This window comes from Microcoleus sp. D3_18_C2 (assembly GCF_036702395.1).
In the GTDB taxonomy this organism is placed as follows: Bacteria; Cyanobacteriota; Cyanobacteriia; order Cyanobacteriales; family Microcoleaceae; genus Microcoleus.
In genome coordinates, this window is sequence record NZ_JAUBTG010000001.1 from 183,375 (window position 1) to 241,045 (window position 57,671).

The following is a 57,671-nucleotide window of genomic DNA, read 5'->3' on the forward strand; positions in this document are numbered from 1 at the left end:
AATCCCAATAATCCCAATAATCCCAATAATCCCAATAATCCTAATAATCCCAATAATCCCAATAATCCCAATAATCCTAATAATCCCAATTCGCCGCCAATATTACCAAGGGATAGATTTGCATTAGATAGAGGGCGATCGCTTTTCCCCGATCCCAACCAACCCTTTAGCCGCCAACAGCGGCAGAATCAAAACAGAATATCGCGAGATATAGGAAAACCCGGAGAAAGGATGCCGCGCGAAAGGATGCAATTTCCCAGAGAAGTGAGAAATTTCATCAATTCAAATATCCTAGATTCAGTTATTCAGTCAGCATTTCGCGGCGACATCGGCAGGAATTTGGAGACAGGCCAAATATCGGAAGCTTTGTCTCTGCTGGACAAATCTTTCAGCCAAGAATTCGGGGAATATTTAGGCATCAACATCAGCAACGAGTTGGTATCCCCAGAGGAAATTCAAAAAAAGTTAGAATCAGCGGGTAAAGAAACCGGCACAAAACCCAGCTTAATTTATCTATTCTCGCAGCCCGAAGAATTAAATTTAATGCTGATCACTTCTTGCGGTGAAGTGGTTCACAAAAGTGTGCCGTCAGCGAACCGACAAGAACTTCTGAAAGTTGTAAATGAGTTCAGGGGTGAGATTACCAAACCGGGGGTGCGGGCTACTACCAGTTATCTACCATCTTCCCAACAGCTTTATAAGTGGATGATTGGGCCTTTAGAGGACAGTTTGAAAAAGTGCGAAACGGATACTATTTCCTTTGTTGTCGATCGAGGTTTGAGAGGTATGCCCTTTGCTGCTTTGCACGACGGACAGCAATTTTTGGTGGAAAAGTACAATCTCAGCCTGATGCCCAGCATTAATTTAACAGATACCCGCTACGTCGATCTCAGAAATTCTCAAGTTTTAGCAATGGGTGCCTCGGAATTTTCCGAGTTGAATCCTTTGCCTGCGGTTCCTGCAGAAATAGCCGCTATTTCTAGAGAGTGGCCGGGAGTTAGTTTTCTGAATGAGGATTTCACTTTGGAGAATTTGAAGCGACAGCATCAAAGCCGATCTTTTGGGGTTATTCACTTAGCTACTCACGGCGAATTTCGACCTGGAACACCAAATAATTCTTTTATTCAGTTGTGGAATAGTCGGCTGCGACTGGATCAATTGCGGGATTTGAGATTGAATGATCCGCAGGTGAATATGTTAGTTTTAAGTGCTTGTCGGACTGCGGTGGGAGATGCACAGGCCGAGTTGGGTTTTGGGGGTTTGGCGCTGCAAGCGGGGGTGCAAACGGCTTTGGGAAGTTTGTGGTACGTGAGTGATGAAGGTACTTTGGGATTGATGAGTGAGTTTTACCAGCAGTTGAAGACGGCGCGAATTAAGGGGGCGGCGCTGCGACAAGCGCAAATTGCGATGTTGCGGGGGGATGTGCGTTTGGAGGGTGGCCGATTGCGCGGTTTGAGTCGGGGTGAGGGGGTGGAGTTGCCGACTTCGCTGCAAGGGTTTGCGGATTTAAAGTTGTCGCATCCTTATTATTGGTCGGCTTTTGTGATGATTGGGAGTCCTTGGTGATGGGTGATTAGTGATTAGTGAGTTGTTATTAGTGGGATATTAATGGTTTTTCGGGAAAAGTCGATCGCCCGCAAGCAAGCAAGTTCCGAGTGCGATCGGCCTGTTCACTATTTTTTATGCCGAGTCCGCCACCACCCGATCGCTTGATATCGTTTCCGATTGCACCGGAATTATTATATAGAGAACACGGCGCCCGGCCAATTTGTGTCAACTTAAATCGTCAGTCCGCCAGTCCTCCCGCCCGCCCGCCAGTCCGCCAGGGAATGAATTCCCTGGCTAATAGCTAAAGTCCTCTGAAGAGGACTAATGAGTTGAAAAATTCTTCTTCTCAGTCCTCTTAAGAGGACTTTAGCTTTGAGGCAGGGGTTTCAACCCCTGCCGGACTGCCGGACTACTCAACCAAAGCCTGCCGCTGAGCCTCCAACAATTCCTGAATTCCAGTTTCTGCCACATCCAAAATTTGATTTAACTGACTCCGGCTGAAACTTCCCTCTTCCGCAGTTCCCTGAATTTCGATGATATTCAAATCTCCATTCATTACCACATTACAATCAATTTCAGCCGCCACATCTTCCAGATAATTCAAATCTAAAAATGGCTCCCCTTCCAAAAGTCCCACAGACACGGCCGCCACTTGGCGAATCAAGGGCGATCGCACTAAATCACCTTTTTGTACCAACTTGTTCAAAGCGTCAGCCACAGCCACAAACCCGCCAGTAATTGAAGTCGTGCGAGTCCCAGCGTCCGCTTGCAAAACATCCGCATCGACAAGTATTGTGCGTTCTCCCAATAGTTGCATATCCAAGCACGATCGCAAACTGCGCCCAATCAACCGCTGAATTTCTTGAGTCCGTCCCGATAATTTCATAAATTCCCGCTCTTGTCGCTGCGGCGTAGATCCCGGCAACATTCGGTATTCCGCTGTCAGCCAACCTTGTCCGGTATTCTCCAGAAATCTAGGCACTCCCGGCTTGATTGTAACGCTGCAAAGTACCTGAGTATCGCCACTTTTCGCGAGCACGGAACCGCTAGCAAATTTGGTAAACTGTCGATCGAAACTAATCGGACGAATTTGATTTGGTAGTCTGCCATCTGGACGTTGGAAAGACATAATATTTAGGTGATTGGTAATAGGTAATTAGGCATTAAAACTTTAAAAGTTGGTATTAATATTCCGGTTTTTTTGATGCGGTAAATATGCAGTCATTCAATCTAAAATCTACTAAAATCTAAAATCCTATAATGATTTGCTCTTAGCCTCGATTAATTTGAGAATATCCTGCTGGACTTGTTGTGGAGATTGAGCGCCATCAATAGTTAACAGTTTGTTGCGGTATTCGTAATACTCTAAAAGAGGAATAGTGCGTTCGTGGAACAAATCCAGCCGACGCTGTAATATTTCAGGATGGTCATCCGATCGATCGCGCTCGATCGACCTACTCAGCAAAACCTCGATCGGCACTTTCAGCCAAACTGCCCAATCTAGCTCCTGCGCCAACTCCTCTAATAAAAAATCCAACTCCTCAGCTTGAAAAGCAGTTCGCGGATAGCCCTCCAATATCCAGCCATTAAAGACATCCCACAGCAGCAGTCGGCGGCGAAAGAATTCAATCATAGTTGCGTCGGGAACTAATTCCCCTTTTTCGACATAAGACACCGCCAGCTTGCCTAAATCTGTGTCTTCTGCGATCGCCTCCCGTAGAATGTCCCCCACAGCCAGCAAAGGAAGGCTCAAATTGCTGCACAGTAGTTCAGCCTGAGTTCCCTTTCCCGCTCCTGGCCCTCCCAGAATCACCACTCTCACAGTCCCTGCTCCTAGTGCCGCGACATTCAAATTTTACGCGATGTGTGTACTTTTTCTTCACAGTCCTGGACTTCCCAAGACTCTCATCGCCTTGCTTTTTCACCCTCTAACTATCTAAGGATCGTGGATTAAATAACTTCCTACAAAAAATGCTCTCATCACCGTGGTTTTTCACCCTATAACTGTATAAATGTCAAGCTCCACGCCGTATTTTAGTAAAAAACCCCGTTTCTGCCTAAGTGCTAATTGAGTTCAAAAATCGAACAAACGACTGCGAATGCCACTGCCGCGAGCTTTTGACAACTTATATATATAGTGTTCGATCGGATGTGCACCCGGCCCAGTACACTATATATTGTCAAGCAGGCTTCAGCCGCACCAAGGTCGGAGCTGCACTCAAGACTTAGTTGCTGATTAAATATTGCCCTATGGTTGCTCAGTTACAAACCCCTAAACTCAATTTAACCCACAGCTTGCCCTACACAGTTCAAGGGCTGGTGCAAGTCTTTACAGGCCCGCACCGCTGCTTTTTTACCAGTGTCATGGCTCAGGCCCTCAGAATTGCAGGACAGGGAGCTCCCGTGCTAGCGGTGCAGTTCCTCAAAGGGGGAATTAATCAAGGGCACCAGCATCCGGTGCGGCTGGGGCAAAATTTAGATTGGATGCGCTGCGATTTGTCACGCTGTATTGAGAATGCCGATCTAGATGAGCTGGAGACGCGATCGATCGAACAATTGTGGCAGTATGTTCAAAATGCGGTGCGTGAAGGTCGTTATGCCTTAGTTATTCTCGATGAATTGAGTTTAGCGGTTAATTTGGGCTTGATTCCCGAAGCCGAAGTGGTGGCATTGATTGACAACAAGCCCCATCATTTGGATATGATTTTTACCGGGCCATCGATGCCCCAAAGAATTTTGGATGTTGCCGACCAAATTACGGAAATTCGCCGCAGTTAAGGACAATGATTCAATTTGCGATCGCCTGTTTAGCGATCGCATTTTTTATGTAAAAAAACAGTATCAAAAAAAAAGAGGCGATCGCTTAGCTCAAAGAGCGATCGCACGCTGATCAATTTACCAGCGACGTTACGCTTGAACTACCGGATCGAAGACAACACTCAATCGATCTGCCGGCACCATCCGCTTGAGAATTTTCAAGTGACCGTCTGCATCAGACCAACTGCGAAACTCACCCACAACCACCTTTTCCACATTTGGAAGCGAGCGAACTATAGTCCACGGCTTGAGACGTTTTTCTTGCAACATACTAGATAAATCTCCTTGGTAAATTGGAGCCAAAGCCAGTCCCCCTCGTTGGCCACGACCGAAGACTGGCTTTTGACTTTGCAAACTTGCCCTTCTCTAAGAACATAGCACAAAAAAAATAGTTTGGGATTATATCTTATTTTTCGCTTTTTTTAGAGCTACTTTTTACAGAACAGATGATTAAACTCCACACTTATTAACTCTTTAATTCCCAACTCAAAACTATTTAATGACTAACACTTCGACTTCGCTTGGGGTGCAGCCTCACTAATAAATTCTGCCTTCTACCTTCTACCTTCCTTTTACTGAGATATTGCACCATTCTCAATAAGTTTTTTATGAACAGGCTTTCCGGCCTGTTCCACAAGAAAATTCACTCTTTGTGGAACAGGCCGGAAAGCCTGTTAAGCGAGAATAGTGCAAGATGTGAGTTTTACAAATCCCGCCGCGACAGCAGAAACCAGATCCCACCCAAACCCAAAACACCGCACAAAACCCCGCCTTCCCACCCAAAAACAGTCCCCCCCGGCAAATGTCCAGGCTTTGCTTTAGAAGAAAAATTCAGCTCCGAATAGTATACCCACTGGCTGTTAACCCGCCAGCCCACTCGATCGCCAAACTTCTCCCAAACTGTAGCATCATAAACACCAGGCTTTCCCCCCAACTTGAGCCACAAACCCTTTTGCACAGAAAAACCGAATCTGCGGTGACTGTGCCGCACCCAAAGTCGATCGATAGTCTGCAAATCCTTAGCTGGAAACTTCCTAATATCTTCCTCACTCAAATAACCCCGTGAATTTTGCTGCATCACCTCCAGCATTTTCACAGAAGTTTCCTCATCAGCACCACGCCAATTTTTAGCAGCCAGCAGCCTTGCCAAGTGAGAATAATCAATACCTTTTTCTGAGTCTAAATTCACAGAAATTAACAGAGTATCAGTCACAGGTTGAGTCGGAACCGAAGGACTAACAACAGTTGCCTGCTGCGACTTTTCCAGCACGGGGACAACAACAACAGGAGGTTTTAAAGCATCCAAAACTTCCACAGCAGATTTGTAGCGATCTTTAACATATTCCTGAATTAACTTATCCAAAACCTGACCTAAATCCTCGCTAATTTGTGTTCCTTTTGGCAAAGCCTCCCTCCACAGCCACCGGCCTTCAAGCGGATCGTAAAGGTCATCGTGAATGTCCCCGTAGATATCCAGATAAGGCATAACAGAAGTCAGCAAGCGAATGCAAGTCACCCCCAAACTGTAAAGGTCGCTAGCCGGAACAGCCCTACCGTGACGCTGTTCTAGAGCCGCGTAGCCGGGAGTTCCCAACTTCGTTCCTGTTTTGGTGGGAGCAGCAGCTACTACCTGTTTGGAAACCCCAAAATCTATCAGCACTAACTTACGATCGCGCGATCGGCGGATCACATTCTCCGGCTTAATATCGCGGTGAATTACATTTCTGTCATGAACAAACTTCAATAAAGGCAACAAATCTAACAGCAGTTCGCAAGTTTTAATTTCGCTATAAGCACCGTACTTATCTAACTCATCCTTTAAATTATTGCCATCAATAAACTCTTGCACCAAATACAAGCGCCCATCTTCCTCAAAATAAGAAATTAACTGAGGAATTTGCGGGTGCTTCAGTTCGTATAACCGCCTTGCCTCTTGTTCAAACAGTCGAACATATTTTTTAAAATGACCGGGCTTCCGCTGAAATTCTTGAGGGGGTGACAACTGTTTAATCACGCACAATTCCTCAAATTTTCCATGATTAACAGCTCGGAAAGTCCTGCCAAATCCCCCATCGCGTAGCGGTTCAGTTGCTGCATAAAGGTCTTTTAGCAGCAGCTTTGAACCACAATTAAGACAATACTTTGTGCCTGGTGGGTTCTGACGCTTGTCTCTTGGGCAATCGAGATTAAGGCAGTATGTCATATATTAAAAAAATGCGAACAAAATTAGTAGGAAGGGTTTTATATTATTCAAGAGTCCGATCGCGAGCTGGTTTTTGTAGAGGCGAAACCTCGAACCTTGCGGAGGCGGCAGCCACCCTCGCCATCAGAGGGGGCGCTCTCACCAGACTGCCACCCCTGAGCAAGTATAACTCTCTTGAGGGTTTGACCTCAAACTCGAAGTCCACATCTAACCTTAGACTCCGCTGCGTGCAATACATTTGATTTAGCGGTCAAATAGCCCGTAGATCAAACAGAAATAGTCATTTATTGCCAGCCCCGTGAGCACTGCAACGCCAAAAAAACTAAGGATTCCGCCTGAGATATAATTTTATTGCCAGAGAGAAGCACACTAACGGGAGCCACAGCTTCCGTCAAGTTCGATCGACCTAAATATTTTACCCGTAAAATATTTAACTTAACCAGGCATAATTAACAATCCAAAAATCCCCAACAAACGCACGTTAAAATAAAGACTAGCTTCCGCGATCGCCATCCGAACTCGATCGGACACTTAGCCAGTTTTCCCTGTTTCCTTTTTTCAGCTATTACCAGTTACATCTATTTCGATCGGTCTACTTAATTAGGAACCGCTAGTGACACCAAAACTACTGCCCTCTCCAACTCCAAACTCCCGCAAAAAATCACCAAAAGTACCTTGGTTCGAGCGGTTCATGGCACTGGTCGCCCTAGGAAATTTAAGCCTAGTATTATTTGACATAACTTACGTCCCCGGACGAGATTTCTACTTCCGGCAACTCCCAGTTCTAACTCAAGTATACGACCCATTTAAAGGAATTAAACCCCACCGAGACACCCAGCAATATCTGGAAACCTTAGAAGAATTAAAAATTCAAGTAGTGCAAACAGGATTGCCCTCTCCCCAAGTAGCAGCCAAATTGCAGGAAATAAACAATCTGAGCGCGAAAATGATCGACGAAGATCCCTTTCGAGTAGCATCAAAAAGTGGCACCCTAGAAAAAATCAAAGACCGGATGCGCGATCGCGTCCCGAATCCAGAAGACTCCGCTAAACAATCATTCCAAAGATTTTGGAGCCCTGACTATTTAAACAAACAAGACTGGCAAAAAGAAATCCAGTGGTTTGACTCCAAAATCAAGCCATTAATCGCCACCAACTATTACCGCGAGATTGGAGAAAACGGCGAATTTACCGATAACTTCTGGCTAATTGACCTGCCATTTATTGCCATATTCGCGATCGAATTTCTAGCCCGTACCTACTCGATCGGCCGCCGCCACCGCAGCGTCACTTGGCGATCGGCCATGCTCTGGCGATGGTACGACATCTTCCTGCTGCTCCCATTCTGGCGCCTGTTGCGAATATTACCCGTCACAATTCGCATCCACCAAGCCAAAATGCCGGATCTCCAACCCATACGCACCCAAATCAGCCGAGGTTTCGTCGCCAATTTCGCCCAAGAATTGACCGAAGTTGTAGTAATTCAACTCATCAACCAGATGCAACAATCAATTACCACAGGCGAACTCGCTCGTCAACTCTTTAAATCCCCAAAACAGCGCTATCTAGACATCAACAATATCAATGAAATAGAAGCGATCGCCACCCATCTCGTCCAAATAACCGTCTACAAAGTCCTCCCCCAACTCCAGCCCGACCTAGAAGCCCTCCTCCGGTACAATATTGAAAGCTTCCTCAAACAATCCCCCCTCTATCAAGGATGGAAGCAAGTACCCGGTCTGGGAAACCTGCCCGAACAGCTAGCACAGCAATTAGTTGCAGAACTCTCAAAATTAGCCACCCTCGGCCCCCAAGATGCCTACGAAGCCTTCAAAATCGCCAGCGAAGACCCCATAAGCATCAAACTTTCAAGCCAGCTAGTCCAACATTTCGGGCAAGCTTTAGGCACCGAACTGCAACAGCAGCAAACCTGGCAAGAAATACAACTGCTGCTGTGCGATTTCCTAGAAGAGTTCAAAATCAACTACATTCAGCGGTTGAGCGAAGAAGACTTCGAGAAAATTTTAGAACAAGCCAAAGAACTGCAACGGATAGCCCCGCGTTAGCGCAAGTCTCCACCGCTTTACTTATTTTTTTCTTCCCCAATTAGCAATTAGCAATTACCCTGCTTTAACTCCAGCAAATGAAACTTGCTGGAATTGTAAAGTTTCATGTGCGATCGGCATTCTCTACCAGAGTCATCTGCAGAGTTGTGCATCCCACATTCAGCGCGGTAGTGAGTTAGACCGCCGTTAGGGTCCTCAGCGGTCTGGGAACTCACGTTTTTAGCGATAAAGCTCATTTTTTTTAGACGTATATTATATCAATATATAGCAATCCTAAATGATTATACTCGTTACCAGGCTCTTCCTGGTAACGCAGATCCGGAGGAAGAGCCTCCATAGTCGGGGCCGAGGCAGAGCCTCGCTTACATCGGTTCCCAGGCAGAGCTTGGAAGTTAACCAGTTATTGAAACTGATGCGAGGATTGCTATATAGCAATCCTCGCATCATTTGTAAAAATATGTAGGGGTAGTGCTACCCCTACTCCCCGTGCCTACCCCAGCCTGCATCGGGGCAACCGGGCGTGGGGAGAGCCCCTACAAGAATTACACGAATCATTTAGGATTGCTATATATCTAATTTAGATGAAATGATATTTTTTATTGCCCATCTGTAAAGTAAAGTTAAAAACCACTACAAATAGCTGTAAACCAAGTAATCTATTAGATAGAATTGCTAGCTGATTTTCTCAAAAATTTTTTTTTTTACAAATGCTAGTAAAAAAATCAGGCGCTTCAGCAGGGAGCATCTCATATTTGTAAAAACACTTCTTCTTCCTCCTGCCTTCTGCCTCCTGCCTCCTCCCTCCTGCCTCGCAGCAAGAGAGCCTCAAAAATCCAATTTCTAACTTAGGTGCTTTCATTGAGATGTTCCCCTTCAGCATCTTTAGTCAGCTATAATTATAACCCTCTCATAGTAAACACCTAGAGTAGCTATGCTGGTTCAAGCAAGTTACTTTCTAAAAAGTTTCAATAACTATTATAGATAGCTTTTCAATATATATTTCCTCAGTCTCATTTCACTAAATCCACAGAGATTTTCCCTCAACTCGTTACCCCAGGAGTAACACCAATCAATGTCACACACATCTCGCACCACTTTTCTGTCAAACCGTTCTCAAAAAAAGCTGTCACTTCGCCTGATCCTAGTGTTGCCATTCGTCGTGCAAATCTTTGCCGCCGTCGGGCTGACCGCTTGGGTCTCGGTACGCAACGGACAAGAAGCTGTCAATAATGTTGCGACTCAACTCCGCAGTGAAGTCTCCGAACGCATCAATCAGAAGCTTAACGAATATTTAGAGGCTCCCCACCTAGTCAATCAAATCAATCTTGAGGCTGTCCGCCTAGGTCAAATTGACGTTCAAGACTTGCCACGCCTAGAGCGCTACTTTGTGCAGCAGGTACAGTTATTTCCGACAGCAGGTTCCATTATGTTCGGTAGTCAAAAATATGATGGCTTTATTGGGGCATTAAAACCTAAAAAAGACACCTTGCAAATCATGGAAGCCGGCCAAGCCACAGGGGGAAGTATTCGATTTTATGATATGACTAAAGACGGAGAGCGTATAAGGCTCATTCAGGAAAAGCCCGACTTCAAGATAGAGGAACGACCCTGGTACGTGGCTGCCGTCCAAGCAGGCAAACCAGTGTGGGGCGAAATATTTTCCTATCACGCTTTCCCAGAAATGGTTTTGCCTGCTAGTGTTGCTCTCAATGATAGTAAAGGAGCAGTCATTGGGGTATTCGCCGATCATTTTTTTCTAACACAAATTAGTGACTTTCTCAAAAATATAAAAATCGGTCGTTCAGGGCAAACTTTTATCATCGAGCGCTCAGGACTCATCGTTGCCAGCTCTACCCTAGAGCAGCCATTTTTAGTTGAAAATGCGAAAGCTAAACGCATCAATGCAGCTAAAAGCACAGATCCCTTAATAAGCTCTGCTACGAAGCAATTACAACAGCAATTTGGCGACCTAAAAAAAATTACCAAGCGAGAACAGCTTGACTTCTGGATCGATGGCCAACGACAATTTCTACAAGCGCTTCCTTATAAAGACGATCGCGGTTTGGACTGGTTAATTGTAATCACAGTTCCCGAAGCTGACTTCATGGAGCAAATTAATGTTAACACCCAGACGACCATTTTTTTGTGTTTAGGAGCCTTGGGACTGGCTACGGTTTTAGGAATATTAACCGCACGCTGGATTACTAACCCGATTCTTCGCTTGAGTGAAGCTTCTAGGGCAATCGCTAGTGGAGATTTAGACCAAAATGTGCAAGTAAAAGGCGTAGAAGAACTAGAAGTTCTGGGTCAATCATTCAACCAAATGGCACAACAGTTGCGCGAATCCTTTGATGCGCTAGCCAAGACCAATTCCGAACTAGAAATCAGAGTACAAGAACGCACTGCTGAACTCACGGAAGCCAAACAAATCGCGGATACTGCCAACCAAGCTAAAAGTGAATTTTTAGCAAATATGAGTCACGAATTGAGAACACCACTCAATGGAATTTTAGGATACGCTCAAATCCTAGAACGCTCAAAAACGATGGCTCCCAAGGAACTCCAAGGCATCAGTATTATTCACCAGTGTGGCTCCCACCTGCTAACCCTGATCAATGACATCTTAGACCTCGCTAAAATTGAAGCCCAGAAACTGGAACTGTACGCGAAAGATTTTCATTTTCCTTCCTTTTTGCAGGGAGTCGCGGAAATCTGCCGCATCCGAGCCGAACAAAAAGGAATTGCTTTTGTTTATCAACCCAGTTCGGAAATTCCTGCTGGCATCTACGCTGACGAAAAACGCTTGCGACAGGTACTAATTAACTTACTGAGCAATGCAATTAAGTTTACAGACTCGGGACGAGTGACTTTTAAGATAGAATATCTGGAAAAGGGGACAGGTGCAAAGGTACAAAGCCATCAGCAAAAGCCAGCCTCACCAATTCACAAAATTCGGTTTCAAATAGAAGATACTGGCGTTGGTATGACGCCAGAACACTTAAAAAAAATATTTTTGCCTTTTGAACAGGTAGGAGAGAGCAAGCGTCAGGCGGAAGGAACCGGACTCGGTTTAACAATTAGCCAGAAAATTGTCGAAATGATGGGTAGTACCATTCAAGTAAAAAGTCAGTCACGAACAGGCAGTGTTTTTTGGCTAGATTTGGATTTACCGGAAGCGGCAGACTGGGCAAATACAGTCACGATTGCCAAGCAAAGAAAGCTAGTTGGGTACCAAGGTAGAAAACAGAAAGTTTTGGTTGTGGATGACAAATGGGAAAATCTCTCAGTCATTGTCAATCTCCTGGAACCCCTCGGATTTGAAGTAACCGAAGCTAAAAACGGTCAAGAAGGTTTAGAAAAAGTAGAAGAGTTTAAGTTCGATTTGATTATCACTGACTTAGTGATGCCAGTGTTAGATGGCTTTGAGATGATGCGCCGTATCCGAAATTTGTCAGACTATACAGACGTGGCAATCATTGCTTCATCTGCCAGTGTATTTGCTACCGACCAACATAAAAGTTTGGAGGGGGGAGCCAACGATTTTCTCGGTAAGCCTGTGCAGGCAGAAGAGCTATTTGAGATGTTGCAAAAGTATTTAAAACTTGAATGGATATATGAGGAACGAAAAAATGAAAAAATCAGCAATATTGCCTTTTCCTCTGAGCCTCAATCACTTTCTGAATCGAACTCTGTAGTGGCTCCCCCGCCCGGAGAAATGGAACTCCTACTTGAACTGGCGATGAGAGGCAACGTGAAAGGAATTGTGAAGCGCAGTGAACACTTAGAGAAATTGGATCAGAAATTTGTGTCTTTTGCTGTTGAGCTGCGCCAGTTAGCCCAAGGCTATCAGGTCAAAAAAATTAAAGAGTTTATTACATCCCACAGGATAGAAAAAGAATGAAGGCAGCAAATATTGAAACAAGTAGCATCTTAATCGTCGATGATAATCCTAGCAATCTAGACGTGCTTTCTGAAGCTTTAGCGGGTTTTGGATGGGAGATATTGGTAGCAACTGATGGCGAAACCGCCATCGAACAGGCTGAATATACTCAGCCTGATTTGATTCTTTTAGATGTGATGATGCCAGGAATTGACGGGTTTGAAACCTGCCATCGCCTGAAGGCAAGTCCGTTGACGAACGAAATTTCGGTAATTTTTATGACGGCTCTTTCTGACATAGGAGATAAAGTCAAAGGCTTTAATCTAGGGGCTGTGGATTACATTACTAAGCCTTTTGAACAAAATGAGGTATTAGCTCGCGTCAATCTCCATTTAAAACTGCGTTCTTTGACTAAAACTCTCGCCGATCAAAATCTGCTTCTCAAACGGGAAATTGAAGACAGGATCGCAGCCGAAGCAGCGTTACATCAGCTCGCGCAGGAGTTAGAAAAACGGGTGGAAGAACGAACCGCTGAACTTTCTCAAGCTTTGGATAATCTTAAAAAAGCTCAGGTGCAAATCGTTCAAAGTGAAAAGATGGCTTGTCTGGGTCAACTTGTAGCTGGGGTAGCTCACGAAATTAACAATCCAGTTAGTTTTATCTCCAATAATATCCCTATTGCCAAGGAATATATTGCCGATTTGATCGAGATAACTCGGCTTTGCCAGCACCACGTTAATTCGACATCAGAATTTGAGGAGAAGTCCCAAGAGATTGAGTTAGATTTTATTGTGGAAGATTTGCCAAAAATTATTGATTCAATGGCGGTCGGAACAGAGCGACTTTACAATCTTTCTATGTCACTGCGTAATTTCTCTCGGTTGGATATATCGGCACTAACGCCAGTGAATATTCACGATGGGCTAGATAGTACCCTGTTGATTTTAGGTCATCGATTGAAAGGTAAAGGCACTCGCCCAGCTATTAAGGTTATTAAAGAGTACGGCGAATTACCGCTGGTAGAGTGCTATCCTGGGCAAATCAATCAGGTGTTTATGAATGTATTAGCGAATGCAATTGATGCTTTAGAAGAGTCTACGAGCAGTTGTCCGCCCTGCGGGGAAAAGCAACAGAGCAATGACAACCCACAGATTCGTATCTGCACTGAAATGCTTCAGGGCGACAGAGTTTTGATTCGGATTGCTGATAATGGGGTTGGCATAACTCAGGAAGTAATGCAGCATTTATTCACGCCGATGTTTACTACTAAATCAGTAGGTAAAGGGACAGGTTTAGGTTTGTCTATTAGCCGTGAGATTGTAGAAGCAAAACATGGTGGTAAGCTGACTTGCATTTCCTCGCCCGAATGGGGGGTAGAGTTTGTTATTGAGCTTCCAATTCAGCATTAGTAATGGGGAGTTTTTAGGGTTAATTTTAGTTTGGCTGTTTGGTCAATATAGCTGGTAATTTGCCGATCGCCCATGTCTAATCTACCAATCACCATCACTGTCAAACTCTTGGCCCCCTATCAAGAAGCAGAGGGCTTGTCCGAACTGAAATTACAATTTACCCAAGAAACTCCCGTATCGCAAGTCCTAGAACGCCTGAGTGCCACTCCTCCCCCTGTTCTAGGGGCGATCGCACATCTTGCACCATTGTCAATAAGCTTTTTAGGAACAGGCTTTTCGGCCTGTTCCACAAAGAGTAGATTTTCTTGTGGAACAGGCCGAAAAGCCTGTTAAGCGAGAATGGTGCAACATCTCAGATCGATCGCACCCGCTTGGGTATCAACCAGGAATTTGCCACACGCGACACCCCACTCCAAAACTGTGATGAAGTCGTCCTTATTCCCCCTGTCAGCTCTCCCCTTCTGCCCTCGGACAGTCCGCCGATGGCGATCAGTTTGTCACCGGGCGGGCGATCGAGCTAAACTGAGAACTGAGGCCTCCCTTCGATCGGAAGAAGTCCTCAAACTTCTTGGAAGAAATTGTTTTACCTAGGAGTGGGTCAAGCCCACTTTTTTTGTTGCATTAGTCGCAGGAAAAGAGCTCAGGGCGTCTGACTTGCAAGTTGAGGACTGATTTAGTAGGGGTATCCCCCCGCTTGAGATCCCTGCTGGGATGTTGGGTAAGTCCCAAAGTTGAAGACGAAAGTCGCAGCCACCTAATCAAACCACCTCAAAACCAAGCAATCTCAACAACAAATTTTTCCTTGCCCGTGTCCGAGTTTAGGAGTTTTAACTTAAGTATTCGATATGACTCATCCCCTAATCCCACAAATCATTGACTTAGCTACCCCCGTTGCGGAAACACTGGGATTGGAAGTAGTGGGAGCAGTGTTTCACACCAACCAAAATCCTCCCGTCTTGCGGGTAGACATCCGCAACCTCCAACAAGACACTGGTTTAGCCGACTGCGAGCGCATGAGCACAGCCCTCGATGCCGAGTTAGAGGCAGCCGACATCATAGCCGATGCCTACGTGCTAGAGATTTCCAGTCCCGGAATATCCCGATTGCTCAGCAGCGATCGAGAATTCATTACCTTTAAAGGTTTCCCCGTGACAGCCAAAACCACCGAACCCGACTCGCGAATCAAAGAGTGGAAAGGACTACTCCTGGGCCGGGATGAAACAGCGGTTTATCTCAATCAAAAAGGGCGACAGGTTAAAATTCCCCGCCCTCAGATTGTCAAAGTTGAACTAGACGAAGGAAAGGAGATGTAAAGGGAAATTTTGAGTTTTGAGTTGTAGGGGCAGTGCCCCTGTGCCCGCCCGATTTGAGTTTTGCGATTGCCTCGCAGCAAGCTGAAAACGCTTGGCTGCGAGTTAATTTTTAACAATCACATCTGTAGCAGCGGGTTGAAGAGGAACAACAAATAAATTGTTACTGCACCTAGCTTCCCTAATCCTATCCAGTAACTCATCACTCCTCGTCATCACTTTTTCTGGAAATTTTTCCAGTACCAATTACCGATTACCAGTTACTTGTTACCACAGCAAAAAAGGAGAGTTTTATATGTCAATGGTTCCCCTGCCCGGACTAAAAGAAATGGTCGAAGGTATTAGCAAAGAACGCAATTTACCCAAACACGCCGTCCAAGCAGCCTTGCGAGAAGCTCTGCTCAAAGGATACGAACGCTACCGCCGTACCCAAAAACTCGACCACTTCAGCGAAGAATACTTCGACAACTTTGATGTAGAACTAGACGCAGAACAAGAAGGTTTCCGCGTTTTAGCCAACAAAACTATTGTCGAAGAAGTCATCAATCCCGATCACGAAATCTCACTTACGGAAGTGCAAGAAGTAGCCACGGAAGCTCAACCTGGGAGCATCGTGCTCGTAGACGTAACACCAAATCAAAAAGAATTTGGTCGCATGGCGGCGATCCAGACCAAACAAGTTCTCGCTCAAAAACTGCGCGACCAACAGCGCAAAATGATTCAAGAAGAGTTTAAAGATTTAGAAGAAACCGTTCTTCAAGCAAGAGTGCTCAGGTTTGAGAGGCAGTCGGTAATTTTAGCTGTCACCAGCAGCTTCGGTCAGCCAGAAGTAGATGCCGAACTCCCTAAGCGCGAACAGTTGCCCAACGACAATTATCGGGCCAACGCTACATTCAAGGTTTATCTCAAAAAAGTAGGCGAAGGCTCAACTCGTGGGCCGCAGTTACTTGTTTCTAGAGCCGACGCAGGTTTGGTGGTTTACCTGTTTGCTAACGAAGTACCAGAAATAGAAGACGGGGTGGTGAGAATTGTTGCCGTAGCCAGGGAGGCAAATCCGCCATCCCGGCACGTCGGCCCCCGGACTAAAATAGCAGTTGATACTCTCGATCGCGACGTAGACCCTGTAGGAGCCTGCATCGGAGCGCGGGGATCGCGGATTCAGGTAGTAGTCAACGAATTGCGGGGCGAAAAAATCGACGTGATCCGCTGGTCTCCAGACCCAGCAACTTATATTGCTAACGCTCTGAGTCCCGCTAGAGTAGATGAAGTACGTTTAGTTGCTCCAGAAGGCAGGAGAGCTCACATTTTGGTCGCTGAAGACCAACTGAGTCTTGCCATTGGCAAAGAAGGTCAGAACGTGCGTCTCGCAGCCCGCCTCACCGGTTGGAAAATCGATATCAAAGATATTGCTAAGTACGATCGCGCGGCCGAAGACAGCAAATTGGCTGCAGAAGCAACTAGGCTCGAAGAACTAGAAGGCGACTACGAGGAAGCAGGCGACTACGACGAGGAAACCGCAGAATTTGAGGAAGAGGAGGCAGCAGCTACGGAGGAAACCGAAGCCGCTGTCTAAAAACTGTGACATTTACCGAAGAAGAATTCAGAATTCAGAATCCAGAATGGGTTCCGTGCGACAGGATGGAGAATCGAGCTTTAAAGCCCCCGATTTTAATCGTGGAACACAAAAAATTTTTTCCGTAACCCTTACCCCTGACTTGGGGCATGGCGTATTTTGAATTCTGAATTCTGTCTTCTGACTCCTTGTCCTAAGATTTTCTATCTTCGCCAGACAAGGAGGAGTTGTCCCCTACTCCCCCTCTCACAAGAAATGAAACCGAACTACCGGTGCTGTGCAAGTTGTCGAAAAATAGCTCCTAAGGAAGCTTTTTGGCGAGTAGTCAGGCTCTATCCTTCTCATCAGGTACAATTAGATCGTGGCATGGGTCGTTCTGCTTACCTTTGTCGGGAAGCCGAATGCCTCAAAGCAGCTCAGAAAAAAAATCGACTTGGGCGATCGCTCAAAGCGCCTGTGTCTGACGAACTCTACCAAACACTTTGGCAGCGTTTAGCCACATCTGACTGTACATCTTACTCGGGCCTAGCCGGACGAAAAACCGACAATAGTTCGGCATCGACTGTATAAACCCTCTTGGCAGCCCTACCAGTAATTACCGGTAGCGCCAGCTATAAAACCCCAATCCGATCTGCCCACCAGTCTGGAAAGATTTGTGTCAGATTAGATAAGGGTAGGGTACTAGCAGAGGTATCCTCAAGGTGGAAAGGCAAACTTTGAAGCTTGAGAGAGTGGGTTTTGCCAAAACTCAGACTTCGGAGTTCCAAGTTCCCAAACAGACTTGAGAATTCTTCAACCGCAGACTTCAGCGAGTTGCATCTTTTAGATAAAATTGCTGAGCGAGTACCAAAACCCCGATTCCTGACACTGAATCAATCACACCGAATGATGTCGTCATTAGCACAAAAAATCACAATGTAAAAACTGGTTGGCACAAAAGAGGGCAGAGTGGATGAACAACGGCAAAGTAAGAATTTACGAATTATCACGGGAACTAAATTTGGATAATAAAGACATCTTGGCAGTTTGCGAGCGGCTCAATATTTCAGTCAAGAGCCACAGCAGCACAATTACAGAATCCGAAGCAGAGCGCATTCGCAAAACGGCGGAAAAATACGTAGCCAGTAGCCACTCTTCCCCCGGCAAGCCAGCTCCACCCGAAAGAGCAGCCGCGCCATCGAGAGAATCTGGCCCTCACCCTAACGACCAACAAAAAAAGCAGCAAATTTTAGAAATACGCAGTCCAAAAGTACGGCCGGCTGGTGCCTCCTCCCAGCCTGCAGGCAACGAGGAGAACAAAAACCAGCCGGCGGCAACCGTGGCAACTCCTCCCAAGTCGCCTGCTGCTCAACAACTCCAGCCTCCAGCTAAACCAAATATCAATCGACCTGTACTGTCGAAGCCAAATGTCGCTGTGTCGGCGGCTCCGTCAGAAAGAGTGTCGGAAAATGTAGGTGCGATCGCCCCGGAAACCACCGCCCAGGCTCAGGCACCGGCGGCACCTCAACCGCCGTCGTCCAAGGCTCCAGAACGCACCCAGCAACCGCCGATGGCCCCTCCTGCGCCCTCGGCAAAACTCACGTCGCCGCCCGTCAGAGGGGCGTCCGAGTCGGCTAGCCGTACCCCACAAAATCTGGGGAACAAGCCGGTACTCAAACTGGCAAAAACCGAGCAAGAGCAATCAGGACAGTCAGAAACTCTGGAAGCGCCGGCTAAACCGAGCCGCCCCAGCAGACCTGCACCGGGAGGTACCGAATCTCGCGACGCGCGCATACCGCGCCGGGAAGGCCCTGGTGGCCCAGTCAAAACTCCACTGGCCGATCGACCCCAGCCCGGTGGGCCGCGCCGGAGCCTGGCCCCCGCAACGTCAGCTACCGGGCTGCGTAGCCGGGGCGGTGGCACCGGAGCGCTAGGGGATGACACTGATGACAATGAAGAAGATAATACGCCGTTGCTGGAGATTCCTCTCCTCGAAAGGCCCTCCCTCCCTCGTCCTGCCAAAAAGACATCGGTCATTTGGGAAGAAGATGATGACGAAAACTCAGATGCTGCCAAAGCTGCCAAAGCTGTTAAGGCAAAACGTTCTCGCCTCAAACCCATAGACGAGGATGACGATGACTTAGAAAACGGCTTGGATCTCCCAGCACCAGTCACGGTCAGCCTGTCCCTAGCCCGCCCAGCGAAAGCGAAGGGACAAGCAGCACCCAAGTCAACACCAACTCCGGGCGCACCCGGAAGCAGCGGAAAAAATAAGAGACCAGGCCCTTCTCACGATAAAAGTTCTTCAGGTTCGAGCGGGGGACGCGGCAACCGGGGCAAAACAGCCGAAGCTAAGGTAGAACGTCCAGAAAAGCTGCTGCTGAGCAGGCCGATGACCGTTCAAGAACTAGCAGTTACTCTGGCTGTTCCCGAAACCGAAATTATTAAGCGGCTTTTCTCTAAAGGAATTGCGGTAAATATTACCGAAACCCTGGACATTCCAGCGGTGAGGATGGTAGCCGAAGAAATGGGCGTAGAGGTGGAAACCCCAGAAAAAGTAGCCCCAGCTATCAAAGTGATCGAGATGCTGGACGAAGCGGATTTGGAATACCTCGAACGCCGTCCCCCAGTAGTAACGATTATGGGTCACGTGGATCACGGTAAAACTACCTTGCTCGACTCGATCCGCAAAACCAAGGTGGCTCAGGGAGAAGCTGGGGGCATTACCCAGCACATCGGTGCTTACCACGTGGATGTGGTACACGAAGGCAAGAGCCAGCAGGTGGTATTTTTGGATACGCCCGGTCACGAAGCCTTTACAGCGATGCGGGCTCGGGGAACACGGGTTACGGACATCGCCATCTTGGTGGTGGCGGCGGACGACGGCGTGCGACCCCAGACAATTGAAGCGATCAGCCACGCGAAAGCTGCGAAAGTGCCAATTGTCGTGGCTATCAATAAAGTTGACAAGGAGGGTGCTCAGCCGGAACGGGTGAAGCAAGAGCTTACTGAGTACGGCTTGGTGGCAGATGACTGGGGGGGCGATATCACGATGGTTCCAGTCAGCGCGATCCGAGGCGAAAACCTGGATACGCTGTTGGAAATGATTCTGACAGTCGCGGAAATGGAAGACCTCAACGCCAACCCGCACCGACCGGCTAAGGGTACTGTGATTGAAGCTCACCTCGACAAGGCAAGGGGGCCTGTGGCAACTCTGCTGGTTCAGAACGGCACTCTGCGAGTGGGCGATATTGTGGTCGCAGGCTCGGCTTTGGGCAAGGTGCGGGCAATGATCGATGACCGGGGCGATCGCGTAGAACACGCAACTCCATCCTTCGCGGTGGAAGTGCTAGGGCTGCGGGAAGTTCCTCGCGCCGGAGACGAGTTTGATGTCTTCGCAAACGAAAAAGAAGCTGCGGCGATCGCAAGCGGAAGAGCTACCTCCAGACGAGATTCACGCCTGCTGCAAGGCGGCCGGATCAGCCTCAGCGGCTTCTCTCAACAAGCTAAGGAAGGCGTTCTCAAGGAACTCAACTTGATCTTGAAGGCAGATGTCCAAGGCTCCCTCGAAGCAATTGTCGGCGCTCTGACTCAACTTCCTCAAAAAGAAGTTCAACTCCGACTGCTGCTATCTGCTCCTGGGGAAATTACAGAAACGGATATTGACCTCGCAGCAGCCAGTAATGCTGTAATTATCGGGTTCAATACTACTCTGGCCACCGACGCTCGCCTCGCGGCTGACCAAGCTGGCGTAGACGTGCGGGAATACAGCATCATCTACAACCTCTTGGATGACATTCAAGGGGCGATGGAAGGCCTGCTGGAACCCGAATTGGTGGAAGAACCTTTGGGAAGCGTCGAAGTGCGCGCTGTCTTTGCGATCGGTCGCGGGGCTGTGGCTGGATGTATGGTACTCTCTGGCAAAGTCATCCGTAACTGTAAGGTGCGGGTGCGCCGGGGCAACAATGTCGTTTACGAAGGTGTCCTCGACTCCCTAAAACGGATGAAGGAAGATGCCAAGGAAGTCAATGCTGGCTTTGAATGCGGCATTTCCTTGAGCGGGTTTAGCGACTGGGCGGATGGCGATATTATTGAAGCCTACCGGATGGTTACTAAACGCCGGACTCTCTCTCAATAGTTTTGAGTGGTGAGTGTTGAGAGGGAAGAGAATTTTTGAGCGATCGCAACTAAATTGCCGATCGCTCGCAACTCTTCTCTTCACTCAATACTCCTAAAGTCATCACTCGCAACTTTTGTTTTTAACTTATAGCAGAAGCAAGAATCCAGAAGGCAGAAGGTTTTAGTTATCGAGGAGAGAAGGAAGAAGTAAGAAAAGCAAATATATCCACAATTAACAACGTCCTCATCGTCTTGGCTGTTGCTAAAAATTCAAAATTTCAAACTCCAATAAGACTTACGCACCGCAATCGAGTTTCCTCCCAAAATGCTTGGTGTTACTTCTAGAGATGTACTCTTTGCACCAGGTTTATTGCTTAAGAATGCGTCCCCGACTATCAAAACTCAAAATTCAAAACTCATAACTCATAATTATTTTTTAAAGTGCGTTCTTTTTGGTCAGATCCTTTCTTGTGGATTCATCTTTCTGGGGCGGCTGCACTGCCGATATTCCTAGGAGTGTGCTTGCTGGGACTCGCAGTGGGTTCTCCCCTGCTCCCTGTCTGGTTAGAAATATTTTTAGTGGCTGTAGCCGGTATTGTTCCTGTGCTGTGGATGCAGTGGTTCCGCCCTTTTTACATTTTTAGTATTTTAGTTGTGGCGGTGAAACCGCAGAATTTAACTTCGGTGCAGCAGCGGCTTCTGACTCGATTTAAAACTAAGTTAAATCAAGGAATCGCTCTTTTTGTAGCTGTTTTGCTGGCAGTAATTTTGTGGCAACTCTACCGATTGGCTCCCCTCGCGGCAACGGTTGCTCCCTTTCCTCCTTCCTGGCGGTGGGCTGGATTGTTGTTGGCAGTTGCTGCTTTTTTAGCTAGCAATTTGTTTTTGCAGGTGTCTGCTAGTGTCATGGCGGTTTTGCTGACGCCGGAATCAGAATTTGCAGCGACACAGCCTCATGTTTTAGAAAAAATTCGGCAGGATTTTACGATCGCGCCTTGGCAAGTCGATCGACTTTTGCCGGCTTTGGCAGCCGAGACAACTGCCGCTGTGGCTGCAGCGGCAGAGTCAATTGGTTCAGCATCCACAAGAGGGAATTCGTCAGTCGGCAGTATTGTCAACCCAAAACCTGCTGACTCCAACGGCGTTACATCTCTACCCGAAGAGTCGATCGAAAAAAAGTGAAATAAAAAATTAATAAGGGGACAATTGTAGTTTAAGCTACTTTAATTTGTACAGATGTATGCTGTGAAGAAAATAGGTAACACCCCTCTTGTGATAGAGATTATTAATAGTCTTAATATTTAATTTTTAATCGCAGGTTGTGGATATTTTAGGTTGGCTCTTTGGAGAGAAGAATCTATAATAGAGAGTGTCAAGGTCAGCTTTCAATCCTTACAGGGGATTAAAACAGAGGTATAACAATATGGCGAATTATCTACCGATCGCACAAGAACCTCAAGCCGCCGAGCCGATCGAGCTGTGCGAAGATTCTGAAATCTGGGGCAGTCTCAAATCCGCGATCGGCGCAAGTTCAGGATTTCAACGCTGGCAGCTAGAACTCAATTTTGAGCGTCAGCACCAAAATGCCACCCTCGATCAGCAGGTTCGTTCCTATCTGCGAGAAACTTTAGAAACTTTGGCTTATTGAGCGCCGTAAAACCAAATATTGTCACGATTTGTGAACTTTATAGCCCAATTCTGCTGGCATCCCCTCCAATATGCTAACTGAGTACCGATAGTGAGTGTCGAGAGTGAGTGTCGATCGCAACTTCGGAGATCAAATTGCAGGGGACAGTATTTCTCCTTACTTAGTCGGGATTAATTCCCGCATTCTACTTGCAACACACTCTCAGATACATCAAGAGAAAATTAGCCTGAAACCCCCAATACAAAGCGACTGCGGCCGCTATCTATTGACCTGGCTGTTGCCGAAACTCTTTATAATAAGACTGAAGCAAAATAAAATTAATAGTGCGGTTGTGGCGGTACCTCAAACCGTCCCGATCAACCTACTTACACATCTTTTGCATCGTAAGTCCTATTAAATACTTTACAACCAGAGTTGAGGAAAATGCGCTTAGTCATAGTTCAGTATGCCGGCGATTACGCAGAAGCCTTTGATCGTTTAGCCAAAGGTGGAAGCGAAACATACTACGCTCAAAAATATTCTGTTGATGCCGTCACCGAGATGGCAAAACGAGCTGAGTCAGTAACGGTTATTTGCTGCATGACACCCGAATTTAACGATCGGGTTCTAGAAAACGGCGTGCGGGCGATCGGTTGCGGATTTAATTACAAAATTGATACCCAAAAATTGATCGAGTTAATTGCCCAGCAAAAGCCGACTCATTTAGTCATGCGGACGACTTTTCCAGACATTTTTAAGTGGGCAATAAAAAACAAAATTAAAACCATCGCTGTATTTGCAGAATCTATTGCGACAACAACTTGGCGCAATAAATACCGCAACTATTTCCTGTCCCAATTGTTGAATAACAAGCAAATAGAATGGGTTGGAACTTACGGCATTACGTCATCTTTATTGTTCCAACAAATAGGAGTAAAAGCTGATAAAATAATTCCCTGGGACTTTCTCTTAGAGACCAATCCCGGCTCTTTGTCGCCGAAAACAATCCCTGCGGACATCAAAAAAATTCAACTTTTTTACGCTGGTTCGTTAATACAAAGTAAGGGCGTGGGTGATATATTGAGAGCCGTAGCAAAGTTAAGAGAACGGAATAATATATCAGTTCACTTAAAAATGGCAGGTAAAGGTGAAGAGGAGTTTTTTGCCCAGCGAGTCGAAGAGTTACAAATTAAAGATTGTGTAGATTTTCTGGGAATCGTGCCAACTCAGAGTTTAGAACCTTTAATGAGAGAATCCGATCTCGTGTTAGTTACTAGCAGGCACGAGTATCCCGAAGGTTTTCCCCTGACTATTCAGCACGCTTTACGGACTAGAACACCGATAGTAGCTTCAGATCACCCGATGTTTAAAACCCACTTAAAACACGGTATTAATTCGATGATTTTTGAAGCGGGGAACTCTCTGGCTTTAGCAGAATGTATCGAAAAAGTTATTTCGGATTCAGCGCTTTACCACAATCTTTCTGTCGCTTCTCACTCAACCTGGCAGGAGTTGCGTCTGCCTGTCAAATGGGCGGACTTGATCGATCGCTGGCTGGATGATTCTCCTGAAAGCAAACAGTGGTTATTTGAACAACGACTAGCTTCTGCAGCCTATAGCGCGTCGCGTGAGAACCCCGGTATTTCAAGCTCTTGATGAAACGCAGTTGTAGTCTTTAGGCTACCAGTGTTGCGGAGTATTTATTTCTCTGTTCTTCAATATATTTTCGGACGGTTTCAGTTGAGACATTGCCAACACTACCGACAAAATAACTAGGAGTCCACAAGGTAGGCAATTTTCACTATTCAGGAAACTCTTTTCTTAAGTAACTGGAAGCCCTGCCTTTGACTCTTTGCAGGACAAAGCTAGCGACATCAGTCGGGTTAACGTTAACCAATAAATGTACATCCCACATTTTGCAGGTATTTAAATAGAATTGATGGTTATAAATTTAAAAAATTCCAGCCTGAAGTGATTGATCCGTAATCACTTCAGGCTTTTTTGAGTTACAATGAACGAATTAGGGCTTGCTGAATAATCGATCGCAAACTAAGAACAGGAGCTCACGATATATTCAAGCAGAGTTAAAGATGAGTTTTTCCTTCGTCAATGTGAGCAAGTTATAAACGCAGATTATATTAGAGCCAAAAATGGGCATTGTTTTCCACGAACGGCATAAAAACACAAAAAAAACCCATCTTAACCAGGTAGAAAGGTTCATGACTAAAAAAGTGATAGCAATAGCTGTCTGTGAAGTATTATCAAGTTTTGCCATGATGAGATCGAGACTAAATCTGCGTTTACGCAAGCCCCAAATTTTCCCTCAATTGCCTGACGAATCCTCTCATCTTCTAAGGCTTGCTTCTTTTTTTCTTTACTCACAGTTGCTGGGGGTCTTCCCAAGGGTGGCCCACTGATTCTAATTCCTTTTTCTTTGCACCATGCTCGGTTTTCCCGATTTCGGTAAATGCGATCCTCTTCGAGGGCTTCGCTAACGGCATGGACTGATTCACCGATAGTATCCTGTGTAATTTTTAAAGGCTTCAAATGAGTGCTTTTAAGTCTCCTGATTCGTTAAAATTATCCCAGCTCATCCGGTATAAAAATACATATCCTTCACTGCAACTCGCTGATAGTTTTGCTCCAAACTCTACAGGTTTCCCTGCTTTTCCTCTGACAATGGGACGGATGTGCGGTTGGCTTAAACTTACCCCAACTGTCCGATATACTCTGTTTTTTATTTTCAAATAACCAGAGTTGTTGCCGATAGACTTCTGTGACAACTAGCAAGGTTTTATATTGCTTTTTGGTCATACTTTGTAGGGTGGCACCTGATTCAATTAGCTGTTCAATATGAGCGAGGTTTCTTTTAATATATTGCCGTTATTTTTTCAAGGCTGGGATTTTTTTGTTTCGTAATGGTCGTGGTTGTTTGGCTACTGCTAAGTAGTCTTTTCTGGCTATTTTTCGGTAGGTTCTGGGTTTTTTATTAATTTTTACTTTGAGGGACTTATAAAGAATGTCGATGATTTTTTCTGTGTGAATTCTTGCCTTGTTTAATAGTCCTAAGTCGGTGGGGTAGCTAATGTCTGCTGGGGCACAGGTGGCATCTATGATTAATTTTCCTTGATTGGTTGATTCATTTTTTGCGTCTGATTCAAATTTCGACCAAGGAATTAGTTGGGCCATTTTTACCCAACGGTTATCTTCTGATAATCTTCCTTCAAAGGGGAGTTCTTGCGTCGGATGGGGGGCTTGGGGCAAGCTCAGCTTTTTTATACACGATCGCAGGTGGTGATGCACGGCTTTTGACCTATTCTACCTGTTGATCGCTGCGACTTTACTCTCGATCGCGCGATCAAATAACCCAGGCCACGTAACACGCGGGCGATATATTCAGCAACCCCTAAGTATTTCTGTCTAGTTAAACAGCGGGATGCTCCCACTTGGTTTGGTACTTTAGTAGGGTTGAGCTTTTTAGGCATTGGCGCAGCAAAATGCAAAATTAAGGATCGCAAATTAAATAATTTACACTATTGAAAGTGGGATGGGCGTCCCGCCCGTCCTTTATGCACGGGCGGGACGCCCATGCCACAAGAACAATAAAGATTGTAAGTTATTTAATTCTCATTCCTAAGCGCAAGATTTCCTAAGTTAGGTAGGGTGTGCATTAAGTACCTTACGAATAGCTGTTATGCACACCTTACGAATAGCCGCAGTGCCTCACAATTTGCTAACAGTAGAGTAAATTATGGATAGATAAAATGTGCCCAAACATTCCCATCTGGCCCAGCAACTTGATTGACATAACTGTAGGGATACATCAACTTTCTCCCCTCAGTATCGCTGTAACCAGTGAGTGCATCTCCCCAAGGATCTTGCACGATATAACCCTGAGAATTGTAGCCAATGACAGTAAGAATGTGACCGGCAGCAGTAAAATCTCCTGCTAAAACTACTGGCCGCCGATTTAGCAATTCCGATCGCACCTCGGCCCATTTGCGAGTCGTACTAAAACTCGTCTTAAACCCGTAGGCCTGAATCAGCGCCGAAAGCACGCTGTGATCCGTTTGAGATCCCTGGCCGGCATAGTCGAAACACCACTGCAACAACTCATCCTCCAACTGTCCGCCCCACTTAGAACGAAGGCCGTAATAATAAAGCACCATGGCGATCGAAGTTACGTTGCAAGTAGACCAGTCAAAACGCGGATTGTCTCGCTGCGAAAAATACGGCACGTTCAATTCCACATTGTTCGGAACCGGATCGAAAATTTTATCTCCCCGCTTGAACTGAACAAAACTAGGAAAAACATAACCTGTATTGCCCAAATTCGGCAGTTCTTCAGTCAGAGAAACTTTCAGGTGAGATCCTTCCGCACCGTAGCTGTTCACGCCGTAAACTCGACCTAAAGGCAGCGTAGTTTTCTCGGTACTGCTCAGGCTAGAAGAATCTACCGGCCGTTTTTTAAAGACAGTTGCTTGCAGGATTGTCATCGTCAAAGCATCCGCGTCAAAGGGAACTTCTTTGCCGTCTTTTTTAATTTTAACGTCCTGCCAATAAATAAATCCGATATTGCCGAAACCGGGAATAGATTGGGCGAGAGTTACTCGGAAATGCCCCAAAATGCAGGCATAACCAGTAATGGCATAGGTGCTGCCTAAAAGTAGGTCAGCAATTTGATCGGCAGGCAGTTTCGATGAATCTTCGGGTTTAGCTTTAATCTGAGTTGTTTGAGTTACCAAAAGTTGAGCGCCCCCGTTGCTATTGGGTACGTCAGCCAGGTCAAATCTTAGGATTTGAGTACCTTTTGCCAACTGAACGTCGGGTTCATAAAAATAGCCAAAAGTGCCGATCGGCCAAATTGCTGAATCCAGAACCACCTTGAGATGCCCGTCAATAAATCCGTATTTGCTAACGGCCAACGTCTGGCCTGCTTTGACAACAACTTTTTGCTGATTGTTGAGCCTGGAAGAATCAAGAGGAACTACCTTAAACAAAGTGTCAGAAACTATCTTTAAGGTCAAACCTCGTCCGACAGTTAGCGGATCGGAAGTTACGGCAATGTAAATTATTTGGCTGCCAGTAACGTTGCCTTTGCTGTCAGTTGCCCGCAACCTGAGCCACCGAGCTCCAGCTACGCTAAATCCTTTAGACAAATTAACTTGCCAAGTGCTAGTCTCTTGGTTTAGAGTGACGGTTAGGGGAAATTTATCCTCAGCTATCACGTCAATTTTTGCTGCTTGTTGCCGGTCAAAAGTACCCCGAAGGACGATCGGCTGATTTACTAAAACTTCTGACGGCCCTTGATAAGTTAAATTCACAGCGGGATTAAAAGATTTGCCACCGCGGCTGAATTGCACAAAATCGGGATAAATGAAGCCTGTATTGCCAAATTGTGGCAAATTCTCGGTCAGCGAGACTTTAATGTGGCTTTGTTCGATCAAGAATCCGGCAATTCCGTAAATCATTCCCGCCGGCAAGGTAATTTTTTCTTGGGGTGGCAGGCTAGCGGCATTTATCGGCCGCTTTTTAAACACAGTTGTTTTGATGATTGTCATCGTAACTGCATTTCTATCATACTCAATTCCCCTCCCGTCTCGCAAAATTTGGACGTGCAGCCAGTACAGAAATCCCGAAGTTCCTAAGTTAGGAACTGCCCGAGCAAAAGCGACTCTGAAATGGTTTTCCACGCAAGCGTAGCCGAGAAGATTGAAAGTTTCTCCTGGGTTAAATAGTAATTTCTGAGTTGGGCCTAAAGTTCCAGAATCTGCGGGGGTGAACTTTAACCAGGTCTTTTTGATCACCCACAGTAACTGCATTCCAGGAGGCGGGGTCGGCAACTCGGCGCGATCGAATATGAGAATTTTTGCGCCTTTGGTTATGAGTACGTGTTTTTCGTAGAAAAAGCCGGTTTTTCCCACCGGATAAATTGGATTATTTAGTTGAACATTTAGATGTCCGTCTTCTAACTCGTAGTCGCTAACTGGATATATTTTCCCTGCTGGTATGTCCGCTTTTTGCAGATCGTTGAGATTGCTGGCGGGCAGTGTTCCGGCTTTGAATTTGGTATCTGTGAGAGTAATTAACGTGAAAATTTGAGCGGGTGCCCCAGAAGCAGGATTAACTTTGATGTTAATTGTTTGTTGGCCGATAACTTTGCCAGTCTTATCAGTTGCCCTCACCTGCACTGTGCGAGTTCCTGCGCTATCGAATCCTTTTTCTAAACTGATGTTCCAAATGCCTCTAGAGAGATTTCTCCCGACATTCAGGGCATTTGAGCCTTCTAATGCTGAAATCGCTGCCACTAGATTTGTGTCAAAAGTGCCAAGTAACACAGCGGCTCTATTGACCTCAATTTCTCGCGGGCCTAAGTAACTCAAAATAATGTTGTTGGTTGTCATTATATATCCCTCTACCTACTTAGTTATTCAGCTAAAGCAAGGATAACTTCTGATTTTATTAAACACCATGACCTGAACCAGGACAAAATCGCCCCTAGATTCAGCCTACGGGCGGTTAATGCCTTTTCCAGCATAAGTTTTTAACTATTGGCGGGAGTTGCGCCACAAATCTAACTTTAGACGTACCATAAGCACCTTAACCGAATATATGCCTGGTTGAGCTGATTTGTGGTGCAAGTTTTGAGGGAAGGAATTTAATTCGAGTCGGTTGTTTCCCCCTGTACCCTTGACCCCTCACTTGCTGAGTCAATCGATTGCGCGATTTTAGATTTTAGATTTTAGATTTTAGAATTGAAGCATTGACTTGCGCGAGATGAATGCGGGGGCTTGTATCCTGGATGCTTTCGGTCAGGACTTAGGAACGCGAATTAAATAACTTACAATTTTAATTGTTATTGTGGGACGGGCGGGACGCCCATCCTTTTTGGACGGGCGGGACGCCCATCCCACTTTCAAGAGTGGAAGTTATTTAATTCTCATTCCTTACTAAAAAAAACCGGTTCCTAGGAGAATATTGCCTATAGCAACGAGGCATCTAGGAAGGAACCGGGTTTTTAGCGCTTTGGTGCGTGCAGGAGTGTTAGCGCGATCGACTAAACTTCGGCTAAACTTCGACTAAACTATGGTGACGAGAATATCTTGAGCGTGAGTGTCAACTTTCATGGTTTCCCCTTCATAAACCTGAATAATTTTGCCAGTACCGTCGATGACGAAGGTGACGCGCTTGGCATAATCGCCTTTCTCCACATCGTAAGCTTTGGTAATCGTGCCATCAACATCTGCTAATAGCTGGAAAGGTAAACCGTATTTTTCTGTGAACTTTTGGTGCGATTCTTCGTTGTCGCGGCTGACACCGAGAACTACTATATCTTTGCCCTTGTATTCTTCATGGGCTGCTTTGAAGCTTTGGGCTTGTCTGGTGCAGCCGGGGGTGTCATCTTTGGGGTAGAAATACAGAATTACGGTTTTACCTGCGAATTGGGACAGGGAGACGGTGTTGCCGTTGGTGTCTTTGGCGGTAAACTGAGGGGCGGCGCACCCAACTGGTAATGTCATAGTTTTGTTTCCCTTGGGATTTATAAATGTATTTTAATTGATTTTGTGCTTCGGCGATTGAAAAAGTTATCGGCGATGGAAATCGCTTTTTTTGAACTGGAACTCGAATATGCTACGCTCGTTATTCGAGTTCCAGTTCAAGCAATCACCTTGACTCAAGTCCATTGGCGACGGCGGAAATTCGCAATATCCATCAAAAATACCATAGCTTAAAATGCCTTTTACAGCCAAACTCGTCTAGCCTGTCATAAAATAGAAGACACATCCTATATTAATTCCCTACCATGTCGATCGCCGTCATTAAAGAACATATCGAAATCACCCCAGGAATCTGTGGGAGAAAACCCCGTATCGCCGGACATCGCATCCGAGTTCAGGATATAGTTGTTTGGCACGAACAAATGGGAATGTCACCAGACGAAATTTTGTATCACTATCCGAGTATTACTTTATCTGATATCTATGCAGCTTTAGCCTATTATCACGATCGTCGAGATGAAATTCGCTCTGCAATCGAAGCAGATGCAGAATTTGCCAGCCAATTGAAAGCTCAAAACCCATCGCTCTTGCAACAAAAATTAAAAAATCGTCTGTAATTAATTCACTGGGATTTTATACAACAGGTGGCAAACAGGGAGCGACAACAGGTAATCCCTCAGTTTCTCGCTGTGCAACTTCAAAGTTTAATTCTAATAGAAACTTTAAGGGGTCTTGGTTTGTTTTGATATCGTAGGCTTTGCAAACGAGTTGGTCTAATTGGGCGTGGAGTTTGGCGAGTTGGCTGGCAGGTTCATTAAAAAACTCGTTGTATAATTGGGTAATACCACACTGTTTGCGCTCCATATACTCTGTACGATAGTTATGGAGAACCTGCATAGCTGCTCGAATTTCAGTTTTGGTTTTTTCTGGGCAATTTTGGGGAAAGGGAAAGGTTTCAAAACAGGTGTTGTGAGTGTAAGAAATATCGGCTTTAAGTGTTGATTTTTGTGCGTGCATCCAAATCTGATGAGTGCTAGATGTGAGTATTCCCAAAATATAAAAGTCGTCGCAGGTAACAACTCGCGTTCTAGCATTAGGTAGCCATTCAATAGGACAAGGAAGAAAAATTGCCCATTTCGATGTCTGAGTAACTGCAAAGTATTGAGAAACCGATTTTAGGGCTTGACGCATTGCGGGTCTTCGTTCTCCAAATTGCCACCAGTATTTTTGATAAACCTTTCTACGATTCAAATCTCTTTCTGGTTTCACTCTCATTTTAACCCATTGAAAAGGCTGGACATATTCACTTGCCTCTTCAATACTCATGTCATTAAAGTCGATAATCAAATTTTTTAGACCTCTGTAGGGGTTGGCTACGAGGTCATTACCTTCTAGAAAAGGACGAATTACTTCCAGATTTTTGGGATTTACTTTATTCCATACTTCAGCTTGCTCCAAGGACACAATAAAGCCCGTACCTACAGGAGTTATACCTGCAAAACATCGATTCAAATTTGTCTTCAGTCGCACTGCTTGGGTAACATCAACTTCAGCTTTTAGAGAAGAGTTAATGTTTGAGACAATTGTGTGATCGATACGGTAGGTTAATTCTTGAGCATCAGAGGTTTTGAGCCAGTTGATAATGCTAATATGTACTTTAGCTTCACCAGACCAAGGTTGTGTGGAGATGGCATCGTAAATGCAGCCGCCATTTTGGGCAATGTAATCTAGGGCAGCTTTACGACTTTTACCCTGAGAAATGGAATTGGTGGCGACTAAACCAGCGCGGCAATTTTCTCCTAAATGTTGATGGGCAAGACGGAACCAATAGGTGCAAAAATCCACAGAATCTTTTACTTCAGGAAATTTAGCAAAGATGCGATCGATATATTCATCACCCAAAACCAAGCGCATCTGCTTACCACCCAAAAAGGGAGGATTGCCAATAATTACATTAACTTGTTCCCACTCGCAAAACAGAGCATCATCACAGCGGATATTGCGATCGAGATTATCGAGCGGCAATGCTTGCTCTAGTTCCAATGCCAGGTTCAACTGTACCGTATTGAGCAACTGGTTTTCTTCATCTAAGGCTAACTTTTTGGCAAGCATCAGCGTCACTTTTGCCAATTCCACGGCAAAGGGTTTGATGTCAATGCCGTAAAACTGGCTTGTCTTCACCAGCGACATCGTACCTATCGCATTAGCAGCACGAGAGAAATTTTCATGAATTTTAGTTAGCAGTTGTGCCTCTAGTCGCTTCAGTTCCCGATAAGCAACATAGAGAAAATTACCGCTGCCGCAAGCTGGATCGAGAACTTTGAAATCAAGTAATTCTTGCCGCAGTGCCAACAAATCTTTGAGCGTCTTCGCAGCTTCAATCCGTTCTCGCCACGGGCGGATAATCGTAGGCAAAACCACTTTTTGAATGTCTGCCTCGCTGGTATAATGAGCACCCAAGGCATGACGTTCCTCTTTGCCCATACTGGACTCAAACAACGCACCAAAAATCGCAGGTTCTACCTTTGACCACCGTTCCTTTGCTGCCTCCAATAGCAGATCGATTTCGCTGCGAGTCAGGGCGATGGGTTCAACAACTGAGAAGATACCGCCATTAAAATAGGATACATCTCGATAGCGGCTGTCTTTAGGTGCGGGGCGATCGCTCCCCATTTGCCGAAACAATCCCCCAATTAAATCGTAGGAACTAACTCGATTCATCTGGCAATCACCTAAAAACTCGGTGAATAAACCGCGCGGCAACAAATAGATATCTTCAGCAAACAATGCTACTACACACTGAAGGATAAACCTTTGAGCCGTTTCTACTTTTTCGCCGCGCTCTACCAAGCGATTAAAAAGTAGAGCAACTTTGTCAGCGGCAGTTCGCGTTACATCAATTTTATTGTTATTGAATAAAGGCTGGCGATTTTCGGGGAAAAGAAAGTTTAAGGCTGTGAAGCGATCGGGTATCTCTTCGACATTTATGCGGTCTACAGGTTCCCGCAGTTGTAAATCGAAGTCATAAATCCAAAACTCATCAAAGTTGCAAAGAACCACATATTTAGGACGCTGCGGCACTAGCTCAAGCCAGTATTCAAAGGCTTGCTGATAGTGTTTTTCCAGTTTTTCGCCCCGTTTTTTCATCTCCAGCAACAACCTGGGCCGCCACAGCAAATCGGCAAATTTCGTAGTTTTGCCTTTCGCCTTTACTCGAAATTCTAGTTCGGCTCCCGCTTCCTTGTAGCCTAGATGACCGAAGGCTTGAAACAGGCGATCGCAGAATACCTGTGCCTCGCCTTTTTCGTCTCCATTCAAAGTACGGACGTATTCAACAAACCTGTTGATATTATTTAGTGTATCGGTCATAATAAGTGTAAAATTAGGATCGATAGGGTGAATCAGCCCGCTCGGATATCTGTAACAATTAAAAATATAGTACCTGTTCAGAGGTTTTTTGAATGACTTTTATTCCATCTGAAGCGTTTAAATCTATTAGTTATCCCGATCGCACTGTCAAAAGAGCCGATCGCGCGGTCCGGTGCAGCCCTTTTCAATTACACTTCTTCCAGACCATCCGCGATAACAGTGTTTTCCTAACTGCGATCGCCTCAAATTCCGGTGTCGAAAGCGGCTACACCCGATCGCCCGTATCCGAACTCGTAGCCGAAAACTCGCTACTGTGGCTTATCCAAGTCGGCGTACTGCGGCGGGAAGTAGACGGACAAGGGATTACCGACAGTTTTCGCCTCACGCCCCTGGGCCGCCAACTCGTGGAAAAATGGGAACAGGAAGGACAGGGAGTGCCGGATGCTTCGTTGTGCGATCGTATGGGAAATGCCGTTAGCCGCGGATTGGGAGTATTTCTTTAAGCGTTTATTGCTTGTCCCAGTCCGACAGTCCGACAGTCCGACAGTCCGACAGTCCGACAGTCCGACATTCCGACAGTCCGACAGTCCGACAGTCCGACAGTCCGACAGTCCGACATTCCGACAGTCCGACAGTCCGACATTCCGACAGTCCGACAGTCCGACATTCCGACAGGGAATGAATTCCCTGTCTCATAGCGAAAGTCGGTTAAAACCGACTGCAAGTCTAAATTCAATTCGATGTTGAGTTTCGCATAAAAGCGACTGCAAGTCTCAATTTAACTTGATGTTGAGTTTCGCATTGCACGTTAATCAACCTCCTCAGTCCTCTTGCAGAGGACTTGCGCTATGAGACAGGGATTTCAATCCCTGTCGGACTGCAAGTGTCAATTCAATTCGATGTTGAGTTTCGCATAAAAGCGACTGCAAGTCTCAATTTAACTCGATGTTGAGTTTCGCATTTCACGTTAATCAACCTCCTCAGTCCTCTTGCAGAGGACTTGCGCTATGAGACAGGGATTTCAATCCCTGTCGGACTCGCCGTCAAACGAGTTAGACCCCTTAAAGCCGTCAAGCGAAGGACAGGGTTTTAGACCCATTTTCTTGATAAATTAAATGCCCGATCGCTTAACTAATACAAATTAAACTTAAATCAACTTAAAATAATGGTTCAAACCGCTTCTAAACCTTTGAGTCTCGATGAATTTCTCCAACTGTCGGAAACCAAACCCGCCAGCGAATTCATCGATGGTCAGATTATCCAGAAACCTATGCCCCAAGGAAAACACAGCACAATTCAAAGCGATTTGGGTGCTGACATTAACCGGGTACTCAAACCCCAACGCATCGCCCGCGCCTATTCAGAATTGCGCTGTACCTTTGGTGGTCGATCGACAGTACCGAATCTTGCAGTCTTTACCTGGGAACGCATTCCCCGCGATGAAAACGGCGAAGTAGCCAACACTTTCGCCCTCGCCCCCGACTGGACAATCGAAATTCTTTCCCCCGACCAAAGTCAAACTAAAGTCGTCCGCAACATTCTCCACAGTCTCGGCCACGGAACCCAGATGGGCTGGTTGATTGACCCGGAAGAAGAACTGGTATTTGTCTATTTTGCCGATCGCACTTTAGCAGTTTTTGAAGAACGGGGCGATCGCATCCCCGTTCCAACCTTTGCCGAATCCTTCAATCTCACCGTCGGTGAAATGTTCAGTTGGCTGACTGAGTAGCGCAACCTTGATTTATGAAGGATTTTTTAACCGCAGAGGGCGCAGAGGGCGCAGAGGAGGAGAAGAGAGAGAGCTCTACGGATTTGGTTCGATCTAATGTGCGGTCGATCGCTTATACTAAAATATCTGGTTGTCAGCTCTTCAATGACGAGAGATGACTAAAGTTGTCACTACCAACTTAATTATGATTATTTAACCGGACTTGATATCATCTTTCAAATAACCGCTAACTACTAACAACTAACTACATAAAACGTTTCTCAAAAATGGAAGCTAAATCTTACAAAGACACGGTAAACCTGCCCAAAACCAAGTTTGATATGCGCGCCAACGCCACCAAGCGCGAACCAGAATTGCAACAATTTTGGGCCGATCAAGAAATCTACGATCGCCTTTCGGAAAATAACCCAGGCGATTTGTTCATCCTCCACGACGGGCCACCCTACGCCAACGGACAACTCCACATCGGCCACGCCCTCAACAAAATCCTCAAAGACTTTATCAACCGCTACCAAATGTTGCGCGGCAAAAAAGTCCGCTACGTGCCCGGTTGGGATTGTCATGGATTGCCGATCGAACTTAAAGTATTGCAAAACATGAAATCGGACGATCGGCTAAATCTTACGCCGATCGAACTCCGCCGCAAAGCCGCCACCTTCGCGCAGCAAACAATGGAACAGCAGCGCGAATCCTTCCAGCGCTACGGCGTTTGGGGCGACTGGGAACACCCGTATTTAACCCTAAAACCCGAATACGAAGCCGCTCAAATCGGCGTTTTCGGTCAAATGGTGCTCAAAGGCTACATCTACCGCGGCTTTAAACCGGTTCACTGGAGTCCGAGCTCGAAAACAGCCCTCGCCGAAGCGGAATTGGAATATCCAGAAGGTCACACGTCGCGCAGCATCTACGTCGGCTTCCATGTGAGAAAATTGTCAAAATCTTTGCAGTCGAAGCTCAAGCGCTATATGCCAAGCCTCTGGGCGGCGATTTGGACGACTACCCCCTGGACAATTCCGGCAAACTTGGCGATCGCAGTTAATCCAGAACTGACTTATGCGGTGGTGGAACCGCCGGCAAATTCCCACATCGCACAACAATTTATGTTAGTAGCTGTCGATGCGGTCGATCGGCTGTCGGCAACTTTTAACACTGAATTAAAAATACTTGCCACCTTCAAAGGCAAAGAATTAGAAGGTTGCATCTACAAACACCCGCTGTTCGATCGCGAAAGTCCGATTGTTGCCGGCGGTGACTACATTACCGCTGATTCTGGGACGGGATTAGTTCACACCGCACCGGGGCACGGACAAGAAGACTTTATCGTCGGAAAACGCTGCGGTTTACCAGTTTTAACGCCCGTAGATGAGAACGGAAATTTCACTGCCGAAGCCGGACAGTTTGCAGGTTTAAATGTCCTCGGAAATGGCAATGCCGCAGTGATTGATGCCCTTGCCGAAGCAAATTGTTTGATTAAAGAGGAAAGTTACGCTCACTCTTATCCTTACGATTGGCGCACGAAAAAGCCGACTATTTTTCGGGCGACGGAACAGTGGTTTGCCTCGGTTGAAGGGTTCCGAGATGAAGCCTTAAAAGCGATCGCCGGTGTGAATTGGATTCCCGCCCAAGGGGAAAATCGGATTACTGCAATGGTGGGCGATCGATCCGATTGGTGTATTTCTCGCCAGCGGACTTGGGGCGTTCCGATTCCCGTATTTTACGATGAAGAAACCAACGAACCGCTGTTAAATGAAGAAACGATCGCCCATGTGCAAGCCCTTTTTGCTGAGAAGGGTTCCGATGCTTGGTGGGAATTGTCGATCGATGAATTGCTGCCGGAATCTTACCGCAATAACGGCCGCACTTACCGCAAAGGTACAGACACGATGGATGTGTGGTTTGACTCGGGTTCTTCCTGGGCCGCAGTTGCCAAAGGTCGATCGGAATTAAACTATCCGGCTGATATCTATTTGGAAGGTTCAGACCAACACCGCGGCTGGTTTCAATCCAGCTTGCTTACCAGTGTAGCAACTAACGGCATTGCTCCTTACAAAACAGTTTTGACTCACGGTTTTGTGCTCGATGAAAAAGGCCGGAAAATGAGCAAATCTGAAGGCAATGTCGTCGATCCAGCGTCAGTAATTAAGGAATATGGAGCCGATGTTTTGCGGTTGTGGGTGTCTTCGGTAGACTACTCGGCAGATGTGCCTTTGGGCAAAAACATTCTCAAACAGCAATCGGATGTTTACCGCAAAATTCGCAATACAGCTAAGTTTTTGCTGGGGAATTTGCACGACTTCGATCCGGCAAAAGATGCCGTTGCTTACGAGGAATTGCCGGAACTAGACCGCTATATGCTGCACAGAATGGGCGAAGTTTTTGCGGAAGTCCAAGATGCTTTTGAAAGCTTCCAATTTTCGCGATTCTTCCAAACTGTGCAGAATTTCTGTACGGTGGATTTGTCGAATTTTTACTTGGATATTGCCAAAGATAGACTTTACATCAGCGCGACAGATACCCTTCGCCGCCGCAGTTGTCAGACGGTGATTGCGATCGCTGTGGAGAATTTGGCAAGGGCGATCGCACCTGTTTTGTGTCACATGGCTGAGGATATTTGGCAGTACCTTCCCTATCCGACTCCTTACAAGTCCGTGTTTGAAGCCGGCTGGGTGCAAATTGATGCTTCATGGCACAATCCAGAATTGGCTACTCGCTGGCAGTATTTGCGACAAGTGCGGGGCGAAGTTAACAAGGTTTTGGAAAAAGCGCGGATTGAAAAGGCGATCGGTTCTTCTTTGGAAGCTAAGGTTTTATTGTACGTTCCCGATGTTGAGAAAAGAGAGCAATTGCAAGCTTTGAATCCCAGCAGTGAAGAATTGGTGGATTATGTGCGATCGCAAAATTCAGTCATCGAGTTAGCGGCCCAGGAGAAAGCAAAAGCAGCACAAGATAAACAGGAAGAACAAGCGGCAAAAGTTGCTAAAGTCTTGACAGAAAACAAAATTTATGTTGAGCCGAAAACGATCGCACAAAAGAGCGATCGACCTTCTCAGATAGTAGAGTATTCTGTCCCTGAACTGTCGGCTTCAGATTCGCAGCCAATCTTAGATCAAGCCGCCGAGTTTGTGGCTAATTTGCCTGAATACGCAGGCAACTTTTTTACAGAATACCAACAAGCGCTGGTAACACTTGGACTCTTAGCTTCTGTGTTGATAACGGGCCGAGTAACGCTGGCGATTTTGGATACGATGAATCAGATACCGCTTTTGGGAGGCTTCTTTGAAGTCATCGGCATCTTATTTACAATCTGGTTTGCTTTCCGTCACTTGCTGTTTGCCGCCAACCGTCAAGAAATTGCACAACAAATTGATTTCCTGACAGCAGATGTGGTGGGCCGGAGTACGGCGCTTGTACTTGCAGAAACACAGGCGATCGTCCTCGCACCGGCATTAGATACAGCGCTTGTGCTTGTAGAAACAGGGGCGATCGCCCAAACAGCCCCAGCCGAAAAAGTGTTTGTAGAAACACCCCAAATCCCGCAACCAGAATTAGTTGCGATCGAACCCAAACCAGAAATTCCTGCTGACCTAGCTGCAGGGCACCATTCTACAATGACCGGCAAGGGTGTAGATGAATTGCGCTATTTGTTCATTACTTCGGAAGTGGAACTGGTAGAATCGAATGCCATCCTGCAGGAATTGCCGTACAGTTATCAGTCTCCAGAGTTGGCGATTGGTGTAGTCAAAGCAGACGGCCAAAAGTGCGATCGTTGCTGGAATTACTCGACTCACGTCGGAGAGTCGATCGAACATCCGCTAATTTGCGAACGTTGCGTTTCAGCAGTAGACGGCAAATTCTAACTAAAATGTGTACTGCGGAATGAGAATTAAATAATTTCCCTTTTTTCTTGTGGGATGGGCGTCCTGCCCGCCCAGAAAGGACGGGCGGGACGCCCATCCCACAACAAACATGAAAAGTTGATTACTACTCGTTACCAGGCTCCTGCCTGGTAACGCAGATCCGGAGGCTCTGCCTCCATCTTCCCAGCCGAGGCAGAGCCTCGCTTATATGGGTTCCAAGGCAGAGCCTTGGAAGCAGTTAAATCAATCAAACAATGAGTGGGATGGGCTTCTAGCCCGTCACAAATATGCTATTTCTTAAAAAAACTGCAGACGATTTCACCAGGGTTGTTTTGTCCAAACGTCAAAACAGTTCCATCTTTCTTAACTGTAGTGCGATCGCGGCAATTGTAGACTTCCAGAGGCTGTTTCACTCCATCAACACTCAGAATTACCCTGTATTCCCAATAATTTTTTGCACTGCGTTTGATATCGACAATGCAAATCTCGCTTCCTTGATAATTGCGGCAAACAGAGGCGTCAGCAGGAAGGGCGGCCCCGAAAAAAGATATTAATAACAAAAAGTAGCAAACACATTTCATCATCTGCGATCTATTCCACTGCATAACCCGTATACTTCCGCATAAAGGGCGGCTGAAATCCCCAAACAATATCCTCTTTTGGAACTCCGGCTATTACTAAATTTTCAGCAATATCATCTTCAGTCGCATTCCATTGAAGCCAAATTTTTCCGCCCTTGATATCAATGTGAATGCTACAATGATGCACCCTAGTCTGCTTGTCCCAGCCCACATAAAAGATTTGGTAATGATCTCGTTCTGTATCAATAATTGTCTCGACTTCAATGTCTCCGTGAGCAGGTTTGTGCTGGCCGTACTCCAGTAACATTTGCTGCACAATTTGCCGATATTTGATTAATTTTTCCATTCTACAATAACCTCAACTGCTGTATCATAAACAATCATTTTTACCTGATTTTCCTCGATCCTTGCTTTCGGGAAATCTAGTTGAAAGAATTCTTCATAAGTTATTAACGGCACAGCCAAGTACAAAATGCGATCGGGTGCTTTTTCTTTGAGTGCTGCTCGGTAATTAATGAACTGCCCCAATGCTCTGTGAAATTCCGAGATTGCCGACGATTTTGCCAAAAAACTTTTGACCTCAACGGCAATTTTTTCGCCTTGCCTTTCTGCCGCAATCAGCCTTTCTGCTCCCAGATCGATCGACATATCTACACCGCCCACACTAATCGGAAACGGATCGTGGGTAATATGCCAGCCTTCTTTTTGCAAAGCTGTTTTGACAACTTCATGAAAAACATCTTTGGCAGACATAATATATCGATAACTAACTTACTTATTCCTATCTTACCTTTTTTGATAACCAACTGACAGTATTTTTGCAAGCGACTTAGCAATTGGGCGCGCCCTCAAGTCGCGACATCATAAGATAGCTGAACCATGCCAGAACTGTATGTCTGACATCCAGTTAACTGCAAAGCTGTAGTATTTATCGGATTAACAAATAAAGGAATTCCCTCGCCCAAAATAATCGGGTGCACCGAGAGAATTAGCTCCTCAACAAAATTTTGATTCAGGAAATCGCGAATCAGCAGAGAACCTCCCACCAACCAAATATTCTTTCCCTCAAGCAAGCGCAAATCCTTGACAAAATTCTCGAAATTTGTTACCACTTCGACATCCGAAGTAGCTTGAAAATCTAGATTCTTCGTAAAAACATAACTCTTTTTTTCCTGGTACGGGTACTCGCCAAAAGTTAGAACTTGTTCGTAAGTTTTCCGACCCATGAGAACCGTATCGATGCTATCTAAAAATTTACTATAACCGTAATTTTGGTCTGTAAACAGCCAATCAATATCGCCATTCGGTCGGCCAATATAACCGTCCAGACTAGATGCAATGAATAGTACAATTTTACGCATGGCAACACCTAGGTTTTGGGAATGATTGGGGTGATCGTCGCCCCAACTTGAATTTTAAATGATTCAGTGTCCTGACGGTAGCTTGAGTTCGATACCCACTTGGTCTCTCGGTAGTCTTGATTTTATTGTGACAGGATTTTTCACTGGGTGGGGATTAGCCCGCGCGTCACAATCAAAGAAACCGAGTTTTTTGGGGTTTCTACACTGTCATGCGTCTTCTCAACAAAAACCCGGTTTCTGGCCTACGCATCAGGGAGCATCTCAATGAAAGCAGCCACGCTAAAAATTGGAGTTTTGAGGCAGGAGGGAAGAGGGAAGAGGAAGAAGGAAGGAGCCAGAAGAAGTGTTTTTACAAATATGAGATGCTCCCAGTACACACAATCCTGTAGTAAGCATCGGTGCGTCGCCACCCGTCAATCTGCAAGTTCTATTTAAAAGGTTGCAGATCCGCACCCTACATATTAAAATCACACAACATAAATATAGCGGCTACTGTACTTCATCAACCACCGAATCTGCTGTATGATTTACTAAAAATTAAAAACAGTCGAGCGAGCAGACTTGACAATTTAACAATGATTCCCAGGGAGGGTTTTATGAAATCCATTGCTAAAAACAGCCTCCACTAGACTTACTCAGTGGCTAGTTTCTGTCTCCTTTTCGCAATACAGCAACAAAAAGCTACAGCAGCAACGCTATCTAACGGCTGGAATTACGCGATCGATTCCTTGAACGACGGCGTGACAGGGGCTCAAATCGGCGGCGGGGAATTTGAATTTTACGGCATCGCCATCAAAGAAACATCAGATACAGCTTTCATCGCCATCAATTCTAATCTAAGTTTAGCCGGATATGCCGACTCACTAGCTCAAAGAGGCAACATCAACTACGGCGATTTATTCTTCAATTTTTCCGGTCAAATTTTCAATACAGCTAACGCAAACGGCAGCTTGTTTGGTAAGCTGTTGTGCATTTAAATTGTATGTTGAGGGCGGGCTATAGCCATCCTAAATCATTTGTGAATTTCTTACTCCCTCCCCTTGGGTTCGGGGAGGGCTGGGGTGGGGTAAAAAATTTATGACTCCTGCAAGGATTGCTATATGGGGCGTGATGTTGTAGATGCCGAGACCGGATTCTATTAATAATTCGATTGTTTGATTAATAATTTTCATAAATTGTCTTTCATCGCCAGCCCTGTTCAATATACCTCTCCAATAATTATTGTGGAACAGGCATCCTGCCTGTTCAAGACAGGCTTTGCTGGAGATGTCTAATAATTATAATTACCTTGGTTGGGATGACTTCATTCCTCAAACTCTTCAAATGCCGATCGCGCACAGCAATTTTACTAATTTTACCATCAGCGTTCAACCCAACAGGCTCTCATGAATCAGCACTTTTTCTGTAAGTGCCGCCCAAAGCGAGAATTGGACAATCAAAAAAAATCATACGGCAAGAACGATCGCAGGTTTTTAGAACACCCAATCAACTTCCTGCCCTACATCCGCAGCAGGCATCGTGGGTTCATTCTAACTCCCTCGGTGGTTTCTGCACTCTTAGGCGCTGCATGAATCAATCAAATTTTTAAATGCTGTTAATATATCGCCGACAGTTCGTTGACTATCTTGACTCTTCCCTTGATCACAGAACGCAGCAGGCGGTTGATCGAATGTCTGTATTCATCGTCGAGAGAGTCGTCCAAGACAGCGGCCATCAAGCCGTAGCGATCGGCTAAAGTCAAACAACCCGTCTCCGTAACAGAGGCAAGCATTTCGGAAATAGCGCCGGGGATAAGTTGAACTAAAAACATGAGACGTTCCCTGAATTCGATACTTATATCATCTCTCGTTCTCCAAAAATTAATAGTGACGCTGGCATAGCACACAAGGTGATGTTTTGAGGCAAACTGTGTGACAGCGACCGCTCTAATGTTGTGACGATCTCGTTTTAAGTCTGCGATCGCAGTCACAAAATTAATCTTAGATATTCCAATATCCCCCTCTCCCCTCCTAAATCTAAAGATTTAGAGAGATTTTTCGGTTTTGTGGGTCTCTTTACCCATTTCCCATGTATAAAACGCATCGGTAGTATGCGAAATATTCATAAAACTCAATATTTTGTAAAAATAGCTACGAATATTTACAATCGGGGGCTTTACATTAGCTCATAACAAAGGTGCATCGAAACAGAGCGATCGACCGAATCATCGGTAGCAACTATAACCATAAATAGTTTTGCCACGTTCGAGCCACCGCCCAGTCAAGCTCAAGTTTACAGAAGACCAACCATGCTTAAAAGAAATTCGATCTAGTAACTAAATATACAGTTTTAAATCCATACAGTCACTAAGGTTAGCAGGAAACACACATTTTATGCTCCAAGTCAATACCTCCCCACAAGCCAGCAGCGAGGGTAAACCGATGACCCAAACAGTAGAACCCAAAGCCCAAGCGAGCCTGAACAAGTTTGAAAAACTCAAAGCCGAAAAAGATGGCTTAGCATTAAAAGGCGAACTCGACCACTTCGCCGAAATCGGCTGGGAAGCAATGAACGAAACAGATCGCGAGCACCGCCTCAAATGGCTCGGCATCTTCTTTCGGCCAGTAACTCCCGGCAAATTCATGATGCGGCTGCGCTTGCCCAACGGCATCATTACTAGCAATCAAACCAGAACGCTAGCAGAAATCGTCCAACGCTACGGCGACGACGGTAGCGCCGACATCACCACCAGACAAAACCTGCAATTGCGCGGAATTCGCATCGAAGACGTACCCGACATCTTCCGCCGCCTCAAAGAAGCGGGCATGACCAGCATCCAGTCTGGCATGGACAACGTGCGTAACATCACGGGTTCCCCAGTGGCGGGCCTGGACGCCGACGAACTGATTGATACGCGGGAACTGGCGAACGAAGTCCAAGACATGATTACGAACAGCGGCGAAGGCAACCCCGCGTTTTCAAATTTGCCGAGAAAGTTTAATATTGCGATCGCAGGCTGCCGCGACAACTCAGTCCACGCAGAAATCAACGACATCGCCTTCGTACCCGCTTACAAAGACGGCAACATCGGCTTTAACGTTTTAGTCGGCGGTTTCTTCTCCGCCAAACGCTGCGAAGCTGCAATTCCTCTCAACGCATGGGCAAGTCCCAGCGACGTTGTAGATTTGTGCAAAGCAATTTTAACTGTGTTTCGCGATCGAGGCCCAAGAGCAAACCGCCAAAAATCGCGGCTGATGTGGCTGATTGACGAACTCGGAATCGAACAATTCCGAGCCGAAGTCGAACAAGAATTAGGTCGCACTTTGCCCGCCGCCGCGCCCAAAGATGAAATCACCTGGGACAAACGCGACCACATCGGCATCTACCCCCAAAAACAATCAGGGCTCAACTATGTAGGGCTGCACGTTCCCGTCGGACGGCTGCAAGCATCGGATTTGTTCGATTTGGCCAGAATTGCCGAGGTTTACGGCAGCGGCGAGCTCAGGCTCACCGTCGAAGAAAACGTGATTATTCCCAACGTTCCCGACTCGCGGATTGAATCGCTGGTCAAAGAACCGCTGTTGCAGCGTTTTTCCATCGAGCCCGCACCGCTGATGCGAGCCTTGGTTTCCTGCACCGGCGCCAAGTTTTGCAACTTCGCCCTCATCGAAACCAAAAGCCGCGCCGTGGCAATGATTGAGGAACTCGATGTCGAACTGTCACTTCCCAAACCTGTCAGAATTCACTGGACAGGTTGCCCCAATTCCTGCGGTCAACCCCAGGTAGCAGACATTGGTTTGATGGGAACAAAAGTTCGCAAGAACGGCAAAACCCTCGAAGGTGTAGACATTTACATGGGAGGCACAGTTGGCAAAGACGCTCATTTGGGTGCTTGCGTCCAAAAAGGCATCGCTTGCGAAGACCTCAAACCGCTGCTGTATCAACTGTTAGTCGAGCAGTTTGGGGCAGTTCCCAAAGAGATCACAGGGGATGTAGCTGTGCTGCAGCGGCAACTGCAATTGACGGTTGAGGAGGGCGAAGCGGCAGCCCAAGCACCCAAACCTCAGACATCTACTGTCATTTTCGCTCGATCGGGCAAAGAAGTTGCTTGCAGCGAAGATGAGTACATTCTCGATGTTGCCGAACGGGCGGGAGTCGAACTTGACAGCGATTGCCGAAAGGGAGTTTGTGGCACTTGCAAGCAGAAACTCCTAGAAGGTAATATTGCCGCCTACGACAGCCACCCCGAAGCGGCCGCAGGCTTAGAACCAGGGTTCATTTTAACTTGCAGCGCACGGGCGATCGGCAGAGTGACGATCGACGCCTAATCTCATAATGTGAGATGCGATGCGAAGGTCGCGAATCAATCTCACATCTCACATTTCCACCATCTCAAAGTACAACAACAATTCAAGACAAATGAGCAACCTTTCCAGAAGAAAATTCATCATCACCGCTGGAGCAACAGCAGCCGGCACCCTCCTAGCCCACGGTTGCAGTTCCGGCCCCACCACATCTAACGCCACTCCCGGCGGCGCTTCGCCCACCGCCGCTCCAGCAGTCAACATCAACCCTGCCGACGCCCCAGAAGTTACCGCAGCCAAACTCGGATTCATCGCCCTCACCGACGCAGCACCCTTAATCATCGCCCAAGAAAAAGGGTTATTTGCCAAGTACGGCATGAAAGACGTACAAGTTACCAAACAAGCATCTTGGCCAGTTACTCGCGACAACTTAGAACTCGGTTCCGAAAAAGGCGGCATTGACGGGGCCCACATCTTATCCCCCATGCCTTACCAAATGACATTAGGCACTATTACCAAAGGCAATCAGCCAGTGCCGATGTACATTCTCGCCCGGTTAAATACTAACGGTCAGGCAATTTCGCTCAGCAAAAAATACCTAGATTTAAAAGTAGGTACAGACAGCGCACCGCTGAAAGCAGCTTTTGCCAATCAAAACGTTCCTATTGCTATGACGTTTCCCGGCGGCACCCACGATTTGTGGATACGCTACTGGCTAGCAGCAGGCGGTATTAATCCAGATACAGATGTTTCCGTGATTCCCATACCGCCGCCCCAAATGGTAGCGAACATGAAATCTGGCAGCATGGAAGCCTTTTGCGTAGGCGAACCTTGGAATGCTCAGCTAGTTACTCAAAAGGTAGGATACACCGCCTTAATAACTGGAGAAATGTGGAAAGATCATCCTGAAAAAGCTTTAGGTTTAAGAGGAGATTGGGTTGACAAAAATCCCAAAGCTGCAAAAGCACTTACCATGGCCGTACTGGAAGCCCAGCAGTGGTGCGACAAGCCAGAAAATCACGATGAAATGTGCCAAATCATTTCTCAAGATAGGTGGTTAAAAGTGCCAGTAGCAGATATTATCAGTCGCTCTAAGGGCCAAATTGACTACGGTACCGGTCGCGTTGAAGCCGCCAGCCCTGTGGCAATGAAATTTTGGGCAGATAATGCTTCTTATCCCTACAAGAGTCACGATGCTTGGTTCTTAGCTGAAAATATTCGCTGGGGTTATATCCCGGCAACTACCGATATCAAAGCAACGGTTGATAAAGTTAACCGCGAAGATATTTGGAAAGCAGCAGCGACAACACTTGGCGTCCCCGCAGCCCAAATTCCTACTAGCAGTTCTCGCGGTGTAGAAACATTCTTTGACGGCGTGAAGTTTGACGCCGAAAAACCAGAAGAATATCTGAAGAGTTTGGCAATCAAAAAAGCATAATTAGTGCACAGTTGACAGTTGACTGTTCACTTTTGATAGTTGACCGATTTTTTAATTGAGTGGAGTTGGGTTTCCTAACTCAACCCACCCCAGACACGGTGAACACTTCAAAGTATCTACAAATAATCGATTATTCACAATCTTGGAAAAAGAAAAATGGCAACAAACCTCGCTGTTACTAAAAGCAAAAATCCAGTAAATTTCGTTCTGGATCAGGTTCAGAAAAACCGCCGGAAAATCATCCGCCCGCTGGTAGCAATTGCAGTTCTGCTCATAATCTGGCAAATCCTCTGCAACAGTCCAGAGTCCAGCTTGCCGGGACCAATCAAAACAGTCCAAGAAAGCTGGAATCTAATTATCAATCCTTTCTTCGACAACGGCGGTACAGACAAAGGCTTGTTCTGGCAAATTTTGGCTAGCTTGCAGCGGGTGGCGATCGGCTTTACTTTAGCAACAGTTCTCGGCATCAGTTTAGGAATCCTGATCGGGACAAACTCCCTAATGTTCGATGCTTTAGATCCGCTGTTTCAAGTATTTAGAACTATCCCGCCCCTGGCTTGGCTGCCGATCGCCCTGGCCGTATTTCAACAGTTCAATCCCTTTGAAGGCATGGGGGTGAAAGCTAACGAAGTTTCTGCACTCTTCGTAATCTTAATTACAGCAATTTGGCCGATTCTAATTAACACCACAGTAGGCGTTCAACAAATACCCCAAGACTACAGAAACGTCGCCCGCGTCTTGCGCCTCCCCAACCAAAAATACTTCTGGAAAATCCTGCTTCCCTCTTCTGTTCCTTACATCTTCACTGGCTTGAGAATTGGCATCGGTTTGTCTTGGCTGGCGATCGTAGCTGCGGAAATGTTAGTCGGCGGCGTCGGCATCGGCTTCTTCATCTGGGACGCTTACAACAGTTCTCGACTCAGCGCAGTGATTATAGCAGTGCTTTATGTAGGAATCGTCGGTTTGATTTTAGACAGAATCGTTGGTTTCATTGCTTCCAAAGTTGTTCCTGAAGAACAAAAATAGGATTTGGGCATCGGGCATCGGCCAAACAGGGCATCGGGCATGGCGAATGGGGAATGGGGAATGGTTGCCAACTACAAACTGGTAGAAATGAGTTGTAAATTAATGCCCAATGCCCTGTTTGGCCAATTCCCAATTAATAATCAGCATCATACAAATTACAAACTAACCTAAAATTGCCATGTCAGTATTTGTTGAAGTAGACCACGTTGACCGCGTATTTAACTTGCCCAACGGAGAGCAATACATCGCTCTTAAAAATATCGAACTGAAAATTAAAAAGGGAGAATTCATCACCTTAATTGGGCACTCTGGCTGCGGCAAATCTACGCTGCTAAATATCATCGCCGGCCTCGACAAAGCAAGTCAGGGCGGGATTACTTTAGAAGGGCGGGAAGTCCGCGATCCAGGCCCGGACAGAATGGTGGTGTTTCAAAATTACTCGCTACTACCTTGGCTGACGGTGCGCGAAAATATCGCCCTAGCAGTAAATGAAATTTACAGCGGTAACTCTCAAGAAGATCGGGAGTTGGTGATCGAACACCACATTAAATTGGTCGGACTCGGACACGCGGCCGACAAACGCCCAGGCGAAATTTCTGGGGGGATGAAACAAAGAGTTGCGATCGCCCGCGCCCTGGCGATTCGCCCGAAATTGCTGCTGCTAGACGAACCCTTCGGCGCCCTCGATGCCTTAACTCGCGGCGGTTTGCAAGACCAGTTGATGAAAATTTGCGAGGAAAGCAAAGTCACCAGCGTGATGGTAACTCACGATGTGGATGAGGCTTTATTACTGAGCGATCGCATTGTGATGCTCACCAACGGCCCGGAAGCCCAAATCGGGCAAATCCTCGAAGTGAACATTCCCCGCCCCCGCAAGCGCATGGAAGTTGTCAACCATCCGAGTTACTACGCGCTGCGTAACGAAATGGTTTACTTCCTCAACCAGCAAAAGCGGGTCAAACAGCGCCGGGCCAAACAACAACCCGCTGTCATCGCCCGCAACGGCCTGGAAAAAATCAACCTCGACATCGGCTTTATTCCCCTCACCGACTGCGCCCCCTTAGTAGTAGCTAAAGAAAAAGGATTTTTCAAAGCCCACGGGTTGGAAGAAGTTACTCTCAGCCGCGAACCGGGCTGGAAAGCGATCGCCAAAGGAGTTGCCGAAGGACGGCTGGACGCGGCGCAAATGGTCGCAGGAATGCCGATCGGGATGCTGTTGGGCCTCGACGGTGAAGCCCCTGTACCCGTCTGTAGCGCCATGACGCTCTCTCGCAACGGCAATTCGATTGTTTTCAACAAAGACCTTTACAGACAAGGCATTCGGACATTAGAGGATTTCAAAGCTGCGATCGCCAAGACTCCCGATAAAGTTCACACCTTGGGCATGGTACACTCGGCCTCCATGCACAATCTGCTGTTCCGTTACTGGCTGGCCGCCGGCGGCATCGACCCCGACCTCGACGTGGGCTTGACCGTGATTCCGCCCCCGCAGATGGTATCAAATTTAAAAGCAGGCAACATTGACGGCTACTGTTCAGGCGACCCCTGGAACTCGCACGCAGTCAACAGTGGTACGGGTTTTGTTATGGCCCGTTCCCTGGATATTCTGCCCGGACACATCGAAAAAGTTCTCGGTGTTAGCGAAGATTGGGCTCAGAAATATCCTCAAACCCACCTCGCCCTCGTCAAAGCGCTTTTGGAAGCCTGCGAATACTGCGACGATCGCCGCAACCGCGAAGAAGTCCTAGGATTGATTAGCCAAGAACAATACATCGGCGCCGATCCCAAAGACATCCGTCCAGGGTTCATCGATCCGTACAACTCCGGTACGGAGGCAGAACCAGAAATGCTCTACAATTTCAACCAGTTCTCTGTTGACAAAACCAATTTTCCAGACCGCCTAGAAATGGTGTGGGTGATGGCGCAGATGGCTCGGTGGGGACTGATCCCGTTCCCGAAAAACTGGGTGGAAGTGGTCGATCGAGTTTTGCGGCCCGATGTTTTCGGTCAAGCAGTACGGGAATTGGGTTTGCCGGATATTGCCAGAGATCGCCGGACGATCGAGCTATTTGACGGCACTGTGTTTAATCTCGACGACCCGATCGACTATCTTCACAATGTCAAAATCAAACGCGCCGTCCGCATTGAAGAAATCTTAATTGAACAAATAGGCAGTCAGTGTTCCATCAAACTGCCAGCATAACTAGCAAATAGGAAGAGGGAATGAGGAGCCAGAAATCAGGAAACAAGACTCCACATTTTCCGCTTCCTAACTCCCTAATTTCAAATTCTCAATCGAAATTTGTCATGTCTAATTCATCAACCCAAAATCCAAATCCTGAAAATATGCAAACTCTCAAAACTCCCCAAACAACCAAAATTCAAACGCCAAAGCAAGACTTTCTTACTATTAAAGACGTATCGAAAGTCTACGAAACTCCTAAAGGCCCTTACGTCGTTCTCGACGGTGTAAACCTGACTATTAATGAAGGCGAATTTATTTGTTTGATAGGTCACTCTGGCTGTGGCAAATCAACTTTGCTGAATATGATCGCGGGATTCAACGGGCCGACAAACGGAGAAGTAGCCCTGGAAGGTTCGCAGATTACTGAACCAGGCCCCGATCGCATGGTCGTGTTTCAAAACTACTCGCTACTACCATGGCTGACTGCTACAGAAAATATTCACCTCGGCGTTGAAAATGTTTACCCGGAAAAGTCCGCAGACGAACACAATACGATCGTCAAGGAACACTTGGAATTAGTGGGGCTGACCGAAGCTTGTCACAAAAGACCGGGCCAATTGTCCGGGGGGATGAAACAGCGGGTGGCGATCGCCAGAGCCCTGGCAACTCGTCCCAAACTGTTGATTTTGGACGAACCTTTCGGAGCTCTGGACCCGATTACCAGGGAAGAGTTGCAGGAAGAATTGCTGAAAATTTGGCGGCAGGAAAAAATTACCGTCATTATGATTACTCACGATATTGATGAGGCTTTGTTTTTGGCCGATCGCATCGTGATGATGACCAACGGGCCAGCAGCTTCCATCGGCGAAGATATGCACATTCCGTTCAGCCGTCCCCGCAACCGGGCGCGGATTATGGAAGACCCGAAATACTACGAACTGCGTAACTTTGCTTTGGAGTTCCTGTTTTCTCGCTACGCCCACCACGAAGAAGGTGAAGAAACGGACTCGGAGACAGAAGCCGTCGCGCTACCGATGCCATTACCTGCTAGCAAAAAGCCTGCGGTTGCTGACAGGCCTCTTGCACCTGCACCTTTTGTGTCTCACGCTGCCGAACCCCCAGAAGCCTCGTCGATCAAACGTGGCATCCTGGCAGCCTCGTGGTTCGTCGCAATGTTTACTTTAGCTGCGGTCAATATGTCGGTTGTTTCCAGCCAGCTAAAGCAAGCGAAACTAGCAGAAACTGCACCTCCGGCGCCGACTGCCGGGGCGATTGTGAGTTCTCCCCCCAGCCCGCCAATCGCAGCAAGTTCGATCGCACCGAATCCTAGTCCTGCACCCATCGCTGCTGCAAGTCCTGCACCCATCGCTGCTGCTGCCACATCACAGATTTCTGACCAAGCCGAACTCGATGCGATCGGACAGAAGTTGTATGCACAAATCGACCAACAATGGAGAACAACTCCGACATTTACCGAAAGCTTGACTTATCGGGTCAAAGTAAAACAAAACGGCGATATCCTACAGTTCGATCCCACAAATAAAGCAGCTAAAGATTTCGTCAAAGAAACTCCTCTGCCGGTTTTGCAAACTCCTGCCGGTGCCACAGCAGGCGCTGCTGAAAAAACTGCTGAATTCCAAGTAACTTTTAGCCCCAGCAACGGAGGCGTATTAGAAGTTAAAACACAGAAATAGGCGACATAATACTCGCCCACTAAATCTCAGATTGCTATCAACAACAAGGTCAAAAGTAGTATCGGCGCGCTGTTTGAGTCCTGCAACAATTCTTCCTCGCTCCCCTAGGTGGGGTGACAAGATTTAGGGCAGGAGTACCTCTGTTAGAGAGGTATTTAGGAGCGAATATCCACTGACTACAAACCCGATGGCTCGCGAGTTTTAGAAGATAGCGGTTTATTTTAAGTCAGGGTATTGTCCGTTGCTGTGAAGCATTTTTGCGGTAAGTTAGTAATGATTAAAACATTATTTGCAGGAGCTCTCAGTTCCGACTATAATGACGAATTACCAATTACCCATTAGCTTTCAAAAATTAGCATCTAAAATCACCAGATGGAAACTATAAAAACTCTTTGCCCATACTGCGGTGTAGGTTGCGGTCTAGAAGTTGTTGCCGACAAAAAACAAAGTTGGAAAGTGCGGGGCGATCGCAATCACCCATCGAGTCAGGGCATGGTTTGTATTAAGGGAGCAACCGTAGCAGAGTCTATTCGGAGCGATCGGCTAATGTATCCGATGATGCGAGATACTCTCGACCAACCCTTCCGCCGCGCTAGCTGGGACGAAGCTCTCGATGCAATTGTTAACCGCATCCAAACAATTCGCAGCACCAGTGGCCCCGATGCTTTGTGTGTTTACGGTTCGGGTCAATTCGCAACAGAAGATTATTATATTGCCCAGAAACTACTGAAAGGTTGTCTGGGTACTAATAATTTTGATGCTAATTCTCGCTTGTGTATGTCTTCAGCAGTCTCTGGATACGTTCAAAGCTTTGGCTCGGATGGGCCGCCTTGCTGTTACGACGATTTAGAATTAACAGATTGCGCTTTTATTATTGGTAGCAATACAGCGGAATGCCATCCCATCGTATTCAATCGATTAGCAAAATACCACAAAAAGCATCCCCATGTCAAAATGATTGTGGTAGATCCAAGGCGGACTCCGACTGCGGAAGCGGCGGATTTGCACTTAGCAATTAAACCGGGTACCGATATAGATTTGCTTAATGGAATTGCATATTTGCTGTTACGCAGGCAAGCAATAGATTCTGAGTTTATTGAAGAATGCACGGCGAATTTTTCAGCTTTTGCTGAGGTTATTAGCAGCTACACGCCGGATTTTGTAGCCTCGCGCTGCGGCATTACTGTGGGCGAGTTAGAAACGGCGGCAAACTACTGGGAACAGTCGCAGCGCGTTTTGTCTCTGTGGTCGATGGGAATAAATCAGTCGTCGGAAGGCACGGCAAAGGTGCGATCGCTGATTAATTTGCACTTGATGACCGGTCAAATTGGCAAACCGGGATGCGGCCCGTTTTCCCTCACCGGCCAGCCAAACGCGATGGGAGGGCGGGAAGCGGGAGGACTGTCTCACTTGCTCCCAGGCTACCGATTTGTGAAAAATGCTGAACACAGAACCCAAGTCGAGGAATTTTGGGGAATCGCACCGGGAAGTATTTCCCCGAATCCAGGCCGCACAGCTTGGGATATGATCACCGGTTTGGAAACTGGCGAAGTTGAGTTGCTGTGGATTGCAGCTACTAATCCGGTGGTGAGTATGCCGGATTTGGAACGCACGAAAGCCGCTTTGCTGCGATCGCCCTTTACTATTTATCAAGAAGCTTACTATCCCACTGAAACCTCCGCCTACGCTCACATCCTGCTGCCGGCAACGCAGTGGAGCGAAAAAACCGGAGTAATGACCAATTCCGAACGCCGCGTTACCTTTTGTCCCGGTTTCGACACTCCCTCCGGGGAAGCCCGCGACGACTGGAGCATTTTCGCCGAGGTGGGACGGCGGTTGGGTTTTGCCCAACACTTTGCTTTCGAGAACAGTGCGGAGGTTTTTAATGAGTACGTGCAGTTGACGCGGGGCCAGCCTTGCGATATGACCGGCCTGAGCCACGAATACATCCGCCAAGAAGGGCCGCAGCAGTGGCCTTGCCGGGAAAACGAGCCTGTGCATCCAGCGAACGAAGCGAAACGGCTGTATACAGACAGGCGTTTTCACACTCCTGACGCGCGGGCAAGATTTTCGGCCTATCACTCGCGGGGACTGGCAGAACCTCCCGATCCGAATTATCCGTTTGTGTTGACGACAGGGAGACTTTACGGACACTGGCACACGATGACGCGGACGGGGAGAACAGAGAAAATTAATCAATTGCACCCCGATCCGTTTTTGGAAATTCACCCCCGTGATGCTGCCAAATTGCAGATTAAGGAGGGGGATTTGCTGGAAGTTCGATCGCGCCGCGGCAAGGCGCAGTTTCCGGCAAAAGTCACAAAGGCGATCGCCCCAGGTACGCTATTTGTACCGATGCACTGGGGTTCTCTGTGGGCCGAAGGCGCTGAAGCCAATGCCATGACTCATGCTGCAAGCTGTCCAGATTCCAAACAGCCTGAGTTAAAAGCTTGTGCGGTGCAGTTGGTGCTGGTTGGGGCAGAAACTGTCGCAGAAGTTGAGGAATTTAATTGGCAAAAATCCACCCTCGCCGTCACTTCTTGAGCTGCCATCGAACGACGGGATGCTACACATCACCGCCGAACGAGCGGGAACCAGCGGGCGATCGACATGGGGAAGAACGTGGTTGACGTTCGGGGATCTCTGAGTCAATCGCCCTCAGTTGAAAGATTGGAGATTTACTCCACAGATGAATCTGGGATCTTGAACAAGAGTCTAAAATTTTGCACTCTTGGCGACAGGAGTCCGGGGCTTGTATCCGTTTTTAGGATAACAACCTCTCTCGATCGAGCAATTTTGAACCCGGACATACCCTACACATAAATCTTAAATCCCAAATCCCATATCTAAAACCTAAAATCGTTATGCCATTACGCAGCCTAAAAACAGCGTTTCCCCGGCAGAGCCCGGAAACAAGGAAAATTAAATTTATATTAAATTTATTTATTCTGAGTTGTTCCTTCTTGATTGGGAGTTTTTCCTTCCGCAGAATGCCTTCTGGCGAAGGCCTTCTACCTTATTTTTAATTAATTGAGTCAGACAATTGCAGTTTGCACCTATAGGTGCTATGATTTTTTTACAAGGCTTTATTTTCGGCAGTACAGTTCGTTCGATCGGCGTTCCTCCGGATTTAAATCTCTACACCCTCTGATTCTGGAGAATGTTCAATGTCAATCTATGTCGGCAATTTATCCTACGAAGTAACGCAGGAGCACCTCAACCAAACTTTTGGAGAGTACGGTACAGTAAAGCGCGTTCAGTTGCCTGCTGACCGGGAAACAGGTCGGATGCGGGGCTTCGCTTTTGTAGAAATGTCTACTGAAGCCGAAGAAGCCGCAGCCATTGAGGCTCTTGACGGTGCTGAGTGGATGGGTCGCGACCTCAAAGTCAACAAAGCAAAACCCCGTGAAGAACGTCCTAGTGGCGGCGGTAACTGGGGTAACAACGATCGCGGTGGCAATTCTCGTCGCTACTAAACCACCCGAGCTAAATTTTTAGCTATCTTCTATATTGCGTCGGAGCAAGCTGGGAGTCAACCATCATTCTCTGTTGAGAATAGATAGTTAGTTCAGTATTAGCACCGCGCCTTAAAAGCCTCAAAATATTGCTAGACAATAGTTTGAGGCTTTTTTATGGCAAAAATTTATTAAGCAGGAGTTCATCGCGTGCGATCGATTCCTAGCTGACACGAAAAACTATAAAATATAACAGGCAGAGAGAGTCGCCTTCCCCAGTGCCCGGGTTGCCACCGTGAAACCAGGCAATCAGAGAGTTTTGCGCTTGCAAAGCGTACCGAAAAATGACAAAATCATCAAAAATGATGACTAAATCACTGGTATGCTGAAAAAAATATTTAGGCAAATTGCGAAGTTAAGCAATGATGAAAATTTTCTGCATTTTACAGAAAGTGTAGAAGTAATAATATCGAAAGTTTTATCACTGGCGATGATTTTGGTAATTATCGTCAGCGTTGCCGATTTGGTGATTTTTTTAGCACAAGAATTGGCAAACCACACTGATAATTTTTTAAAAGACACGTTGTTTGTGATATTTGGGTTATTTTTAAATGTTTTAATTGCATTGGAAATATTGGAAAATATTACAGCTTATCTGAAAAAGCACGTAATTCAAGTTGAGCTGGTTATTGTAACTTCTTTGATAGCAGTATCTAGAAAAATCATTATTCTTGACTTGGAAAAAAAAACCGCAGCCGACTTGATTGGTTTGGCGACTGCAATTTTCGCGCTTTCCATCAGCTACTTGATAGTGCGGTATACAAATAAAGGAAATGATTAATATTGGAAATTGGGAATTGGGGATTGGGCATTGTTAATAACTAATATCATATCCGGTCGAGCGACCGGACATGATATTATTCCAACAAACCAGGAGGAGGCACAATTTCAATTCTGCCTTGTTCTAAGTCAACCACTGGCACAATCTCTTCCACAAAAGGAATCAATATTTTTGTGGATTTAGGCTCTTTAACACGAATTTTCCGTGGTTTGCGGGTATTTCTGGGGTCAGCGTTTGCTTGGGGAGTTTCAGGCTGTTTTGGCTTTTCTAATTCTGCGGCGACAGTTTCCGGCGCAGTTAGATTCGTTTCTACTTCTAAAAGGTCGTTACCTGCGGGAATAATATCACTTACCTTGCCTAGGATTTCCCCGGTTAACTGGTTAAAAACTTCCATACCGATCAAATCTTGGACGTAAAACTCATCAGATTCGAGGTAAGGTCGATCGGTCTTTTCAACAAACAACTTACAGCCCCGCAGCGCCTCAGCACTATCGCGGTCTTCCACACCCTCTACCTCTACAGCATACAGCCCTTTGCCCGGAATATAGCGACCGCCCAAAAACTCGATCGGTTCCGGTTCACTTTTGTTAGGGCGCAAAATCCACCGCTTCCCCGGTTCGATAAACCTTTCCGGGAAATCAGAATCGGGATAGACTCGCACTTCCCCGTCCAAACCTTGAGCTGCTACAATTTTACCGATTTCTATCCATTCAGACATAAACTTTTTGGGAATTGGGAATTGGGAATTGGCAATTGGGAATTGGGAATTGGGCATGGGGCATTGGTAGCAGAAAAGCCTTGGTAGCAAACAACAAATAACTAATGACTACTGACTAATGACTAATGACTACTTACTTCTTTACACCAATCCAGTTCTCAGCGCTACAACTGCGGCTTGCACGCGGTCATCCACTGCCAACTTATTCATAATACCGCGAACGTGAGTTTTAATAGTATTTGGACTCAAGTAAAGCGCCGCTGCTATCTCAGGATTGCTGTTACCTTCCACCATTAATTTTAACACCTCCAATTCCCGCTGCGACAACTGACCAAAAGTAGTTGTAGAGGCAGGTATGGGGGGTTTGAGGTGTTCGATGACAGTCCGGGCAATTTGAGGGTCAAGATATGTAGCCCCCTCTGCGGCGGCTGCAATCGCTGCTAACAGCCTGTCTACAGAAGCACCTTTAATGCAATAAGCATCAGCCCCGCTAGAAAGGGCAGCAATAATTTCAGTTTCTGCCGTGTGAGAAGTTAACATTACTACTCTAACTTCTGGCAATTGTGCTTTAATTTGCTGCGTCGCTGCTATGCCGTCGAGCCGTGGCAAACCTATATCCATCACAATGATATCAGGTTTGAGTTTCAGTGCTGCTGCTACGCCTAAATAGCCGTCTTCTGCTTGTCCTACTATTTCTATGTCTGGGGAATCGGCTAAAACTTGCTCTAATCCCAGTTGCATCATCGGGTCATCTTCAACAATTAAAATTTTCATAATACGAAGAAAGTTCGGCAACGGATTGTGTAACGGATGTAACGGATGTCAGGAAGAAGGAAGTTCGGCAACGGATTGTGTAACGGATGTAACGGATGTAACGGATGTAACGGATGTCAGTCCGATGTCCGTCGGAAGAAGGAAGATTACTTAGTTGTTAATATTTTACATGAACTTATACCGAACCAATAACCAATAACCAATAACCACTAACTACTGACTAACTTTTAAAACCTCCACGAATTCGCCCGGTACAATCCAGGTGTCCCCTGGTGGCAAAACTGCTAAACCACTCGTATTTGCGAGATTAATTAAATTAGCTGAATTTTGG

45 protein-coding genes and 3 pseudogenes (1 of these 48 only partly in view) are annotated in these 57,671 nt (G+C 46.5%); 29 read left to right on the forward strand and 19 right to left on the reverse strand.

Features of this window, described 5'->3' with window-relative positions:
• Window positions 1-1,566 (forward strand): CHAT domain-containing protein (locus QUA88_RS00680; protein WP_333269727.1); only part of this gene is annotated, 1,566 nt, incomplete at its 5' end.
• 391 nt (window positions 1,567-1,957) lie between these two features.
• Here QUA88_RS00680 and rph read toward each other — a convergent pair.
• Together rph and QUA88_RS00690 are read right to left on the reverse strand one after the other, a co-directional pair.
• Window positions 1,958-2,677 carry a ribonuclease PH gene (gene rph, locus QUA88_RS00685; RefSeq protein ID WP_333057849.1) on the reverse strand — a complete coding sequence of 240 codons (720 nt, stop codon included), beginning with the start codon at window positions 2,675-2,677 and terminating at the stop codon, window positions 1,958-1,960.
• Window positions 2,678-2,803: 126 nt separating this feature from the next.
• A complete protein-coding gene (locus tag QUA88_RS00690) occupies window positions 2,804-3,370 on the reverse strand; it encodes a nucleoside monophosphate kinase (protein ID WP_333259776.1) in 567 nt (188 codons plus the stop codon).
• 428 nt (window positions 3,371-3,798) lie between these two features.
• On the opposite strand from QUA88_RS00690, the gene QUA88_RS00695 reads away from it, so the two are divergent.
• On the forward strand, window positions 3,799-4,326 hold the full coding sequence (locus QUA88_RS00695) for a P-loop NTPase family protein (protein ID WP_333057848.1): 528 nt from the start codon (window positions 3,799-3,801) through the stop codon (window positions 4,324-4,326).
• Window positions 4,327-4,455: 129 nt separating this feature from the next.
• Here the strand turns inward: QUA88_RS00695 and QUA88_RS00700 are convergent, their stop codons facing one another.
• Window positions 4,456-4,719, reverse strand: coding sequence for a hypothetical protein (locus QUA88_RS00700; RefSeq protein WP_333212631.1), 264 nt, complete (start codon window positions 4,717-4,719; stop codon window positions 4,456-4,458).
• 349 nt (window positions 4,720-5,068) lie between these two features.
• Window positions 5,069-6,568, reverse strand: a complete 1,500-nt coding sequence (locus tag QUA88_RS00705) for a GUN4 domain-containing protein (protein WP_333057846.1) — start codon at window positions 6,566-6,568, stop codon at window positions 5,069-5,071.
• A 613-nt stretch (window positions 6,569-7,181) separates the two neighbouring features.
• Here QUA88_RS00705 and QUA88_RS00710 point away from each other — a divergent pair.
• Window positions 7,182-8,633: a hypothetical protein gene (locus QUA88_RS00710; RefSeq protein ID WP_445243016.1), complete on the forward strand. Its 1,452-nt coding sequence runs from the start codon at window positions 7,182-7,184 to the stop codon at window positions 8,631-8,633.
• 47 nt (window positions 8,634-8,680) lie between these two features.
• Here the strand turns inward: QUA88_RS00710 and QUA88_RS00715 are convergent, their stop codons facing one another.
• Complete coding sequence (locus tag QUA88_RS00715; RefSeq protein ID WP_333269731.1) at window positions 8,681-8,848, reverse strand: hypothetical protein; 168 nt, start codon at window positions 8,846-8,848, stop codon at window positions 8,681-8,683.
• Between the two features lie 857 nt (window positions 8,849-9,705).
• Between QUA88_RS00715 and QUA88_RS00720 the strand changes: the two genes are divergently transcribed.
• The 11 genes from QUA88_RS00720 to QUA88_RS00770 all read left to right on the forward strand — a co-directional run bounded on the left by QUA88_RS00720 (window position 9,706) and on the right by QUA88_RS00770 (window position 24,186).
• On the forward strand, window positions 9,706-12,534 hold the full coding sequence (locus QUA88_RS00720; RefSeq protein ID WP_333057845.1) for an ATP-binding protein: 2,829 nt from the start codon (window positions 9,706-9,708) through the stop codon (window positions 12,532-12,534).
• On the forward strand, window positions 12,531-13,922 hold the full coding sequence (locus tag QUA88_RS00725; protein WP_333057844.1) for a response regulator: 1,392 nt from the start codon (window positions 12,531-12,533) through the stop codon (window positions 13,920-13,922). Before QUA88_RS00720 ends, QUA88_RS00725 begins: the two co-directional genes overlap by 4 nt.
• Before the next feature lie 72 nt (window positions 13,923-13,994).
• Entirely contained in the window at window positions 13,995-14,255 is a 261-nt protein-coding gene (locus QUA88_RS00730) for a hypothetical protein (protein WP_333057843.1), read from the forward strand.
• The gene (locus tag QUA88_RS29415; protein ID WP_445243017.1) at window positions 14,228-14,443 is read left to right on the forward strand and encodes a MoaD/ThiS family protein; all 216 of its coding nucleotides are present in this window, start codon (window positions 14,228-14,230) and stop codon (window positions 14,441-14,443) included. Before QUA88_RS00730 ends, QUA88_RS29415 begins: the two co-directional genes overlap by 28 nt.
• 324 nt (window positions 14,444-14,767) lie before the next feature.
• A complete protein-coding gene (gene rimP / locus QUA88_RS00740) occupies window positions 14,768-15,235 on the forward strand; it encodes a ribosome maturation factor RimP (protein WP_333057842.1) in 468 nt (155 codons plus the stop codon).
• Window positions 15,236-15,527: 292 nt separating this feature from the next.
• Window positions 15,528-16,805, forward strand: coding sequence for a transcription termination factor NusA (nusA, locus tag QUA88_RS00745; RefSeq protein WP_333057841.1), 1,278 nt, complete (start codon window positions 15,528-15,530; stop codon window positions 16,803-16,805).
• A 255-nt stretch (window positions 16,806-17,060) separates the two neighbouring features.
• Complete coding sequence (locus QUA88_RS00750) at window positions 17,061-17,375, forward strand: YlxR family protein (RefSeq protein ID WP_333057840.1); 315 nt, start codon at window positions 17,061-17,063, stop codon at window positions 17,373-17,375.
• Between the two features lie 382 nt (window positions 17,376-17,757).
• Window positions 17,758-20,922 carry a translation initiation factor IF-2 gene (gene infB / locus QUA88_RS00755; RefSeq protein WP_333057839.1) on the forward strand — a complete coding sequence of 1,055 codons (3,165 nt, stop codon included), beginning with the start codon at window positions 17,758-17,760 and terminating at the stop codon, window positions 20,920-20,922.
• 422 nt (window positions 20,923-21,344) lie between these two features.
• A complete protein-coding gene (locus tag QUA88_RS00760; RefSeq protein ID WP_333208484.1) occupies window positions 21,345-22,085 on the forward strand; it encodes a low-complexity tail membrane protein in 741 nt (246 codons plus the stop codon).
• Window positions 22,086-22,326: 241 nt separating this feature from the next.
• On the forward strand, window positions 22,327-22,551 hold the full coding sequence (locus tag QUA88_RS00765; protein ID WP_333057837.1) for a hypothetical protein: 225 nt from the start codon (window positions 22,327-22,329) through the stop codon (window positions 22,549-22,551).
• 423 nt (window positions 22,552-22,974) lie between these two features.
• Window positions 22,975-24,186, forward strand: a complete 1,212-nt coding sequence (locus QUA88_RS00770) for a glycosyltransferase family 4 protein (RefSeq protein ID WP_333057836.1) — start codon at window positions 22,975-22,977, stop codon at window positions 24,184-24,186.
• A 19-nt stretch (window positions 24,187-24,205) separates the two neighbouring features.
• Here QUA88_RS00770 and tnpA read toward each other — a convergent pair.
• The 4 genes and pseudogenes from tnpA to QUA88_RS00790 form a co-directional block, all read right to left on the reverse strand.
• Window positions 24,206-24,436, reverse strand: a pseudogene (gene tnpA, locus QUA88_RS00775) (IS200/IS605 family transposase); the annotation flags it as partial.
• Window positions 24,437-24,604: 168 nt separating this feature from the next.
• Window positions 24,605-25,809: pseudogene (locus tag QUA88_RS00780) on the reverse strand (transposase).
• A 470-nt stretch (window positions 25,810-26,279) separates the two neighbouring features.
• Window positions 26,280-28,934: a C39 family peptidase gene (locus tag QUA88_RS00785; RefSeq protein ID WP_333208483.1), complete on the reverse strand. Its 2,655-nt coding sequence runs from the start codon at window positions 28,932-28,934 to the stop codon at window positions 26,280-26,282.
• Between the two features lie 675 nt (window positions 28,935-29,609).
• Window positions 29,610-30,050, reverse strand: a complete 441-nt coding sequence (locus QUA88_RS00790) for a peroxiredoxin (RefSeq protein WP_172192900.1) — start codon at window positions 30,048-30,050, stop codon at window positions 29,610-29,612.
• 284 nt (window positions 30,051-30,334) lie between these two features.
• On the opposite strand from QUA88_RS00790, the gene QUA88_RS00795 reads away from it, so the two are divergent.
• Entirely contained in the window at window positions 30,335-30,646 is a 312-nt protein-coding gene (locus tag QUA88_RS00795; RefSeq protein ID WP_333056195.1) for a DUF433 domain-containing protein, read from the forward strand.
• A gap of 16 nt (window positions 30,647-30,662) precedes the next feature.
• Here the strand turns inward: QUA88_RS00795 and QUA88_RS00800 are convergent, their stop codons facing one another.
• A complete protein-coding gene (locus tag QUA88_RS00800; RefSeq protein WP_333269738.1) occupies window positions 30,663-33,398 on the reverse strand; it encodes a DNA methyltransferase in 2,736 nt (911 codons plus the stop codon).
• A 92-nt stretch (window positions 33,399-33,490) separates the two neighbouring features.
• Between QUA88_RS00800 and QUA88_RS00805 the strand changes: the two genes are divergently transcribed.
• The gene (locus tag QUA88_RS00805) at window positions 33,491-33,901 is read left to right on the forward strand and encodes an Npun_F0494 family protein (RefSeq protein WP_333168711.1); all 411 of its coding nucleotides are present in this window, start codon (window positions 33,491-33,493) and stop codon (window positions 33,899-33,901) included.
• Between the two features lie 4 nt (window positions 33,902-33,905).
• On the opposite strand, the gene QUA88_RS00810 is transcribed toward QUA88_RS00805, so the two are convergent.
• On the reverse strand, window positions 33,906-34,094 hold the full coding sequence (locus QUA88_RS00810) for a hypothetical protein (protein WP_333269741.1): 189 nt from the start codon (window positions 34,092-34,094) through the stop codon (window positions 33,906-33,908).
• A gap of 469 nt (window positions 34,095-34,563) precedes the next feature.
• Here QUA88_RS00810 and QUA88_RS00815 point away from each other — a divergent pair, with 469 nt between their 5' ends.
• Together QUA88_RS00815 and ileS are read left to right on the forward strand one after the other, a co-directional pair.
• Window positions 34,564-35,127 (forward strand): Uma2 family endonuclease, encoded by a 564-nt coding sequence (locus tag QUA88_RS00815; RefSeq protein ID WP_333056191.1) that lies wholly within the window; start codon window positions 34,564-34,566, stop codon window positions 35,125-35,127.
• 266 nt (window positions 35,128-35,393) lie between these two features.
• Window positions 35,394-38,984 (forward strand): isoleucine--tRNA ligase, encoded by a 3,591-nt coding sequence (gene ileS, locus QUA88_RS00820; RefSeq protein ID WP_333269744.1) that lies wholly within the window; start codon window positions 35,394-35,396, stop codon window positions 38,982-38,984.
• A gap of 290 nt (window positions 38,985-39,274) precedes the next feature.
• Here the strand turns inward: ileS and QUA88_RS00825 are convergent, their stop codons facing one another.
• The 4 genes from QUA88_RS00825 to QUA88_RS00840 all read right to left on the reverse strand — a co-directional run bounded on the left by QUA88_RS00825 (window position 39,275) and on the right by QUA88_RS00840 (window position 40,926).
• Entirely contained in the window at window positions 39,275-39,589 is a 315-nt protein-coding gene (locus QUA88_RS00825; protein ID WP_333056189.1) for a hypothetical protein, read from the reverse strand.
• Window positions 39,576-39,911, reverse strand: coding sequence for a XisI protein (locus QUA88_RS00830; protein WP_333056188.1), 336 nt, complete (start codon window positions 39,909-39,911; stop codon window positions 39,576-39,578). The genes QUA88_RS00825 and QUA88_RS00830 overlap by 14 nt, the downstream gene beginning before the upstream one ends.
• Window positions 39,899-40,318: a XisH family protein gene (locus tag QUA88_RS00835; protein ID WP_333056187.1), complete on the reverse strand. Its 420-nt coding sequence runs from the start codon at window positions 40,316-40,318 to the stop codon at window positions 39,899-39,901. Before QUA88_RS00835 ends, QUA88_RS00830 begins: the two co-directional genes overlap by 13 nt.
• A gap of 95 nt (window positions 40,319-40,413) precedes the next feature.
• Window positions 40,414-40,926: a dihydrofolate reductase family protein gene (locus QUA88_RS00840; RefSeq protein ID WP_333056186.1), complete on the reverse strand. Its 513-nt coding sequence runs from the start codon at window positions 40,924-40,926 to the stop codon at window positions 40,414-40,416.
• A gap of 638 nt (window positions 40,927-41,564) precedes the next feature.
• Here QUA88_RS00840 and QUA88_RS00845 point away from each other — a divergent pair.
• Window positions 41,565-41,903, forward strand: coding sequence for an XDD3 family exosortase-dependent surface protein (locus tag QUA88_RS00845; RefSeq protein WP_333056185.1), 339 nt, complete (start codon window positions 41,565-41,567; stop codon window positions 41,901-41,903).
• A 617-nt stretch (window positions 41,904-42,520) separates the two neighbouring features.
• Here QUA88_RS00845 and QUA88_RS00850 read toward each other — a convergent pair.
• Window positions 42,521-42,736, reverse strand: a complete 216-nt coding sequence (locus tag QUA88_RS00850; protein ID WP_333269747.1) for a hypothetical protein — start codon at window positions 42,734-42,736, stop codon at window positions 42,521-42,523.
• Between the two features lie 610 nt (window positions 42,737-43,346).
• Between QUA88_RS00850 and QUA88_RS00855 the strand changes: the two are divergent.
• The 9 genes and pseudogenes from QUA88_RS00855 to QUA88_RS00895 form a co-directional block, all read left to right on the forward strand.
• Window positions 43,347-44,885 (forward strand): annotated as a pseudogene (locus QUA88_RS00855) (ferredoxin--nitrite reductase); the annotation flags it as partial.
• A gap of 18 nt (window positions 44,886-44,903) precedes the next feature.
• Window positions 44,904-45,233: a 2Fe-2S iron-sulfur cluster binding domain-containing protein gene (locus QUA88_RS00860; RefSeq protein ID WP_333143957.1), complete on the forward strand. Its 330-nt coding sequence runs from the start codon at window positions 44,904-44,906 to the stop codon at window positions 45,231-45,233.
• A 91-nt stretch (window positions 45,234-45,324) separates the two neighbouring features.
• A complete protein-coding gene (locus QUA88_RS00865; protein WP_333269750.1) occupies window positions 45,325-46,647 on the forward strand; it encodes a CmpA/NrtA family ABC transporter substrate-binding protein in 1,323 nt (440 codons plus the stop codon).
• Between the two features lie 156 nt (window positions 46,648-46,803).
• Window positions 46,804-47,673: a nitrate ABC transporter permease gene (gene ntrB / locus QUA88_RS00870; protein ID WP_333056182.1), complete on the forward strand. Its 870-nt coding sequence runs from the start codon at window positions 46,804-46,806 to the stop codon at window positions 47,671-47,673.
• 178 nt (window positions 47,674-47,851) lie between these two features.
• Entirely contained in the window at window positions 47,852-49,876 is a 2,025-nt protein-coding gene (locus tag QUA88_RS00875; RefSeq protein ID WP_333056181.1) for a nitrate ABC transporter ATP-binding protein, read from the forward strand.
• A 104-nt stretch (window positions 49,877-49,980) separates the two neighbouring features.
• On the forward strand, window positions 49,981-51,552 hold the full coding sequence (locus QUA88_RS00880; RefSeq protein WP_333056180.1) for a nitrate ABC transporter ATP-binding protein: 1,572 nt from the start codon (window positions 49,981-49,983) through the stop codon (window positions 51,550-51,552).
• Window positions 51,553-51,924: 372 nt separating this feature from the next.
• On the forward strand, window positions 51,925-54,096 hold the full coding sequence (locus QUA88_RS00885) for a nitrate reductase (protein ID WP_333056179.1): 2,172 nt from the start codon (window positions 51,925-51,927) through the stop codon (window positions 54,094-54,096).
• Window positions 54,097-54,719: 623 nt separating this feature from the next.
• On the forward strand, window positions 54,720-55,028 hold the full coding sequence (locus QUA88_RS00890) for an RNA recognition motif domain-containing protein (protein WP_015179102.1): 309 nt from the start codon (window positions 54,720-54,722) through the stop codon (window positions 55,026-55,028).
• Between the two features lie 361 nt (window positions 55,029-55,389).
• On the forward strand, window positions 55,390-55,848 hold the full coding sequence (locus QUA88_RS00895; protein WP_333056178.1) for a phosphate-starvation-inducible PsiE family protein: 459 nt from the start codon (window positions 55,390-55,392) through the stop codon (window positions 55,846-55,848).
• A gap of 76 nt (window positions 55,849-55,924) precedes the next feature.
• Here QUA88_RS00895 and rimM read toward each other — a convergent pair whose 3' ends face one another.
• Together rimM and QUA88_RS00905 are read right to left on the reverse strand one after the other, a co-directional pair.
• Window positions 55,925-56,566 (reverse strand): ribosome maturation factor RimM, encoded by a 642-nt coding sequence (rimM, locus tag QUA88_RS00900; protein ID WP_333056199.1) that lies wholly within the window; start codon window positions 56,564-56,566, stop codon window positions 55,925-55,927.
• A gap of 141 nt (window positions 56,567-56,707) precedes the next feature.
• Entirely contained in the window at window positions 56,708-57,340 is a 633-nt protein-coding gene (locus QUA88_RS00905) for a response regulator transcription factor (RefSeq protein WP_333056177.1), read from the reverse strand.
• Between the two features lie 25 nt (window positions 57,341-57,365).
• Between QUA88_RS00905 and QUA88_RS00910 the strand changes: the two genes are divergently transcribed.
• Window positions 57,366-57,494: a hypothetical protein gene (locus QUA88_RS00910; RefSeq protein ID WP_333056176.1), complete on the forward strand. Its 129-nt coding sequence runs from the start codon at window positions 57,366-57,368 to the stop codon at window positions 57,492-57,494.
• Window positions 57,495-57,553: 59 nt separating this feature from the next.
• Here the strand turns inward: QUA88_RS00910 and QUA88_RS00915 are convergent, their stop codons facing one another.
• Window positions 57,554-57,671: the 3' end of a molybdopterin-binding protein gene (locus QUA88_RS00915; RefSeq protein ID WP_333261829.1), read on the reverse strand. It continues 1,136 nt past the right edge of the window; 118 of the gene's 1,254 nt are visible here — the last part of the coding sequence; its start codon lies beyond the right edge, outside the window; its stop codon occupies window positions 57,554-57,556.

Coding starts and splice junctions, on each gene's coding strand:
- QUA88_RS00750 (WP_333057840.1), top strand. CDS start 17,061: ATGAAACCGAACTACCGGTGCTGTGCAAGTTGTCGAAAAATAGCTCCT.
- QUA88_RS00830 (WP_333056188.1), bottom strand. CDS start 39,911: ATGGAAAAATTAATCAAATATCGGCAAATTGTGCAGCAAATGTTACTG.
- QUA88_RS00730 (WP_333057843.1), top strand. CDS start 13,995: ATGTCTAATCTACCAATCACCATCACTGTCAAACTCTTGGCCCCCTAT.
- QUA88_RS00835 (WP_333056187.1), bottom strand. CDS start 40,318: ATGTCTGCCAAAGATGTTTTTCATGAAGTTGTCAAAACAGCTTTGCAA.
- rimM (WP_333056199.1), bottom strand. CDS start 56,566: ATGTCTGAATGGATAGAAATCGGTAAAATTGTAGCAGCTCAAGGTTTG.
- QUA88_RS00890 (WP_015179102.1), top strand. CDS start 54,720: ATGTCAATCTATGTCGGCAATTTATCCTACGAAGTAACGCAGGAGCAC.
- QUA88_RS00865 (WP_333269750.1), top strand. CDS start 45,325: ATGAGCAACCTTTCCAGAAGAAAATTCATCATCACCGCTGGAGCAACA.
- QUA88_RS00765 (WP_333057837.1), top strand. CDS start 22,327: ATGGCGAATTATCTACCGATCGCACAAGAACCTCAAGCCGCCGAGCCG.
- QUA88_RS00840 (WP_333056186.1), bottom strand. CDS start 40,926: ATGCGTAAAATTGTACTATTCATTGCATCTAGTCTGGACGGTTATATT.
- QUA88_RS00815 (WP_333056191.1), top strand. CDS start 34,564: ATGGTTCAAACCGCTTCTAAACCTTTGAGTCTCGATGAATTTCTCCAA.
- QUA88_RS00805 (WP_333168711.1), top strand. CDS start 33,491: ATGACTTTTATTCCATCTGAAGCGTTTAAATCTATTAGTTATCCCGAT.
- QUA88_RS00790 (WP_172192900.1), bottom strand. CDS start 30,050: ATGACATTACCAGTTGGGTGCGCCGCCCCTCAGTTTACCGCCAAAGAC.
- QUA88_RS00905 (WP_333056177.1), bottom strand. CDS start 57,340: ATGAAAATTTTAATTGTTGAAGATGACCCGATGATGCAACTGGGATTA.
- infB (WP_333057839.1), top strand. CDS start 17,758: ATGAACAACGGCAAAGTAAGAATTTACGAATTATCACGGGAACTAAAT.
- QUA88_RS00885 (WP_333056179.1), top strand. CDS start 51,925: ATGGAAACTATAAAAACTCTTTGCCCATACTGCGGTGTAGGTTGCGGT.
- QUA88_RS00850 (WP_333269747.1), bottom strand. CDS start 42,736: ATGTTTTTAGTTCAACTTATCCCCGGCGCTATTTCCGAAATGCTTGCC.
- QUA88_RS00895 (WP_333056178.1), top strand. CDS start 55,390: ATGCTGAAAAAAATATTTAGGCAAATTGCGAAGTTAAGCAATGATGAA.
- rimP (WP_333057842.1), top strand. CDS start 14,768: ATGACTCATCCCCTAATCCCACAAATCATTGACTTAGCTACCCCCGTT.
- ileS (WP_333269744.1), top strand. CDS start 35,394: ATGGAAGCTAAATCTTACAAAGACACGGTAAACCTGCCCAAAACCAAG.
- QUA88_RS00695 (WP_333057848.1), top strand. CDS start 3,799: ATGGTTGCTCAGTTACAAACCCCTAAACTCAATTTAACCCACAGCTTG.
- QUA88_RS00800 (WP_333269738.1), bottom strand. CDS start 33,398: ATGACCGATACACTAAATAATATCAACAGGTTTGTTGAATACGTCCGT.
- ntrB (WP_333056182.1), top strand. CDS start 46,804: ATGGCAACAAACCTCGCTGTTACTAAAAGCAAAAATCCAGTAAATTTC.
- QUA88_RS00810 (WP_333269741.1), bottom strand. CDS start 34,094: ATGAGACAGGGAATTCATTCCCTGTCGGAATGTCGGACTGTCGGACTG.
- QUA88_RS00705 (WP_333057846.1), bottom strand. CDS start 6,568: ATGACATACTGCCTTAATCTCGATTGCCCAAGAGACAAGCGTCAGAAC.
- QUA88_RS00725 (WP_333057844.1), top strand. CDS start 12,531: ATGAAGGCAGCAAATATTGAAACAAGTAGCATCTTAATCGTCGATGAT.
- QUA88_RS00795 (WP_333056195.1), top strand. CDS start 30,335: ATGTCGATCGCCGTCATTAAAGAACATATCGAAATCACCCCAGGAATC.
- rph (WP_333057849.1), bottom strand. CDS start 2,677: ATGTCTTTCCAACGTCCAGATGGCAGACTACCAAATCAAATTCGTCCG.
- nusA (WP_333057841.1), top strand. CDS start 15,528: ATGTCAATGGTTCCCCTGCCCGGACTAAAAGAAATGGTCGAAGGTATT.
- QUA88_RS00875 (WP_333056181.1), top strand. CDS start 47,852: ATGTCAGTATTTGTTGAAGTAGACCACGTTGACCGCGTATTTAACTTG.
- QUA88_RS00785 (WP_333208483.1), bottom strand. CDS start 28,934: ATGACAACCAACAACATTATTTTGAGTTACTTAGGCCCGCGAGAAATT.
- QUA88_RS00825 (WP_333056189.1), bottom strand. CDS start 39,589: ATGCAGTGGAATAGATCGCAGATGATGAAATGTGTTTGCTACTTTTTG.
- QUA88_RS00770 (WP_333057836.1), top strand. CDS start 22,975: ATGCGCTTAGTCATAGTTCAGTATGCCGGCGATTACGCAGAAGCCTTT.
- QUA88_RS00880 (WP_333056180.1), top strand. CDS start 49,981: ATGTCTAATTCATCAACCCAAAATCCAAATCCTGAAAATATGCAAACT.
- QUA88_RS00720 (WP_333057845.1), top strand. CDS start 9,706: ATGTCACACACATCTCGCACCACTTTTCTGTCAAACCGTTCTCAAAAA.